The following is a 57,671-nucleotide window of genomic DNA, read 5'->3' on the forward strand; positions in this document are numbered from 1 at the left end:
TTCTACAAGCGCATGCTCACCGCCCACCCCGAATTGTTCGATGGGTTGTTCAGCCGCTCGAACCAGAAGAACGGCACGCAGCAGCAGGCTCTCGCCGGCAGCATCGCCGTCTTCGCGACCCACATGGTAAAGAACCCCGACATCACGCCGGAGGCCATGCTCTCCCGCATCGCCCACAAGCACATCTCCCTCGACATTCAGCCCGAGCAGTACGACATCGTCTACAAGTATTTGTTCGAGGGCATCGCCGACGAACTCAGCGACGTCATCACGGCCGAGATCGCCGCCGCCTGGACCGAGGTCTACTGGCTGATGGCCCATGCGTTGATCAAGATGGAGAAGGGCCTCTACGCCGGACTCGCCAGCGACAAGCCGCTCGCCCCCTGGATCGTCGTGAAGAAGGAAGCGGCCGGAACCGACGCCGTCACGTTCACCCTCGAACCGGCCGACGACACTCCAGTGACGCCCGCCTTGCCGGGCCAGTACGTCAGCGTCACCGCCACCATGCCCGACGGTATCCGCCAAGTGCGTCAGTACTCCCTTTCAGCCGGCACGGCCACGACGCGAGTCTTCACCACCAAGCTCGACGCCGACGGCGAGGTCTCCCCCGTGCTGCACCGCGACGTGCAGGTCGGCGATACGCTCATCCTCTCCGTGCCGTGCGGCGATATCACCCTCGATGCGGGCACCGGCCCGCTGATCCTGGCCTCGGCCGGAATCGGCTGCACGCCCAGCGCCTCCATCCTGCGCTCCCTGGTGGACACGGGATCGAAGCGTGAGGTGCTCGTGCTGCATGCCGAAAGCAACCTCGAGCGCTGGGCGCTGCGCGAACAGATGAATGAGGACGTCGCGCTCCTGGAGGCGGCCGAACTCGAGCTCTGGCTGGAGATCCCGAGCGAGGGCCACCACGAGGGTTTCATGTCGCTGGCGAACGTGGCCATCCCGGAGGATGCCTCGGTGTACCTCTGCGGTCCACTCCCGTTCATGCGCAGCCTGCGCTCCCAGGCACTGCAGTCCGGCGTGCCGGCCGATCGCATCCACTACGAGATCTTCGGCCCCGACCTCTGGCTCGCCAACGCCTGAGCGTCGGCCCACGCTAGGTTTGGATCGTGGATGCTAACGGTGGTATCGAGATAGAACGCAAGTTTGACGTCGACGAACTGGCCGTGCTGCCTCCCTTGATCGACCTGCCGGGCGTGCAGGCCATCGCCGAGCCGGTGGTTCACGACCTCGAGGCCGTCTATTTCGACACGAACGATCTCGTACTCAGCGCCGCACGTATCACGCTGCGCCGGCGTACCGGCGGCGACGACGCGGGATGGCACCTCAAACTGCCACAAAACGCCGGCCGTCGCCGTGAGATCCACGCGCCCCTCGGCCGAGACAGGCAGGGCGAAGCCGATGCCGTACCCGAGTCGCTCGCGCAACTCGTGCGGGTCTACGTGCGCGCCGCACCGCTCGTTCCCGTGGCACGCCTCACCACCATCCGCGTCGTGCATGCCCTGATCGGTGCGGGTGGTGAAACCCTCGCCGTGCTCTGCGACGATCGGGTGCAGGCCGAGCGGCTCGTTCACGAACCGGCCTCAGCAGCCTGGCGCGAATGGGAGTTCGAGCTCGTCGACGCACCGGAAGACCTGCTGGACGCGGGGCAGGCTGTGCTCGCGGTCGCCGGCATCCTCGTGTCAGGGCACGCGTCGAAACTGGCGCGTGCCCTCGGCGACCGGTTGACTGCGGAATCGCCCCGGAATCGGCAGCGCCCGACGCCCACCGGACCGGCCGGGAACGTCCTACTGGCCAGCCTGGGCGAGCAGATCGGCGTCATTCGCGCGCAGGACCCGCGGATTCGCCAGCACACGCTCGGCTCCGTGCACGCGATGCGTGTCGCCTTACGCCGGCTGCGCTCGGTGCTGGCCACCTATCGATCCCTCGTCGACCCGACCGTCGTGCAACACCTCCGCACCGAACTCGGCTGGCTCGCCGCCGTGCTCGGCGGCTCCCGCGACGAGGAGGTGCTGCAACGCCGCCTCGCCGGCCTGCTCGACCGCGAGGATCCCGCAGTGCTGCTCGGCTCCATCCGCGACCGCCTGACGACCCGCTCCGCAGCGGATGCCGCCACCGCCCGACACACGCTCGTCGTCGCCCTCGACAGCCACCGCTACTTTCGGCTGCTCGACGCCCTCGACGCCCTCGCCGCCTCGCCGCCGTTCACGGCCACGGCCGGTCAGGACGCCCGCGTGGTCGTGCCCGCCCTGGTCACGAAGGAATGGAAGAAACTGCGCCGCGCCGTGCGCCGCGCCACCGGGACCGTGCCGGGGCCGGAACGTGACCTCGCCCTGCACGAGGTGCGCAAGCGCGCCAAGAGGCTGCGCTACGCGGCCGAGACGGCGCATCCGCTCAACCCGAAGCGTGCCGCGCGGGTGAGCGGATTCGCCCAGAAACTGCAGACCATTCTCGGTGACCAGCACGACAGTGTCATCGCCCGCGAGCGCCTGCTGCGCCGCGGCGGGGTCGACGCCTACCTTCGCGGCGAGAACACCTTCAGTTACGGCCGCCTGCACGCCCTGGAACAGCAGAAAGCAGCGGATGCCGAGGCTCTCTTCTGGAAGGCCTGGTCGCACCGCCCCTGACAGATCAGCTCCAGAGCGCCACGTGCACCTTGGAGCCGCGCCGGGCGACGCCGCGTGATCCACCGGGGGCGAGCATCGCCGCGGTCGCCTCGGCGGTCGTGACGAAACGTTGCAGGGTGCGCGCGGGGGTCGACGCCCGTCCGTGATCGAGGGTGCTCGCGCACCACAGCCCCGCGATCGGCGTATTCGGCACCGGCAGCACCACGAGCGACCCGGCCGTGACCTCGGCCCGCACGATGTGCATGAACGCGAGCATGATCCCTTCGCCGGCGCGAACCGCAGCGAGGGCATCTGTTTCGCTGCTGAGCGGCACGATCTCCGGAACGCCGAGCGCAGAGGCAAGGAATGCTGCTGCCAGCCAGCTGCTCTCGGCCGTGAACTCTTCAACCCCGGCCGGACCGGTGAACCACGGCTCCCCCAGCAGGGCGGCGAGCGGCAACGACTGCTTCCGCTGGCCAAGCGGATGCCCCGGCGCGGCCACCAGCACCCGCTGGTAGCGCAAGAATGGCACCACTTCGAGCTGCGTTCCCTGCGGTGGCCGGGAGCCGAGAGCCACGTCGTAGGCATGGTCCTGCAACAGCGACCCGATGTCATCGGCGGACTCGACCACCACGTCAATCCCGCCGGAGTGGACAGGAACCCGGCGGGTGAACGCGTCGAGCAGCCGGCCGGCCGCGTGTTCGGCGAAGCCCGCAGTGGCAACGACGCGCAGGCACGCCGCGGACTCCGCGGCGTGCGAGACCTCCCAGCGCACCTGGTCGGCCAGGCCGACGATCTCCTGGGCGTGATCGGCGAGCGCCCGACCGCCGGCCGTCAGGGCGATCCCCGACCCCGACCGCCTGACCAGGGCGTCCCCGAGGTCCAGGCGAAGCGCGGCGAGCGACGACGATACCGCCGGTTCGCTGATTCCGAGCACGGCCGCAGCGGCACGCAGCGACCCGAGGCGAGCCACGAGGGCGAAGGCCCTCAGCTGGTTCAGCGTCATTGTCACAGCTCATAACCTTTCGCTTAGGTCGATAGTGACAGCCATGGGAGTGCGGAGCAAGCTGCGGCCCACACCAGTGTCGCGCACCGATGCGCGGCGCCGGTCACTCCGGCCTCGTCAGGCGTCCGTGTCCCACTGGGTCCCGTCGAGGTCGCCGCGCAGCGTTCCGGTGGCCTCATCGACAGCCTCTCCGACAGTGCCCGCGAACCGCTCGGGAGGAAACCGCCCGCTCAATCCGTAGTCACGCAGGTGATCTTTCACCGGGCCTTTCATCTCGGCAAAGACGAGCGTGATGCCGCGGGAAACCAGGAAATCGTCGAGTTCGAGCAGTTCCTCCACGGCGGTCGTGTCGATGTCGGTGATGGGCTCCGCCGCGAGGATGACCGTGTGTACCCCACTACCGGCAGCCGCGACCGTGACCCGCACATAGTCGTCGAAGATCCCCCCGTTGGCGAAGAAGAGCGGCGCGTCGAAACGAACGATGACGATGCCGGGTAGGCGTTCGCCCTCGGGATGCCGCGACAGGTCGTGGTAGCCGCGAAGACCGCGGATCCGGCCGAGTTCGGCCCGATATGGTTGCCAGGCCTGGCTGACGAATGCGCCGAGCGAGAGAATGATTGCCACGACGATACCCTCGATCACGCCGACCACCAGCACCCCGAGAAAGGCCGCGAGCGAGAGCGTGGCATCGACTTTGTTCATGCGCACGAGCGCGATGAACCCTTTCACATCGACGAGCCCGGCAGCGGCGACGATGACGACCGCGGCGATCGCCGCCGAGGGCAGGAAATCCGTGAGGCCGGGCGCGAATAGCATGAAGGCCAGAACGAGGGCGGCGCCGACGACTCCGGTGAGCTGGGAGCGAGCCCCCGCCTTCTCGGCGACGGGGGTGCGCGAGGACGACGCCGAGACGGGGAATCCACCAAGCAGTCCGCTCGCGATGTTCGACGCGCCGATCGCCCTCATCTCCTGGCTGCCGTTGACATTCTCTCCGCCGCGGGCAGCAAACGATCGCGAAAGCACGGCGGTGTCGGCGAAGGCGATGAGCGCGATGCCCAGTGCCGGAGCCACCAAGGCCGCCGCATCCGCCCACTGCACACCATTGAGCGCGGGTGCGGGGAGGCCCCGGGGCAACGCACCGACGACGGGCAGGGCATCCCGCAGCCCGAAGACCGCGGTCACCGCCGTCGCGAGTACGACCGCCGCGAGCACGCCCGCCGCGAGCACGCCCGGAATCCGGGTTCTGCGCCACGACAGGACGACAATGACGGCCAGCGAACCGAGGCCGAAAAGCGTCGCGGTCAGGTTGACCTGACCCCCGGCGATTCCGACGAATATCCCGATCGCGTCGCGCAGCGCCGAGTCCGCTGAGATAGAGAAGCCGAAAAGGGTGGGCAACTGCGAAACGATGACCAGCACGGCGAGAGCGTTGAGGTAGCCAACGCGGATAGGTTTGGAGAGCAGGTCGGTCACGAACCCGAGGCGCAGAATGCCACCAAGCGCGAGAATCACTCCGACCATGATGGCCAGGAGCCCGGCGAGGCCGACCATGCGTGCATCATCGCCGAGAGCGAGAGGCACGATCGCGGCCGCGATGATCGGCGCCAGTGCCGAATCGGGGCCGAGCACGAGGATGCGCGACGGTCCGAAGACGGCATAGGCGGCCAGGGGAATGATCGTGGCGTACAGGCCCGATGCCGGCGGAAGCCCCGCCACCTCGGCATAGCCGATGCCGACCGGTATAAGTAGAGCGGTCAGGACGACGCCCGCACGCAGGTCGGGCAGTAGCCAGGCGCGCCGGTAGCCGAGCGCCCTATCGATTCCCGGCACCCACCTCCGCAGCCACGCCGCAGCCATGTCGTTCCTCTCCCGGACCCATCTCGGTGCCTGGCTGGTTCGTGCTCCGCGCGAAATAAACAGCGAGGGCGCACGCTCATAAGCTTTCGCTTAGGACGATGTTGACAGCCAACGGAGCGGGGAGCAAGCTGTGGCACGACAGTGTCGCGCAACGATGCGCGGCGCCGTGGAACCTTCTTTCGTGAGGAGAAGCCCGTGCAGATTCCGGCTCCGTTCGATTACGTTCGCGCCAGTTCGGTTGACAATGCCCTCGCCCTGCTTGATCGCCACGGGGCCGAATCCCGGGTGGTCGCCGGCGGACACAGCCTGCTTCCCATGATGAAGCTGCGCCTCGCCCGCCCGGACTGGCTCATCGATATCAACGACCTGTACGAGCTGGATTACTTGCTTGTCGATGGCCCCGTGTTACGCATCGGCGCGATGACCCGGCACACGACCCTGCTCGAATCCGACGACGTGCGGCGTCTGTTCCCCATCATCACCGACGCCGAACACGTCATCGCCGATCCGATCGTGCGCAACCGCGGCACCATCGGCGGCTCCCTCTGCCAGGCCGACCCGGCCGAAGACCTCTCCACGGTGTGCCACGTTCTTGACGCGGTGGCCGTCGTGCGCGGGCCGGCCGGCGAACGGATGCTGTCGATGGCCGAATTCCACCGCGGCCCCTACGAGACGGCCGTTGCCCAGAACGAACTGCTCATCGAGGTGCGCGTTCCCATTCGGGCCGGTTCCGGCAGCGCCTACGAGAAGGTGGAACGGCGCGTCGGAGACTGGGCTGTTGCCGCGGCCGGTGCGAGCGTGACGCTCGCCGCCGACGGCACGATCAGCAAGGCGACCGTCGGCCTCACCGCGGTCGGACTCGACCGCAACGTGACCGAGGTCGAAGCCGTGCTCGTCGGTCAGGTACCCACTGAACAACTCTTCGCCGAAGCCGGGCAGCTGGCTGCAGATGCCTGCGATCCCCTCGCCGATCAGCGCGGACCGATCGACTACAAGCGGCACCTCGCCGACGAGCTGACCCGCCGCGTGCTGCGGGTCGCGTGCAGCCGCGCCGCGGCATCCGTTCCAGACGTGACAATCCAGGAAGGCTGAGCCCGATGCAGATCAGCATGACCATAAACGGCACCGACGTCACCCGCGAGATCGAACCGCGCGTGTTGCTCGTGCACTTCATTCGCGACGACCTGCGTCTCACCGGGACGCACTGGGGCTGCGACACCACCAATTGCGGCACCTGCGTGGTACTGATGGACGGCCAACCGGTGAAATCGTGTACCGTGCTCGCCGCCATGGCCGACGGACACACGATCACGACCGTGGAGGGACTCGCCCATGGCGCCACCCTCGACCCGGTGCAGCAGGGCTTCATGGAGGAGCACGGCCTGCAGTGCGGTTTCTGCACCCCCGGCATGATGCTCACCGCCCGCGCCCTGCTCGACCACAACCCGCACCCGGAACCGCTGGAGATTCGCGAGGCCATCTCAGGCCAGATCTGCCGCTGCACCGGCTACGCCACCATTGTGCGGTCGATCCAGTGGGCCGCCGAGCATCCCGCCGGTGCGGCCCCAGAAACGACCACGTCCGAATCAACCGAGCACGAGGTGCACGCATGACCATCCTCGAGGACCGCCCGTCAAACCCGGCGGCCGGCGACCACGATCGGCCCATCGGCCATGGCCGCATGCAGCGCAAGGAAGACCCGCGTTTCGTGCGCGGTAAGGGCCGCTATGTCGACGACATCGTGCTGCCCGGCATGCTGCACGGCGCCATTCTGCGCGCTCCCGTCGCCCACGCCCGGCTGGTCTCGATCGATACGTCTGAGGCGCTCGCGCACCCCAAGGTACTCGCCGTGATCACCGGCACCGACCTACAGGCCCTCGGCCTCGCCTGGGCTCCGACCCTCTCGATGGACGTGCAGGCCGTGCTGGTCACCGACAAGGTGCGCTTCCAGGGCCAGGAGGTCGCTTTCGTCGTCGCCGAAGACCGCTACGCCGCCCGAGATGCCCTCGAACTGATCCAGGTCGAGTACGACGTATTACCGCCCGTCGTCGACGCCCGCAAGGCGATGGACCCGGGCGCTCCCGTCATTCGCGACGACCTTCCGGGCCGCACCGACAACCACATTTTCGACTGGGAAGCCGGCGACAAAGCCGAAACGGATGCTGTCTTCGCGAGCGCCGACGTCGTGGTGAAGCAGGAGATCGTCTATCCGCGCGTGCACCCGGCGCCGATGGAAACCTGCGGCGCCGTCGCCGACTTCGACCCCATCGACGGCCGTCTCACCCTGTACGAGACGACGCAGGCGCCGCACGCCCACCGCACCCTGTTCGCGATGGTCTCCGGCATTCCCGAGCACAAGATTCGGGTGGTCTCCCCCGACATCGGCGGCGGGTTCGGTAACAAGGTCGGAATCTACCCGGGCTATATCCTCGCCGTCGTCGGCTCCATCGTTACCGGCAAACCGGTGAAATGGGTCGAGGACCGCTCCGAGAACCTCATGTCCACCTCCTTCGCCCGGGACTACATCATGCAGGGCGAGATTGCGGCGACCAAGGACGGCAAGATCCTGGCCCTGCGCACCAACGTACTCGCCGACCACGGCGCGTTCAATGCCACCGCCCAGCCCACCAAGTATCCGGCCGGGTTCTTCCACATCTTCACCGGCAGCTACGACCTCGCGGCAGCGCATTGCACCGTCACCGGCGTGTACACCAACAAGGCCCCGGGCGGGGTGGCCTATGCCTGTTCCTTCCGGGTCACCGAGGCGGTCTATCTGGTGGAGCGGATGGTCGACATCCTGGCCCGCAAGCTCGACATGGACCCAGCCGAGTTGCGCCTGAAGAATTTCATCAGGAAGGAACAGTTTCCCTACGCCAACAAGACCGGCTGGGAGTACGACTCGGGCGATTACGAACCCACCATGCGGCTGTCGATGAAGATGGCCGGCTACGACGAGCTGCGCCGCGAACAGAAAGAGAAACGCGAACGTGGTGAGCTCATGGGCATCGGCATCTCGTTCTTCACCGAAACGGTCGGTGCTGGCCCGCGCAAAGACATGGACATTCTCGGCCTCGGAATGGCGGACGGCGCCGAACTGCGCATCCACCCCACCGGCAAGGCCGTCGTGCGCATCTCGGTGCAAAGCCAGGGTCAGGGCCACGAAACGACGTTCGCGCAGATCGTGGCGGAGGAGATCGGCATCCCGCCGGAAGACATCGATGTGGTGCACGGAGACACCGACCAGACGCCGTTCGGCCTCGGCACCTATGGCAGCCGGTCCACTCCGGTCAGCGGCGCCGCCGTGGCGCTCGTCGCCCGCAAGGTGCGGGAGAAGGCCCGGTTCATCGCCGCGGCCATGCTCGAGACCCGACCGGAAGACCTCGAGTGGGAGAAGGGCCGCTGGTTCGTCAAGGGCGATCCGAGCGTGGGCAAGACCATGGCCGAGATCGCGATGGGCGCCCACGGCACGGTCGCGCTACCCGAGGGTATCGACGGCAATCTCGACGCCGAGGTCACCTACGATCCGCCCAACCTCACTTTTCCGTTCGGCGCCTATATCTGCGTCGTCGACGTCGACCCGGGTACAGGCCATGTCAAGGTGCGCCGCTTCATCGCCGTCGACGACTGCGGCACCCGCATCAACCCGATGATCATCGAGGGCCAGATTCATGGTGGCCTCACCGACGGTGTCGGCATGGCACTCATGGAGATCATCGAGTTCGACGACGAGGGCAACTGCCTCGGCGGCTCGTTCATGGACTACCTCATCCCCACCGCCATGGAGGTGCCCGACTGGGAGACCGGCTTCACCGTGACCCCGTCGCCGCACCACCCGATCGGAGCAAAGGGCGTTGGTGAGTCTGCCACGGTCGGGTCACCGCCGGCCGTCGTCAACGCCGTCGTCGATGCCCTCACCCCGTTCGGGGTTGTGCACATGGATATGCCCTGCACCCCCGCCCGGGTGTGGGAGGCCATGCAGGGCGGCACGAGACCGCCGGTGTAGCATGCCCGTTGCCCACCCGACCCGCGCACAAGAGCTCATCGATCGCCGCGAAGCGTTCGTGCACGCGACCGTCGTGCGCGCCCAGCGCCCGACGAGCGCGCACGCCGGAGACACGGCGCTCGTTCGCGCGACCGGCGAGATCGAGGGCTTCGTCGGAGGAACGTGCGTGGAGGCATCCGTTCGCCTGTACAGCCTGCAGGTACTCGCGAGCCGGCAGCCGCTGCTGCTCAAGGTCGTCGCCGGCGTGCCGTCGAGCACCGTGCGAGACGGCGCGGTCGAGGTCTCCAACCCCTGTGTGAGCGGCGGGGCGATCGAGATTTTTCTTGAGCCGCGCCTTCCGCTGCCCCGAATGATCATCGTCGGCTCGACGCCCGATGCCGAGGCGCTTGCTGCCCTGGCACCGCTCGTCGGCTTCGACCTCATCCAAACGGATGGCGCCTCCGCCGCCCCGCAGGTCGGCGACGCCGCCCTGATCGTTGCCTCGCACGGCCGGGATGAGGAGCCAGCCCTGCTCGCCGCCCTCGCCGCCGGGGTGCCCTATGTGGCGCTCGTGGCGAGCCCGAGGCGCGGCGCTGCCGTGCTCGCCTCGCTCGACGTGTCGCCCGAGCAGCGCGCGCGTGTGTTCAGCCCGGCGGGCCTCGACCTCGGGGCGCGCACCCCCGGAGAGATCGCGGTGTCGATTTTCGCGCAGCTGGTGCAGGACCGGGCCGGGCACGGGCAACCGCAAGCCGCGGAGGTGGTTGAGACGGCGACGGCAGTGGAAGCGATCGCGATCGACCCTGTCTGCGGCATGACGGTGGCCGCGCTGCCCACGTCGCTGCAGGTGCAGCACGACGGCACGACCGTGTACTTCTGCGCGGCGGGCTGCCGCACGGTGTTTCTCGGACATCCGGAGCAGTATGCGACCGCGCGCTAGGGGCCCGGTTGACCGGTGCCGGCGATGGTGACCGTGCCCGAGTTGGTGCCGTCCGTCGGCGCGCTGCAGCGTGCCCTCGATGCCGAGGACTACCTCGCCGATGAGGGCCTCGCGACCGCCGTATTCCTGGCCGTGCGCATGCGGCAGCCGCTCCTGCTCGAGGGCGAACCCGGGGTGGGCAAGACCGAGATCGCCAAGGCGCTCGCTCGGCTGCTCGATACCGAACTGTTTCGATTGCAGTGCTACGAGGGAATCAGCGCTGGCGAGGCACTCTACGAGTGGAACTACCCCCGGCAGCTGCTCGGCATTCGCCTGGCCGAAGCGCGCGGGGTGGAACTGGCCGAAACGGAGCTGTTCGGACGCGACTATCTGCTGCGTCGCCCGCTGCTGCGGGCGATCGAACACGCCGGCCCGCGTCCGGCCGTGCTGCTGCTCGACGAGATCGACCGGGCCGACGCCGAATTCGAAGCCTTCACCTTTGAGCTGCTGGCCGAGGCGGCCGTCACCATTCCCGAGCTCGGAACCGTCACGGCGGAGCATCCGCCGATCGTGATACTGACGAGCAATCGCACCCGCGACCTGCACGACGCCCTCACCCGGCGCTGCCTGTATCACTGGATCGACTACCCGGGGCCGGAGCGGATCGCGCAGATTGTGCGCCGCCGGGTGCCGAGCAGCTCGCAGGCACTCGCGACCGAGGCCGCGGCGGCGATCACCCGGTTGCGATCGCTCGACCTCGTGAAGCCGCCGGGTATCGCCGAGGCCATCGACTGGGTCAGCGCCCTCGGAGTGCTCGGCATCGAGCAGATCAGCGGCCGCGCGGTCGAGCAGACCTGGGGCTCCGTGCTCAAGAACCGGGACGACCTGGATCTCGCTGCAGCCCGCGGCGGCGCCTGGGTGGCGGAGGCTGCGCATGGATGACCGCGGCCCTTATCGACCGATCGAAGCGGCCGCCCTTGCCGCCGGCTTCAGCACGGCCCTGCACCGGGCCGGCCTGCCGGTATCGCCGGACCGCGCGGCCCGACTGGCCGAGGCGCTGCGGCTGGTCCCGCCGACGGACCGGGCCGCCCTGTACTGGGCGTGCCGGATCGTGTTCGTCTCCCGGCAACAGCACCTTGCCCGCTTCGACGCGGTGTTCAGCGCCGTGTTCGGCGGCCGGCTCGACCCGGCCGAAGGACGCGGTGACCCGAACGCTCCCCCGGCGATCGGCTCCGAGATGCGCACGAAAGCTGCCCCGCCAACCAACCGCCCGGTCTCTGCCCCCCAATTGCAGCCAGAAGCTCGCCCGCCGGCTCCGTTGCCCGGTTTCGACGACTCGGGCGACGGCGACGGTCCCGAGCGCGACGCGATCCTTGCCATGGCCTCGCGCGACGAGCACTTGCACGAGATCGCGTTCGCCGACCTCGACCCCGAGGAACTGGCCCGCCTGCGCCGGCTCGTCGCCAACATCGTCCTGTCGACGCCGACACGGCTGAGCCGCCGGACCTATCCGTCGCCGCACAGCCGCGACCGGCTCGATGTGGCCCGCACCGTGCGGGCCGCGCAGGGCACCGGCGGCGACCCGATCACCCTGCACTACGCCCGCCGCCGCCCGAAGCCGCGCCGACTGGTGCTGCTCTGCGACGTGTCGGGTTCGATGGAACCGTACACGAGGGTCTTCCTGTCGCTGTTGCAGGGTGCGGCGTCCGGCGCCCGGGCCGAAGCGTTCGTGTTCTCGACGCGCCTCACCCGGCTGACCCGCCAGCTGGCTATACGCGACCCGGACCAGGCGCTCGCGCAGGCATCCGCCACCGTGACCGACTGGGCCGGCGGCACCCGGCTGGCGGCCAGCATCCGCCTGTTCATCGACGACTTCGGGCGGCGCGGCCTGGCTCGCGGCGCGGTGATCGTGCTGTTCTCCGACGGATGGGCACAGGACGACCCGGCCGACGTCGACGCCCAGATGGCACGACTGCGCCGGCTCGCGCATCGCATTGTCTGGGTGAATCCGCGCAAAGCCGCCGCCAGCTACCGGCCGCTCGTCGGCGGCATGGCCGCCGCCCTGCCCTACTGCGACGCGTTTGTCAGCGGGCACAGCTACACGGCCCTCCTCGAGGTGGCGGCCGCCATTCGCGGCGACCCGTCGGCATCCGCTCGACCATCCGTAACCATCCAGCAGAGGACACCCTGATGCAACTCGACAGTACCTTCACCGTCATCGCCCCCGTCGACACGGTGTGGAACACCCTGATGGACTTCGAACGCGTCGCCGGCTGTGTGCCGGGCGCGCAGATTCTGAACAAGCTTTCCGACGACAACTACCAGGTCGGCATGAAGGTCAAGCTCGGCCCGGTGACCATGCAGTACCGCGGCCAGATGAACGTCGACGAACGCGACGTCGAGGGCCTCCGCGCTGTCTTCTCCGGCAAGGCGCAGGAGACCCGCGGGCAGGGCACCGCCCAGGCCACGGTCACGCTCGTACTGGTCGAAACCGACGGTGTCACCCGGGGCACGGTCAGCGCCGACCTGTCGCTGTCGGGTAAGGCGGCTGCCATGGGCAAGGGCGTCATCAGCAGCGTCACCGAACAGATGATGACCCTGTTCGCCGGCAACCTGCAAGGTTTGATCACAGGCGATGACGGCTCTGGTGCGGTGCCCGGCGTCGGCGAGCACGTCGACGACCCGGCTGCCATCGCCCAGGCCTCCCCGCGGGCGGTCGCCGACCTGACCGACGTTCCGCCCGGGGACGCCCCGGCCGCCGACAGGCTCCCCCACGTTACGGCGGATGCCCCGGCGCGGGCGACCCTGCCGCCGCACCGGTCTGTACCTAGCGCCGCGCCGAGCCTCGATGCGATGACCCTGGTCAAAGGCGTCATCACCGACCAGCTCAGTGACCCGGTGAAACTCCTGGGTCTGCTGGCCACGGTAGCGTTTATCGCATACCGAATTGGTCGGCGCGCGTCCGGCCGCTGACCCACCGACCGAAGGGATACCGACATGCGTGAAGTTCTGGATACCCTCTTCACGGGCTGGCAGAATGGCGCCACGGCGGGCCTCGCCACGGTCGTGCGAACCTTTCAGTCCGCGCCCCGCCCGCCCGGCGCCTCCATGCTGGTCAGTGCCGATGGCACCGTGGCCGGCTCGGTCTCGGGCGGTTGCGTCGAGGGCGCCGTCTACGAGCTCGCCACGCAGGTGGCCGAGGACGGCGTGCCCGTGCTCGTGCGATACGGCATCAGCGACGACGATGCGTTCGCCGTCGGGCTCACCTGCGGCGGCATCCTCGACGTTTTCGTCGAGCCCGTCTCCCGCAACACCTTTGCCCTGCTCGAGGGGGTGCATGATGACGTCGATGCCGGCCTGCCGGTGGGCGTCGCCACGGTGATCGAGCATCCGGATGCCGGCTGGATCGGCCGCCACCTCGTAGTGCGGCCGCACGGATTCGAGGGCGACCTGGGCTCGAACCGTGCCAACCACGCCATCGGCGACGATACCCAGGGTCTGCTCGCTGCCGGCCGCAACGCCACCCTCACCTACGGCCCAGACGGCGAGCGTCGGGGCGAGGGCATGCGGGTGTTCTTCGCGAGCTACGCACCGCGGCCCCGTCTGCTGGTCTTCGGGGCGATCGATTTCGCCACCGCCCTCGCCCGGCTCGGCATCTTTCTCGGCTACCGGGTCACGGTCTGCGATGCGCGCGGCGTCTTCGCGACCGCCGCCCGGTTTCCCGGCGTCGACGAGATCGTGGTGAGCTGGCCCGACCGCTACCTGCGCGAGCAGATCGCCGGCGGGCTCATCGACCCCCGCACGGTCATCTGCGTGCTCACCCACGACCCCAAATTCGACGTTCCCCTGCTCGCAGCGGCCCTGCACGGCCCGCCCGTGGCGTATATCGGCGCTATGGGGTCACGCCGCACCCATCTCGACCGCCTCGAGCGCCTGCGCGCGGCAGGGGTGACCGATGCCGAGCTGGCCCGGCTACGCAGCCCGATCGGGCTCGACCTCGGCTCCCGCACACCCGAGGAGACCGCGGTCTCGATCGCCGCCGAGATCATCTCGCTGCAGTGGGGCGGCAGCGGGAAGCCGCTGCACACTCTCATCGATTCCATCCACCACGACGACCTCGTCGACCCCGACCCGCCGGCCGATCAATCAGCCCCTGGCGGCCAGAAGTTGATCGAGGCATGAGTCTGCTCGACTCCGTCACCTCCGTGCTCTTCGTGCACGCGCACCCCGACGACGAGACCATCAGCACCGGCGGCCTCATCGCGTATCTCGCGAGCCGCGGCATCCGGGTCAGCCTGGTCACGGCGACGCGCGGTGAGCGCGGAGAGGTCGTCGCTGGGCCGCTTTCAGTGCTCGCCGGAACCCCCGCCCTGGCCGAGGAGCGCGAGCGGGAACTCGAGCGCGCCGCCCGCGCCCTCGGCGTCGACGAGGGCTTCTGGCTCGGTGAAATACCAGCCCGCGCGCCCGGGCTGCCCGCGCGCCGCTACCGGGACTCCGGCATGGAGTGGATCCGCCCCGGCCTGGCCGGTCCGGCCGCAGATTCCGAGGCGGATGCGCTCGCTCGCGCGCCGCTCGCCGAGGTCATCAACGACCTTATGGCCGTGCTGCGGTACGTGCGACCGAGCCTCGTCATCAGCTACGACGCCATTGGCGGTTACGGGCATCCCGACCACGTGCGCGTGCACGACGCCGCGCTCGGCGCCAGCCGAGCGCTCACGATCCCCTACGCGGAAATTCTCGGTGCTTGTGCCGCGGATGCGGAGTGGTTCGACCTCGACGCCGAGCGCGAGACCGTCGTGGCGGCCCTGCGCTTTCATGCCAGTCAGCTCAGTGTCGACGGAGACGATGTCGTGCACTCCGGCGGCCAGCGCGACCCCATCCGCACCGCGATCGGCCTGCGCCTGCTCTGACCGGCGAATCGCGCTTAAATCAAATCAGGCCACCCAGAGGGCGGCCTGATTTGGGCAAAACAGCGTGTGACAGAACCGATGGTGGAGATGCGGGGAATTGAACCCCGGTCCACTGCTGTGGTCATATGCCTTCTACGGGTGTATCCAGTGAAGTCGCTTTCTCGGCCCCGGAATTTGCCACTGGCATCTACTCCGACAGGCCCAGCCTTCGTTTAAGTCCCTCTATGCCCCGTGGCTCAGCGTAGAAGCAAGCTCTCTAAATGGCGTCAGGATCCGGGTAGAGAGCATTCCCGGTCTGGCGGACTTCGTTAGTGCTTTCGCTTAGGCAGCGAGAGCGAAGTCAGTGCGGTTTGATTTGGCACTTATTGTTTTGCAGAGATCGTTTACGAGATAACCCTGCATCCTCGACCCGCTTCTCACAATTGCGCAAACAGTGTCGAAACCGATCATCCCCATACACATAGCGAACCGACTGGCTCGCGATGGGTTCATGTCACACGCTGTTGAGTTACCAAACGGCACCTTTCGGTACAGCCCTCCATACTACACCAGAAGCGCCCCCCAACAGAAGCGCGCAGCTGGCTAGTCGCCGAGGTGTCGCTGCGCCGACATGGCACGGTCGGACTCCCGCTTGTCGGTGCGTTCCCGCAACGTCTGGCGTTTGTCGTATTCTTTCTTGCCCTTGGCCACGGCGATCTCCACTTTGGCTCGGCCGTCCGCAAAATAGATGCGCAGCGGAATGAGCGTGAAGCCGCCCTCTTTGGTTTTATGGCTGATTTTCACGATCTCCTTCTTGTGCAGAAGGAGTTTGCGCTTGCGGCGCGGCGGGTGATTGGTCCACGACCCACCGGAATACTCCGGAATGTGCACCGCATCCAGCCAGGCCTCGCCGCCTTCGATGAAGGCATAACCGTCGACCAGGGTAGCGCGGCCGGCGCGCAGGGATTTGACCTCGGTGCCGCTCAAGACCATCCCGGCCTCGTAGGTGTCACTGATGAGGTAGTCATGTCGGGCCTTGCGATTGGTCGCTACGACCTTTTCGCCACGTTCCCTGGGCATGTTGCCTCACCTCCCTTCGTTTCTTCCAGCGGATGCCGCCGGTCGAGCGGGCACACGGCCTGCTCAGCAGCCCACCAGTCTAGCGGAACCGGGGGCCGGCTGGCCCCCCGGCTTCCGCTTGAGGGTTAGACCTTGAGGTAGCGGGTGATCGCGAAGTTCGCCGAGAACGCCGCCAGCACCGCACCGACGACGAGCAGGATGGGCACCACCACGAGCGCATCATCCATGCCGACCAGGGCGAAGCCGGTCAGCCGCGCGCCGAGGTAGCCCTGGACGAAGAAGTACACGAGCGCCAGGATCGCGCCGCCAGCCAGCAGCGAACCGAGCAACGCCGCGAAGACACCCTCCAAAATGAACGGCGTCTGAATGAACCGGTTGCTCGCGCCGACCAACCGCATGATGCCCAGTTCCCGGCGTCTCGAGAACGCCGACAAACGAATGGTCGTGGCAATCAGCAGGGCCGCCGCTATCAGCATCAACCCGGCGATGCCGATGGCGGTGTAGCTTGCGACGTTGAGCACGGAGAAGATCTGGTCGAGATATTTACGCTGGTCAGCGACATTTTCAACGCCGGCGACTCCCGACAGGCTCTCCACCAGCACCGCGGATTGGGACGGATCCTTCAGGTTCACCCAGAACGTCTGGTTGAGCTGCTCGGCCGTGACATAGTCGGCGACCGGGTTGCCCGCAAACTGCTTCTTGAAGTTCTCAAAGGCCTGCTCGTGCGTCTCGAAGTAGTAGTTGTCAACGAACGGCGCGAGGGTGGGCGATTTGAGTTGCGCCTCCACCGCGGCGATCTGCTCCGGTGAGGCGTCGCCGCCGGTGCAGGTTTCGCCCGGGGATATATCGGAGCACATGTAGATGCCGACCTGCGCCTTGTCGTACCAGAAGTTCTTCATCTGGCCGATCTGCATCTGCATCAGAATGGCCGCGCCGACAAAGGTCAGCGAGATGAACGTCACGAGCACGACGGAGACGACCATCGAGGCGTTGCGCCGCAGACCGTTGGCGGCCTCAGAGAACACCAGACCGAGCCTCATCGGGTCGGCCCCACGTTCTGCTCGCCGGTTTGGTCGGGTTTCTCCCCCGGCGCGCGCAGGCCGAGCTTCTCGGCGAGAGTGAGCTGCTCGGGTTCATCGTCCTGCGCAACCGGCAGTACCGGCCGTGTCATCGGCGGTACCGGCGTGTGCGGGGCGTCCTCGGTCGGCGGCACGACGACCGGGGCAGGGGCAGCGGGCTCCGGCCTGGAGACCGGCGAGGAAACCGGCGAGGCGGCAGCGGCCACCGCGGCAGCCGCCGCCTGATGCAAGGAAAGGGAGGTCTCGGGAACCGGGGCCGACGGGTGCGTCAGCGCCGGTTTGGGTGCAGCTGCGGGCCGGGCGTAGACCGCCGCGACGGGCGCCGGCTCGCTGGCGGGGGCATCCGTTGTGGGCGCCGGCAGAATGGTCGGGATGGATGCCGTGGCGTAGCCGCCCTGGCGCTCGTCTCGCACGATCTCGCCGTGAACGAGCTCGATCACGCGGCGCTGCATCTGGTCGACGATGCCGGCTTCATGGGTGGCCATGATGACGGTGGTGCCACTGGCATTGATGCTCGCGAGCAGCGACATGATCTCGGCGCTCGTGGTGGGGTCGAGGTTTCCGGTTGGCTCGTCGGCCAGCAGAATCTGTGGCTTGTTCACGATGGCGCGGGCAATAGCCACCCGCTGCTGCTCTCCACCGGAGAGTTCGTGCGGGAGGCGCTGGGATTTTTCGGCCAGGCCGACCATCTTGAGCGTGTCCGGCACGGCTTCCTGGATGAAACCGCGGCTCTTGCCGATGACCTGCAGGCTGAAGGCGACGTTGTCGAAGACGGTCTTGTTCGGCAGCAGACGAAAGTCTTGAAAGACGACGCCCATGTTGCGACGAAAGTACGGAACCTTACGGTTCGAGATCGACCTCAGGTCCTGGCCGAGCACGTGAATGCTGCCACTGGTCGGCTTCTCCTCCTTGAGCACGAGCCGTAGGCAGCTCGATTTTCCCGATCCGGAGGCGCCGACCAGAAAGACGAATTCGCCTCGCAAAATCTCGACGTCGATCGAGTTCAGTGCCGGCCGAGTGGTGCCGGGGTACTTCTTGGTTATGTGATCAAAACGGATCATAGCTCTTAGAGCCTAGGCAACCAGGGGCATTTTCCCAACAGCGACATACCCGTTGGGCCAAGCCTCAGCATGCCTCTAGTCTTCGGGTGCCTTTTTGCGCCAGCGGATGCCGGCCGAGATGAATCCGTCCAGGTCACCGTCGAAGACGTTGCTGGGGTTGTTCACCTCATACTCGGTGCGCAAGTCCTTGACCATTTGGTACGGCGCGAGCACGTAGCTGCGCATCTGATCACCCCAGCTTGCGGTGATGTTGCCGGCGAGTTCTTTCTTGGTGGCCGCTTCTTTCTCGCGCTCCAGCACCAACAGTCGCGACTGCAATACGCGCATGGCGGCCGCGCGGTTCTGAATCTGGCTCTTCTCGTTCTGGCAGCTCACGACGGTGCCGGTGGGCAAGTGGGTGATGCGCACGGCCGAGTCGGTCGTGTTGACGGACTGGCCGCCGGGACCGCTCGACCGGAACACGTCGACGCGAATATCGCCGTCGGGCACCTCGATCGATTCGGTCTGTTCGATCAGCGGCACCACCTCGACAGCGGCGAACGAGGTCTGGCGTTTGCCGGCCGAGTTGAACGGGCTCATGCGCACCAGGCGGTGCGTACCGGCCTCGACGCTGAGCGTGCCGAAGGCGTAGGAAGCGTCGACTTCGAAGGTTGCGCTCTTGATGCCGGCCTCTTCGGCGTAGCTGATGTCGAGCACGCTCGTGCGCCAGTTGTGCTGCTCCGCATACCGCAGATACATGCGCAGGAGCATTTCGGCGAAGTCGGCCGCGTCCACTCCCCCGGCGCCAGCGCGAATGGTGATGACGGCGTTGCGTTCGTCGAATTCGCCGTTGAGCAGCGTTTGCACCTCGAGTTCGCCGAGGAGCTTCTGCAGGCTCACTAGCTCGAGCGCTGCCTCATCGGCCAGTTCCTGATCGCCCTGGCCGTCGTTGGCCATGTCGACGAGCATCTCGAGGTCGTCGAGGCGCGTCGTGATGCTCTCAATACGCGCCAGTTGCGACTGCCGATGGCTGAGGTCGCTCGTCACCTTCTGCGCGTGCTCGGTGTTGTCCCACAAGTCGGGCATACCGGCCTCGCCACTGAGGTCGTCGATGTCCGCGCGCAGTCGGTCAATGTCGATCACCGAACGGATGTCGCCAAACGTGGTCCGCAGCGCGGCGATCTGTACTGAGAAATCCAAGTCAATCATGTTCTGTTCAGCCTACCGGGCTGGCGTAGCATCGTCTCTGATGAGCAATGCCCAACGCCCCCTCAACCTGCGTGCGATCGCCCTGACGGCTTTTCTGCCCACACTGTTGTTTTCCGTCGGTGAGGGCGCGATAATTCCGCTCATTCCACTGGTCGCCAATGACCTGGGCGCCACGCTCGCCATCGCCGGGGTGATCGCCGCCATGATCATGCTCGGCGAACTCGTCGGCGACATTCCCAGCGGCTGGGTCGTCTCCCGCATCGGCGAACGCAACTCGATGATTTGGGCATCCGTCATCACCGTCGGTGCCGTGATCATCTGCCTCGCGGCACCCAACCCCCTCATACTCGGCCTGGGAATCTTTCTGATCGGCATTGCGACGGCCGTGTTCGCCCTGGCCCGGCACGCCTTCATGACCAGTTACGTGCCCCTCGTCTACCGGGCCCGCGCACTGTCGACGCTCGGCGGCGTGTTTCGGGCCGGCTGGTTCGTGGGGCCGTTCCTGTCCGCCGCCTTCATCCACCTCACCGGCAGCACCCAGGCGGCGTTCTGGGTATTCATCGTGTGCTGCGTACTCGCGATCACACTGCTGTTGATCCTCCCGGACCCTACCCGTGGCCTCGACGCGCCGGAACGCGCTGTGCCGGAGCGGGCAGCACCCGCTAGACCTGCCGACGTTGCACCTGCCGACGTTGCACCCGCCGACGTTGCACCGACCAGGGCCGCCGAAGCGGATGCCGCAGCACTCACCGCCCAGGGCCTCTTTCAGACCATCCGCAGCCACCGCGGCGTACTCGTGCGACTCGGCTCCGGTGCCGCCCTCGTGGGCGCGATGCGCGCCAGCCGAACCGTCATGCTGCCCCTCTGGGCGGTCAGCATCGGCATCAGTGCGCCCGACACGGCCCTCATCATCGGTATCGCCGGCGGCATTGACTTCCTGTTGTTCTACGCCAGCGGTCAGATCATGGATCGCTTCGGTCGTATCTGGAGCGCGGTACCCTCGATGATCGGCCTCGGCCTCGGCCACGTCGCGCTCGCGTTCACGCACGATCTGCCGAGCAACCTCGGCTGGTTCATCGGCGTCGCGATGTTTCTGTCCCTCGCCAACGGCATCGGCAGCGGCCTGCTCATGACGCTCGGCGCTGACCTCGCGCCGCAGCGGTATCCGGCGCCGTTTCTCGGCGCCTGGCGATTCACCGCCGACTTCGGCAGCGCCGCCGCGCCGCTTGCCCTGGCCGGCATCACCGCCCTCGCCTCACTCTCGATCGCAAGCGGCATCATGGGGGTGTTCGGCTTGGTCGGAGCCGTGCTGTTGCGCCGCTACATTCCCCGGTTCGCCCCCCATCGGCCACGCCACCTGCTCTAGAGCGCAACCGTGCGGCCGACGGGCGCGGAATGATCCCGCTTCCATCGTGGTTGACGTGGGTATGCCTCTCATCGGAGAATACGAGCCAAGCACCGCCCAGTGGGTGCGCGACCAGGTCGACCAGTACGAGAAGTCCGGTGGCACCGAGGGCACAACCCTGCGCGGGATGCCCGTCATCGTGCTGACGACGCTCGGCGTGAAGTCCGGCAAGCTGCGCAAGGCGCCGCTCATGCGGGTCGAGCATGCCGGTCAGTATGCGGCTGTGGCCTCGCTCGGCGGCAGCCCCAAGAATCCGGTCTGGTACGCGAATGTCGTGGCGCACCCCGAGGTTGAGTTGCAGGACGGCACGCAGAAGTGGGACATGCACGCCCGCGAGGTCACCGGCGACGAAAAGGCCACCTGGTGGAAGCGCGCCGTGGCGGCGTTCCCCGACTACGCCGAGTACCAGACCAAGACGGACCGCGAGATACCCGTCTTCGTGCTCGAACCGCTCACCTGAGGGTGGCGTAAAACACGCACCGCCCAGCGTCGAGCGGCACCCGGTTCAAGCCGTTTGCGCCGCTGCTCGCCGCCCACCTCGCCCTACGCGTCGAGTCACCCTCTTTCCCGGAGCGGATGCCCAGGGCTGGCCGCGAGATTCGCCCGGCTTCAGGGAATGGCGGTCGCGGTCAGCTCGAGGTCGGAGGTAGGCCGGTCACGCTGGGTCGCGATCGCCGCCCCTGCCGCCACGCACACGACGACGATGGCAATCTGCTGCAGCGCGGTGAAGGACTCGCCGAGCACGAGCGCACCGAAACCGGCCGCGATCACCGGGCCGAAACTCGTGATGATCGCGTACAAACGCGGGCTGATCCGACGCAGAATAAAGGTGTCGAGCGTGTAGGGAAAGGCGGAGGAGACGACGCCGACGAGCAGGAGCAATCCGACGATGCCCCAGGTGAACGCCGACAGATCGAGCGTGAATACGGCAATCGGAACCACGATCACGAGGCTCACCAGGCTCGCGATCGAAATGCCTTCGAGGCCGGGGAATTGGGTCGCCACCCGGCGAGTCAGCAGAATGTAGCAAAACCAGGAGGCGGCCGCGGTGAGCGCGAGCACAATGCCGAGCACATCGAGGGTGCCGTCCGACCAGGTCAGCAGAAACACTCCCCCGGCGGCGGCCGCGGCGCACACGAAGTCGAGAAGGCGGCGGCTGGTCACGAGGGCGAGGGCGAACGGTCCGAGAAATTCGATCGTCGCCGCCACGCCGAGTCCGATCATGCTGACGGCTTGATAAAAGCTGAGGTTCATGACGGCGAGTATGACCCCGAGGGCCAACGGAGGCCAGATTCGGCCCCAGGTCATCTTTTTCAGCTGGGGACGGGCCAGCGGCAGCACGACGAGAACCATGACAATCTGGCGGGCCGCGACGACGACGGGCGCACCGATCACCGGGATGAGCAGGCCAGCCACTGACGACCCGAAGTTGATACTGACTTCGGTGGCGAGCTGGGCTCCCATTCCGCTCAATTGGTCGCGGTTGATACGCACGGTGCTCCTGTCGGCGCCGTCCGGGCACCTACCGACAGTACCGCTTCGGGCATCCGCTCTCAGGCTGCCTGCGCGCACGCGCGAACGTCTACTGCAGCGGCACGAACTGTTAATCGCCGGTCAGAGTATCGACTGCCGAAAAAACGTGAAGCCCCCACGAGGCGGGAGGCTTCCATCTCGACTACGTGTTCGTGGACCGTATGCTCTTATTCTGAAATTGTCAGTGCGACTGATGTGCGGTTCCGGAAGGCTGCCGCCAGTTTGGAAAATACTTCTGAATTCTAGTCATTAAACTGCTGAGATTTGCTCGCTTACAAAAGCGATTTGGGCTAGAATTGTGGGTGAAGGAGGCACCGTCGCCATGACCCTCACCGCCCCGCCCGCCGCAGCCGGCTCCGTGCCGGATCCCGAGGTTTCTCGGGTCGCGGCAATTGCCCAAGCCGGTGCGATTCTGGCTGAGGCGTTGGATGGGGTGCGGTTTGGTCACCTCGACGACACCGAAGCCATCGCGGTAATGGCCGCCCTGGAAGCTCTCGGTCGCAAGGTTGATGGGGCCAGGCTCCGCGCCACCACCGACATTGGTGCTCGCGCCGAGACCGACCTCGGCACCGGGTCGCTCGCCTACAGGAACGGATGCCGCAACCGGGTCGATTTCATCAGCCACCTCGCCGGCATCTCCGCCCGCGAAGCCAAACGGCGTCTGAAGCTTGGCGAGACCGCGGTGGAACGCACGCCGCTTGGCTTGCCGGTGCCTGCCCGGTATCCGGTCATTGCCGACGGCCTGATCAGTGGCGACCTCGGGCTGGAGTCGGCGGAGATCATCGCCACCACCCTCACCGGCCTGCACGGCCGGGTCGGGCAGGACGACCTCGACCGGGTCGAACGCGCCCTCGTCGCCTCGGCGACCGGCGCCATCACCCCAGAGACCGCCGGGCTACCCGGCGCAGGGATCCGTTTCGCGCCGGACCTGCTACAGGCCCAAGCCTTGGAGTGGCAAGGGCGCCTCGATCCCGACGGCACCGCCCCCAACGACGACGCCGTCGAAGCGACAAGCACCCTGACGTTCGGGCTGCTGCGCAATGGGCTCTACCCGCTGCGCGCCGACGTCACCCCCGAACTCCGCGGCATCATGGACACCCTATTCGACACCTACCTGTCGGCGCGGTCGACCACACCCAAGTTTGTGCCGACCGAACTGCTCAACGGCGAGCCTGGTGCTGGCACCGGCACCGGCACCGGCACTGAGCCGTTCAGCGACGAACCATTCACGGGCGACACCCGGTTCGACGGCGACCGCCGTACCGGCGGGGAGAAACGAGCTGACATCCTTCGCTCGATCTTTGAATCTGCCGCGCGCGACCCACAGACCCCGACCATGGGCGGCGCCGCCCCCACCGTCATGGTGCACATCAACGCCGTCGACCTCGAACACGGCCGCGGCGTCGGCTGGATCGACGGCATCGACGCCCCCCTCAGCTTCCGCCGCGTCAGTGAACTCATCTGCGCCGGTGGGTATCAACAAGTACTGCTCGGCCAGAACGGCAACGTGCTCTCCCTCGGCAACACCATCCGCTGCTTCACCCCCAAGCAACGCGCTGCAATTGCCGCCCGCGATGAGGGCTGCATCATCCCCGGCTGCACCATCCCCGCCCGCTGGTGCGAAGTGCACCACGTCACACCCTGGCAGCAGCATGGGCCGACCAACATCGACAACGGCACAAGTTGGGAGTACATCCCCTAGTCGAGGACTTTACGTTCCATTAGTCTGTTAATAACTGATTCCGAGACCGAGGGGGGACCGGTTGAAAGACTTGTTTCGTGGCTACTATCCGCCGTCCAATGAGGAACTGGACGAGATGTGGTCATCTGGATCAATAGTCCTTGACACGAATGCGCTCCTGAACCTTTACCGTTACTCCGACGAGACTCGGGGAGAATTCTTGTTGGTGCTTGAGAAGCTGAGAGATCGGCTTTGGATTCCTGCACAGGTTGGTTTGGAATTTCAAGTTCATCGACTCGGCGTGATCGACGATCAAAAGGCAGCCTTCGGTCAGATAGCGAAGGCACTTGAGAGTACTCGGAGTACTTTCGAGAGCAAAGTGAGGGAGTTCAAGAACCACTCCACACTCGATTCCGAGGCTCTCCTAAGTCAGTACGGTGCTGCGATCGACGCCCTGGCTGCGGAATTGACTCGCCAGGAGGCAGCGCAGCCACCACACTCCGATCGAGGTTTCCCACGCGATGATATTTGGGAATCAGTCACCGCCCTTTTTGACGGACGGGTTGGTAAGCCGTACACCGAGACCGAGTTAGCGGCTGTTCATAACGAAGGCACGTCAAGGTACGCAAAAGAGGTTCCTCCCGGATACAAGGACAGTTCGAAGGGCGAGCCGGGGAAGTACGGCGATCTGGTGCTTTGGAAACAACTGTTGGATCGGTCCAACGAGAAGCAAGACGCCGCCATCTTCGTAACAGCTGATTCCAAGGAGGATTGGTGGCGAGTCGTAAAGGGTCAAAGACTTGGACCACGCGCTGAACTCGTGGATGAGTACTTCGCAAGCTCTGGGAAGCGCATCCACTTCTACAGTCCAGAACAGTTTCTCCGGCACGCACAGTCCAGAGTAAGTGTCACCGTGAGCGCGCGGTCACTCGACGAAGTGGAAGACGTTTCGAGTCAAGCGGACAAGACGCGCGCGACTGCTGAGCGACGACTTGTTGATCTTCAGGGAATGCGAGCCAGCGCGAAGCGCGTCCTAGACCGTACGACGGGCGACGGTGCAGACCGGACTGTGGAGCGTCTGCGAATGCAGATCCTGCGGAGTCGGGAGCAGGCGTTCGGTGAGCGGAACAAGTTGGTCTCTCAGCGCAACAGGTTGTTGTTTATGCAAGCATCTCAGGTTCATGCAGATTCGGACCAAAGCGAAGACTCAAGGCTGCTGCTGTCGCACGTGACTGAGACTGGCGAAGATCTCGATGCAAGACTGAGCGAACTCGACCAGCAACTGCGGAGGATTGATCGCCATAACAAACTCGAGAACGATAATGCCGAGAGACAGGTAGAGATCCTCGACAATGAGATCGATGACATCGTCATGCTGCTGGCGGAGCTGGGAGATTAGCGGGGTAGCACTTCTTCACTTGAATAAGCAACATAACTCGGGAGCCCGGCAGGGCGATCGAGGGCAAGGTTTTGGCCGTCCGTAGGACGGACGAAACCGCGGCAGCTTGGAAGACCCTGTGAATGAATGACAGGGGTGTAATTCGTCGGGTAGACATGATGTAGTAATACGTAACGATGCAGAGCTTGTGGCTCTGCATAAACACATTAGGTGAATGGAACCCCAGTCGGGGTTGAGCGGCGCTAAAAGGCCAGCGTCCCCGCTCGAACAGATGCATCTAGAGGCCAGACCCGGTCGAATTCCGGGATCCGAAGTCGTACGCCCCGGTTCACGGTGTTGGCGTTCTGCTTCGACACTCCTCTGTCGGCGTCTAGCTCTGGTTCCCTATGCTCCCGGATTCAACCCATGCACACCTGCGCACCCTCGCTCGCCCTGACTCTGGGTGGACGTTCTCCCTGTTCCCGGGTGCCAGCGAAGGCGGCGGCACGTTCCACGGGTCCACTCGCCGCGCGCCCTCGTATGTTTCACGCGGCTTTGCTGCTGATCCGGAACGTGCTGCGGCAGAGGCCGGGCGTCGTGCCCGTGCGTCGTTGCGCCGGTACTGCGCCGCGAATCGCCTCAACCGACTCGGCACGCTGACCTTCGCAGGCGATGGGTGCCACGAACCAGCGCTGTTGCGCACGCACCTGGGCGAGTTCTTCCGGTCACTGCGCTCCTCGTTGGGTGGCAACCCGTTGCCGTATGTCTGGGTTCCGGAGTGGCACAAGTCCGGCCATGGCCTGCACGCGCACTTCGCCGTGGGCCGGTACATCAAGAGGTCGCTGATCGATGCCGCGTGGGGGCATGGATTCGTGCACATCAAGTTGCTCGCGGACTTGCCGGTTGGCTCGGGGTCTCTTACGGAGGCACGGCGGGCGGCAGGCTACTTGTCCAAGTACGTGGCAAAGACGTTTACGGATCTGGATGCCCGCGTGTTGGGTTTACACCGGTATGACGTCGCCCAAGGCTTCAAGCCGGAGGTGTTGTCGCTGTCGGGGACTACTGCGGGCGATGTGTTGGCGCAGGCTTCGGACTTGTTCTCGTCGGCTCCGGTGCATCAGTGGTCGTCGGCGGAAAATGAGGATTGGAAGGGTCCGCCCGCTGTATGGGCGCAGTGGGGTCGATGATGGGCATCGATCAGGTTACGGTGCGGGCGTGGCTCGAGGCGTCATGCCGGGCTCAGGGTGTGCCCGTTGGGGTGACGAATCCCGCTGTGGTTGCCCTTGTTGGCGTGCTGATGAGGGATGGGGTGCAGCGGGACGGGCGCGGAGCGCCGGACGCGGCACGCCGTCCGTTACAGCTGCCAGCTGGGGACGACACGGGACGGGTCGACCGTTCGAGCGCCTAAGACGCCGGGAAGAATCGTCACGTAGTCCAGCACGGCCCGGACGATCGCTACCTGGCGGTCGAGGTTCAGGCCGTCCCAACCCGCTGCCAGTTCCTCACCATGACCGACCAGACCATCGAGAGCATTCGTGCCCGCGATTTGGTCGAGCTGTCGCTGTGCGTTTTCGACTCGTGCTTCGAGCGGTGTCCGTGCGGCCTTCCATTCCGGTCGGGAAATCTCTCCCGCTGCCCACATCTCGGACAACTCGGTCATCTTCGACTGAGCGCTTTGCAACTCAGCCAAAAGGGCCGCTTGGCGTTCGTCAGCTGCGGCCCGTCCGGATAGGGCGTCGCCCATTACCGGTGTGTCCAGGCGCATCAGCACGGCACTGGCGATCAGTTCCTCCACGGGCTGCGCGACAACGGTAAGCCGCCCGCAACCGCGGTGATCCGGGCCGGACAAGCACACGTACCGGCGGCGGTCGGCACGAGCCGCACTGTAGAGCGGGGTACCGCACTTTCCACAACGCAGCATTCCGGACAAGAGATACCGACGCGGAGCACGCCTTCCGGAGTTCTTCTTCGTCTCGAACATTGCCAGAATCTGGTGGTGCTTCGCTTCGCTGACGAGGGCCGGCCACGCAGCCGGCCCTGCCGCCTCGCCGTGATGATCCCGCAGGCCGGCAATGCGTCCGGAGCGGAGAATTCCGCGGAGAGTAGTGGTGCTCCAGTTCACGCCTCCCGCCGTCGTCGGGATCTGCTGCTCGTTCATCCACGCTGCCAAAGACCGCACCGACTCGCCCGCAAGGAAGCGGTCTACAATTTCGCGCACGACCTCGGCCTCGGATTCTCGAATGGTCAGCTTGTCCCGATCGTATCCAAATGGGCGATGTGCGCCGCCGTTGGGTTTGCCCTGTTCCACGTTTTGCTGGATCTTGCGGTTGATCCGGGCGGACTTGCGTGCGGACTCGTTCGCGGCGACGGCGGCTGTGATTCGGGCGATGAGCATGCCGTTGTCGTTGCCGAAGTTGATATCCGAGGTGACCGTGGCCAACTGCTCGACACCTGCAGTGTCGCAAAGATCGACAAACTGTTCCCATTCCATTGGGCGGCGGGTCAGACGGTCCTGGTGATAGGCGATCACGGCGTCGCGGCGGCCCCCAGCGATGTCGGCGAGCATGCGCGCGTATTCCGGGCGCGCCTTGCCTCGATATGCCGAGATATCGTTGTCGACGTACTCCTCGGCGATCGTCCAGCCACGCTCCGCGGCAAGCTTCCGACAGTCTTCGAGTTGGCGTTGAACTCCGAGTCCCTCGCCCGTCTGGTCGGAGGAAATACGTGCATACACAGCCGCAGCCGTCACTGTCTTCATAGGGGTCACATTAGCGTTGTGTGGGCAACGGAACCCTTTTGTGCTGGTATCACCACCACACGATCGACTCCGCCGGGTGGAAGATCCGCATGGTCAACGGCCGACCCCAGGTGCGGGGGCCATTGCTCTGGGACCCGACCCAAACCTGGCGGCCCGCCCGCACCCACCGCGCCAACACCCCCAGTGCCAACTCCCCCAGTGCTGATCCACCCTGGCGCACCTGACAGGCGTGTGCCGGAGCGTGCGGAGCTGCTGTCGGCTATTTTGCGCCGACGGACACCGTCGGGCTGCCGAGCGCTGCGGCGGGCATCTCGGCGGCGAGACGGTTGGCTTCTTCAATGAGTGTCGCTACGATCTCGGACTCGGGCACGGTCTTGATGACCTCGCCGCGCACGAAGATCTGGCCCCTGCCGTTTCCGCTCGCGACGCCAAGGTCGGCCTCGCGAGCCTCGCCCGGTCCGTTGACGACGCAACCCATGACGGCGACGCGCAGCGGCACGGTCATGCCCTCCAGTCCGTCGGTGACATCGTTGGCGAGCTTGTAGACATCCACTTGGGCCCGGCCGCAGCTCGGGCAAGAGACGATCTCGAGCTTGCGTTCGCGCAGGTTCAGCGACTGCAGAATCTGCAGACCCACCTTGATCTCCTCGACCGGCGGGGCACTCAGGGACACGCGAATGGTGTCTCCGATTCCCTCGCCGAGCAGAAGACCAAACGCCGTGGCGCTCTTAATCGTGCCCTGAAAGCTCGGGCCCGCCTCGGTGACACCGAGGTGCAACGGCCAGTCGCCGCGTTCGGCGAGCAGCCGGTATGCCTTGACCATGATCACCGGGTCGTTGTGCTTGACCGAGATCTTGAAGTCGTGAAAGTCGTGCTCTTCGAACAGGCTCGCCTCCCAGACGGCGCTCTCGACGAGCGCCTCGGGGGTAGCCTTGCCGTATTTTTGCATGAGGCTCGGCTCGAGCGAGCCGGCGTTGACGCCGATGCGCAGGCTCACGCCCGCCGCCTTGGCGGCTGCGGCGATCTTGCCGACCTGGTCGTCGAACTTGCGGATGTTGCCGGGGTTCACTCGCACGGCGGCGCAGCCCGCGTCGATCGCGGCGAAGACATAGTTCGGCTGAAAGTGAATGTCCGCGATGACCGGAATCTGACTCTTCTTCGCGATGATCGGCAGGGCTTCGGCGTCATCGCGCGTGGGTACCGCGACGCGCACGATGTCGCAGCCGGTCGCCGTGAGCTCTGCGATCTGCTGGAGCGTCGCGTTGATGTTCGTCGTCGGAGTCGTCGTCATTGATTGCACGCTCACCTGAGCATTGCCACCGACCAAGACCTTTCCGACCTTGATCTGACGGGATTTACGTCTGGGAGCGAGTACCTCAGGTACTTTGGGCATCCCCAAGTTGATTGCAGCCACTTATCTAGCTTAGTTGTCGTAGCGTGCACCAAGCTGAATGTCGCCCCGATTCAGCGCCGCAGCAAGACGAGCGGCATCACGCTCTCGAGGCGTGCGAATCTATCCACGCCACGCCCGAATATGCTGGGAAGGTGGCAGAGCCGCGGCATTCAAGCACATCATTGACAAAGGAGTCCCGATGACCGAAACAGACGTCGTAATCCTGGCCGGATCCCGCACCCCACAGGGTCGCGTGAACGGGCAGCTCTCGTCCCTCACCGCCGTTGATCTCGGCGCCGCCGCCATCGTTGGCGCCCTCGCCCGCGCCGGAGTGGCTCCGGAGCAGGTTGATTTCGTGCTCATGGGGCAGGTGTTGCAAGCCGGCTGCGGGCAGAACCCGGCTCGGCAGTCCAGCGTGGCCGCGGGCATCCCGTGGAACGTGCCGGCTATGACACTCAATAAGGTGTGTCTTTCGGGCCTGGCCGCGGTTGTCGATGCCGCCCGCCTGGTACGGCTCGGCGAAGCGGATGTCGTCGTGGCCGGCGGGCAGGAGTCCATGTCGCGTGCTCCCCACCTGCTGCCGGGCGCACGCCAGGGCTGGGCCTACGGAACGGTGTCCGCTCTCGACCACGCCGCCTACGACGGCCTCACCGACGCGTTCGACGGTCTCTCGATGGGACTTTCGACCGAGCGCGCCAACATTGAGCTCGGTCAGACCCGGATCGAGCAGGATGAAATCGCTGCCGCATCACACCAGCGCGCCGCAGCGGCCGCCGCGAGCGACGTGTTCAGCGACGAGATCACGCCGATCAGCGTGCCGCAACGCAAGGGCGAGCCGCGCGTCATCAGCGCCGATGAGGGTGTGCGTGCGGAGAGCACGACCGAGACGCTCGGCCGGTTGCGCCCCGCCTTCGACCCGGCGGGAAGCATCACCGCCGGCAATGCCGCCCCGTTGAGCGACGGGGCGAGCGCGGTCGTCGTGACCAGCCGTGCCTGGGCCGAGAAGCACGGCCTGCCCTGGCTGGCCGTGATTGAGGCCAGCGGCCAGGTCGCCGGCCCCGACAACTCCCTGCACTCCCAGCCAGCCAACGCGATAGCGCACGCACTCTCCCGCCAGGGCTGGACCGTGGCGGACCTCGACGTGATCGAGATCAACGAGGCCTTCGCCTCGGTCGTGGCGCAGTCATCGAAGGTGCTCGGGGTGAGCGCCGACGTGGTGAACATTCACGGCGGTGGCATCGCGATCGGACACCCCATCGGGTCGAGCGGCGGGCGCATCGCCCTGCATGCCGCGCTCGAACTGGCGCGTCGCGGCACCGGCAAGGCCGCCGTGGCCCTGTGCGGCGGCGGCGGCCAGGGCGAAGCGCTGCTGCTGTCGAGGTAGCTTCTGGCTGGGTACTGCCAGGCAGACGGGGCCTGGCTGCCTAGACGATTGGCCCGCAGTACTTCGAGCCCGGCACGGTACTCCACCTCGTCGATGCCGCCCTGTGCCATAACTCGATACTTCGTCTCAGCCCGGGGCGCCGCATCCGCCCCGGGGAGCAGTGCCCTATCCGAAGAAGTTGATCGGCTTGACGATATCGGCGTAGATGAGCAACAGGCTCATCCCACCGAGCAGAACCACCACAGCCAGGGTGAGCGGCATGAGCTTGGCCATATCGACCGGGCCCGGATCGGGTCGTTTGAACAGTTTGGCGAAGAAGCGACGGATTCCCTCCCATAGCGCCCCGGCAACATGGCCGCCGTCGAGGGGCAGCAGGGGCACCAGGTTGAAGACGAACAGGGCGATATTCAGTGACCCGAGCAAACCGAGCATGCTCGCAACCTTGGACGCGACCGGGATCGTATCGATGCTCGCGAGCTCGCCGGCAACGCGGCCCACACCGACTACACTGATCGGACCGTTCACATCGCGCTCCCCCGGCCCGAACGCAGCATTGGCCACGGCCACGAGCCGGTCGGGCAGGTTGAGAATGAGGTGCGCGACATTGGCGATGTTGGCGCCGACCATGGGCAGCACAGCGGTCGCCGGCTGCGGCACCAGCTCGGTGGCCGCCCCGATGCCGACGAAGCCGACGTCCTCGGTGACCGCAGCGCCGGAGGCATCCGTTTTGATCGTGGCGCCGTCGGTGTACACGTAGCGTTCGGTGAGTTTGGGGGCGAGCGTGAGATTCACGTTGGCGCCGTCACGTTCGACGACCACCGCGAGGGTCTGCCCTGGAGACGAGCGGATGATCTCGGTCGACTGTGCCCAGCTGGTGATGGCGATTCCGGCGATGCTGACCAGGCCGTCGCCCGGTTGCAATCCGGCAGCAGCCCCGGGCGAGGCTTCATCGGTGGCCGCGCAGGTCTGTCGGTCGCTCGATGCGGGCAGCACGCACTGGCTCACGCTGCCAACGGTGGTACTGATCTGCGCGGTACCGAATCCCATGAGCAAAATGGCGAACATTACGATCGCGATGAGCAGGTTCATGGCCGGCCCGCCCAGCATGATGATCACACGTTTGTAGACGGGCAACTGATAGAACGCGCGGTGGTCTTCGCCCTCGCCGATGGTCTCCGCACTGGCCTGGCGGGCGTCATCGACCAGGGTCGACAGGGCGCTCGTCTTTTTCTCCGGCGCGCCCTCCTGCACCATCTGGTCGAAGAATCCGGTGGTGGTGCTCCGGGGAGCTCCGCCCTTCTTGGCGGGAGGGAACATGCCGATCATGGCGATATATCCACCCATAGGGATGGCTTTGACGCCGTACTCCGTCTCGCCCTTGGTGCGAGACCAGATGGTCGGGCCGAAGCCGATCATGTACTGGGTCACCTTGACGCCGAACAGCTTGGCGGGCACCAGGTGGCCGATTTCGTGCAGGCCGATCGAGAGCGCAAGGCCGACGACGACAATAGCGACACCGAGTATGAACAGCAGTACGGTTTCCACTTTTGTAGAGTAACCGCATCAAGCTGCAAAGGGGCTGGCCGTGCGGCCCGACCTCCCGATACGGGAGCGCATGTGCTTTGCTAGAGGATGGACGCACGAGGAGGTCCCTTGTCTGACGAATCTATTCCCACGCAGCAGTTGCCCGCTTCGGCTAGACCCGGCCTGGTTGGCAGCCTGCTAGCGGACCGTTTTATGATCGAGAGCCTCATAGGTACCGGGGGGATGGCATCCGTCTATCGAGCGACGGACACGGCGCTTGGCCGCACGGTGGCCGTCAAACTGTTTCGAGCCGACGGCTCTGCCGCCGAACCTGAGCGCCAGAGCGGCGAGATCGCCCTGCTCGCGAGCCTGAACCATTTCGCCCTGGTCACCCTGTTCGATGCCGGCACCGCGATGGTCGACGGCGTGCCGCGCGCGTTCATCGTGATGGAACTCGTCGACGGCCCCGACCTCCGTGCACGCATCGAGGGTGGACCACTACCGAGCCTCGATGTGGCCGTGATGGGTGCCGACCTCGCCGAAGCGCTGCACTACGTGCACGAGCAGGGCATCATTCACCGTGACGTGAAGCCGGCCAACGTTCTGCTGGCGACCTCTGGCTTTCCCGGCCGCAGCATGCACGCCAAGCTCGCCGACTTCGGCATCGCTCGGCTGCTCGATGAGACCCGGCTCACCGCGACCGGGTCACTGCTCGGTACAGCCAGTTATCTCAGCCCCGAGCAGGCCCTCGGTGGCGCGATCGGGGCACCAACGGATGTCTACTCGCTCGGCCTGGTTCTGCTCGAGTGCCTCACCGGCCTGCGCGCCTATCCCGGAACGGCTGTGGAATCGGCAATGGCCCGGCTACAACGCCAGCCCGAGATTCCGAACGCGCTCGGCCGAGACTGGATCGAGGTACTGGCCGCCATGACCGCCCGCGACACCGCCGACCGGTCCACCGCCGCCGAGGCCTCCCTGCTGCTGCGCGCCCTCGCCACTGAAACCGAGGATCAGGCCGTGGCCACGCTGGTGCTGCCGGCCAGTACGGGCAGTGACGCCGCGCCGACCGAGGTCCTGACGGCGGATCCTGCGCCGAAGCCCAAGCCGGCGACCGCGGCTGTTTCCTGGAAGCAGACCGGGACCAAGCCGGCCCCGGCTACGCGCAGCCGCCGGACCATCCTCTGGACTATGGCGGCCACTCTGGTCGTCGCCGTGATCGCCCTTGGTGCGCTGTTCCTGCGCGGCGGCGCCGAGCCGGCCGTGGTTCCGCCGAACTATCCAGCGGTCGACGGCACCCTCGGCACGCACCTGGAACAGCTACAGAAAAGTGTGAACCCGTGAATCGACGCATCCGCAATCGTCTGACCGTGGCCGTGGCCACCGGACTTCTCCTTCTGGTGCCGCTGGCAGGCTGCGCTGGTGAGCCGGTCCAGCTTGAGGCCTCGACCGCCGGGAATCTGCAGGCTGCGATGCTCGACATCACCGAGGCAGCCGCGGCCGGCGACTTCAGCGCGGCCCAATCACTCCTGACCGATCTGCAGGCGAACCTGCACGCTGCCGCCGTAGCCGGGCAGGTGAGCGCCGAACGATCCTCGTCGATTCAAACCGCGATCAACCTGGTCAGCGCCGATTTGACGGCGGAGATCGAGGCTACAGCGGTGGCGGCCGAAGCGGCTGCTGCGGCCGCAGCGAAGGCCGCAGCCCTCACCGAACAGCAGAACGCCGATAACGCCGAAAAGGCGGCCGAGGACTCCAGGGAGGCGGCCGACAACGCTCGCGAGGCGGAGAAGAAGGCCGCTGAAGACGCGAGGAAGGCGTGGGAAGAGTGTCTCAAGGACGGAGACCAGGACTCGTCCGCACAGTGTGACTAGCCCCTGGCGCCTGGCAGCTATCGTGCGGCGATCAGCCGATCGGCGGCGGCCCGCGCCCAGCGCTCAGCGTCGGCGAGCGAGTCGAGGGTGAGGGCACCGTCGGGTTCGTGGGATTCGACCACGCGTAGTACCGTGTCGACGATGTCTAGAAAACCGATGCGTCCGTCGTGAAAAGCAGCGACGGCCTGCTCGTTGGCGGCGTTGAACACGGCGGGATAGGTACCGCCCTTGCGGCCGACCGTCTTGGCCAGTTCAACCGCCGGGAAGGCGTTCGTGTCGAGCGGTTCGAAGGTCCAGCTGTGCGGCACCGTCCAGTCGATCGGGGTGCCGACTGCGGCGACCCGGTTTGGCCAGTCCAGTCCGAGCGAGATCGGCAACCGCATGTCGGGCGGGGACGCTTGCGCGATGGTCGACCCGTCGATGAATTCAACCATCGAGTGCACCACAGATTGCGGGTGCACGACGGCGTCGATGCGGTCGTATTCCACGTCGAACAGCAGGTGCGCCTCGATGATTTCCAGCCCCTTGTTCATAAGGGTGGCCGAATTGGTGGTCACGACGAGGCCCATGTTCCAGGTTGGGTGTGCGAGGGCCTGCGCGGGAGTGACCCGGGCAAGCTGCTCACGGGTGAAACCGCGAAATGGCCCACCGGATGCCGTCAGCACGAGTCGTCGCACCTCATGCTGGGTTCCTGCGAGCAAGGCCTGCGCGATAGCGGAGTGTTCAGAATCGACGGGCACGATCTGTCCGGGCGCAGCGAGCGATTTCACCAAGTCGCCGCCGACGATGAGCGATTCCTTGTTGGCCAGGGCCAGGGTCCGACCGGCCCTCAGCGCGGCGAGTGTCGGTCCGAGGCCGACCGAACCGGTGATGCCGTTGAGCACGACGTCGGCGTCGACGTCGCGCACGAGCTGCTCGGCAGCATCGGCCCCTAAAGCGGTGTGCTCGACCCGAAAGTCGATGGCCTGCCCATCGAGCATCTCGCGGTTGCTTCCGGCAGCGAGACCGACCACCTCAAACCGCTCGGGATTGGCACGGATGACGTCGAGGGCCTGGGTACCGATGGAGCCCGTAGACCCGAGGACAATTACTCTTTGCACCCCTCCATGCTAGGTGCACGCCGCCGGAGCTGTAGTGTCAACGGGTGACTGGTGCCAAAGCAGAACCCAAAGACAAAGACGAAGCCGGTCCCCAAGATAGCGACGCCTCAGCCGTCATCGCCGACGTGCCCGACGAACCAGAACGCGTGAAGCGTCCAGGATTCGTCTACTTTCTCGGCTACGGCATCATGGCCCCGGTCGCCCGCATCGTGTTTCGCCCGCACATCGTTGGCCGCGAGAACATCCCGGCGACCGGCAAAGTCATCCTCGCGAGCAACCATCTCTCCTTCATCGACAGCATCGTCATTCCACTCGTCGCGACCCGGCGCGTGCAGTTTCTCGCGAAATCGACCTACTTCACCGGAACCGGATTTCAGGGCTGGGTGTCCCGCACGTTCTTCACCGCGATCGGTGCGATCGGTGTCGAACGCGGCGCCGGACAGGCCGCGCAAGTCGCGCTCGACGCCGGTCGCGCCGTGCTCGAAGCCGAGGGCGCCTTCGCGATCTACCCGGAAGGCACACGTTCCCTCGACGGGCGTCTCTATAAGGGTCGCACCGGCGTCGCCTGGCTTGCTCTGAGCACGGGCGCCGTCGTGGTGCCGGTCGGACTGATCGGCACCCAGGAAATTCAGCCGGTCGGCACCAAGGTTCCGCGAATCCGCCGGGTCACGGTCAGCTTCGGTCAACCGCTCGACCTCGGCCATCACGGCCATGCCAACTCCGGGAAGGCCCGCCGCCAGGCCACGGATGAGGTCATGGCGGCCATTCACAGCCTGTCCGGCCAGGAATTGGCACACGCCTACAACGAATCCCCACCGGTCGGAACGCTGAATCGCCTCGCCCATCGGGTCTTTCCGCGCGAACGCCTGTAACAGCAGGCTCCGGCTTGTCGGCGGCGCGGAGGGCGGACACAGCCGACAGTCATAGGCTGGAGGAATGACTGCAACGTATTCGGTGCCCCAGCAACGCAAGCTCGTGACGGCTCTTCCCGGCCCCAAGTCGGTTGAATTACAGGCCAGGCGGGAGAAGACGGTCGCCCGCGGGGCCGGAACCCTCGCCAACATCTACATGGACCACGGCGCGGGAGCCATCCTGGTCGACGTCGACGGTAACCAGATCATCGATCTCGGGTGCGGCATCGGGGTGACCACGATCGGTCACGCCCATCCGGAGGTCGCAGCTGCGGCATCCGCTCAGGCGGCGAAACTGACCCACACCCTATTCACCGTCACGCCATACGAGAACTACGTGGCCGTCGCCGAGAAACTCGCCGAGATCACCCCCGGCGACTTCGAGAAGCACTCGGTGCTCGTCAACACCGGTGCGGAAGCGGTGGAGAACGCGGTGAAGATCGCCCGCAAGTTCACCGGTCGCCGCGCGATCGTTGCCCTCGACCATGCCTTTCACGGTCGCACCAACCTCACCATGACGATGACATACCGGCCTTGGCCGGAACGGGCCGGCATGGGTCCGTTCCCCGGCGAAATCTACAGCGTGCCGACCAGCTACCCGTTCCGGGACGGCCTGAGCGGTCTGGAAGCGGCAGAAAAGACCATCGACTACATCAACACCCACATCGGCGCGAGTGAGGTCGCTGCGTTCTTCGTCGAGCCCATCCAGGGCGACGGCGGCGTCGTCATTCCCGCGCCCGGCTATTTCAAGCGCATTCGCGAATTCTGCACCGAGAATGGCATCGTCTTCGTCGCCGATGAGATTCAGGCTGGCATTGCCCGCACCGGAGTCTGGTACTCGATCGAACACCACGGTGTCGTGCCCGACCTGATCACCACGGCTAAGGGCATCGCCGGCGGTCTTCCGCTCGCCGCCGTCACCGGTCGCGCCGACATCATGGATTCCGTACAGCCCGGCGGTATCGGCGGCACCTTCGGTGGCAACCCGGTCTCGACCGCAGCCGCCCTCGCGGTGTTCAACCTGATCGAGCGGGACAACCTGCTCGGCGAGGCGCAGCGGGTCGAAGCGGCACTCTGGGCGCGCATCGGCGACTGGGCCGAGAAGTTCTCCATCGTCGGCGAAGTGCGCGGCAAGGGCGCCATGTTCGGCGTCGAGCTCGTGCACCCGGGCACCAAGAAGCCCTACCCCGAAGCGCTGACCGCGCTGATCAAGCACGCGACCACGAACGGTGTCATTGCCCTGGATGCCGGCAGCTGGGATTCCGTGCTGCGCATCATGCCGTCCGTCGTGATCTCCGACGAACTCATCGACGACGCGGCGACCGTGCTCGAAGAAGCCTTGACCGCCCTCGTCGCCGCCTACCCCGCGTAAGTTCTGGATTGTGCGGGCAGGCGACGCTCGCTCGACCGCCAGCCTCGGAATTCAGCGGAGTGATGCAGGTGGCCGGGAACCACTCCGCATCGCACACCCGCGACACCGGCGAGTCCAGGTCGCCGGTGAGTTCCGCAGCGATGTGGTCGACGGTGTCGGCAGCCACGCTCTCGCCGGTCGCGCAGCCGGTGAGAACAAGAAGTGCCATCTCGGTACCCGCCGTGCGCCATCGCGTGGCGCGTCATTGTTCGGCCACTGGTGCAGCAGATGGTGTCGTCGCCGGCGATAGCGTGGGCGATGGCTCTCCCGCAGCGGGCACGTCGACGAGCGGCTGCACCTGGGTGAACGGGAGCGGCGCTGCTGCGGCATCCGCTTGGTGTGCCTGCCCGAGATAGTCGTAGGAGTAGTCGATATCTCCTGAGGTCACCAGCCGCAGCGGGTACACATTCCAGCCGCTGCCGCCCGGCACCAACAGGCTCGGCACGACCATGTCCTGCTCGCCGGTTGCATCCAGCTGGGGCACGTAGTGGGTATTGACCGGGTCATTCACCACGTTGAGCGCGCGGCCGTCCTGGTCGAACAACTGCACGTCGGTGAGCGGCTGGCCGTCGGCGTCGTAGGCGAACACGTTGGTGACCTCCTGGCCGTTCTGCATGAGTCCAGGCGTGCTGTAGGGGGTGTCATCTACATACGCGCTGGTCTGCGCACTGGCCTGATTCGCCGTTACCGCCAGCACCAGCGGCAGCACGAGGACCGCGCACACGCTGACCACGGTGCGAAAGCCGGGCAACCACCGCCACGGCAACCACCGTCCGCGGCCCCACTGCACGCTCAAGATCACGAAGGCCCCAAATACGATCCAACGCACCGGGTCGGTCGGCACCGTTCTGATGGCGCCGCCCACAAAGATCTCCGCGACCGCATAGACGACCCAGCCGCGCAGCACCCACCACAGCGGGCGCAACACGAGAAGAAAGTCGAGTACCGCCGCACCGGCCGCACTCGAGCGGATGCGCCGGGCCGCGCCAGCCCGCACGGCACCGGCCAGGGTGCGCAGCCGGCGTAGCCGCGGCACCCGAACAGCGGCGCCCGCTCCCCGCAAGGGAAGCCCGGCAGCGCCGCGCAGCTCGTCTGCGTAGGCGACCGGATCACCGAACTCGAAGCCGAGCGAGGCGAAATCCGCATCGGCGGCGGCATCCGCTGCCTGCTCCGTCAGGTCGGCTTCTAGCCCCTCGGTGAGGTCGTCGATCTCGTCGGCCGGCAGATCGCTCAGGGCGGCCCGCACGGCCAGGGCGAAGTCGTGAATGGACTGGATCGTGGCGGTTTCGCTCATGACTTTTCACCGATCGTACGTAGGTGGACGGTGGGTTGCGGCTGGTTGAGCAGCTGGGTGAGGGTATCGGCGAAGTGGGTCCAGTTTGTGCGTTGTTCGGCCAGCATGGCCCGACCGTTCGCGTTCATTGCGTAGTACTTCCGGTGCGGCCCGCCGTCGGACGGAACGACATAGCTCGACAGCGCCCCCGCGCTGTAAAGCCGCCGGAGTGTGCCGTAGACGGATGCGTCGCCGACCTCATCGAGTCCGGCGGCACGCAACCGACGCACGATGTCGTAGCCGTAGCCGTCGTCGTCGACGATCACGGCCAATACGGCCATATCGAGCACCCCCTTGAGCAACTGGGTGGTATCCATCGGCATCCTTTCGATCGGCGCTAGCCCTCAACGGATTCCAGACTACTACGCCAACCACACTACCGCGCCATGCGCAACTTTGGTCGACCGCGCCAAGCCGTGGGTATCAGCTCGTTTCAGCACCGAAAAGCGCTCAAATTCGCGGCTCGGCGACGCGCAGCGCGCTTCAACGGTAGTAACCGACTCCGGGCCGGCTCCTGACCGACCGGACTACACTTGCGCTTAAAAGCACATTTCATACAGTGAACGGGCGGGGAGTCAGTGGATTTCAGTACTGCCGGTGGCGATATTTCACGCAGCGGTCTGCCCCCACGCGCAATGGAGTCATCGAGGCGCCGGCAGGCTACGGTGATCGCCCGTGCTGCGATAATCATGCTGTCGGCACTAGTGCTTTCTGGGTGCGCTTCGCCAGCGCCAGCTGCCCCGGGAGCGAACGTGACACCAACGCAAGCCGACACAACCCCAAAGCCAGTGGCACCAGCGACGGCCGCGACCGTTTCGACCATTACGATGAGCGGTTCGCAGTTGATGAGTGAGACGGCTACCGACCAGCCGCTGTCCAGCGTTGACTTTGCGGAGGGGACGAGCCCAGCGTCAACGGTATCGCCCTGGAAAGCAGCGGCCACTTCGCGGTCGGCGACAATGCCCAAGCCTTCTTCGATGCACTTCCCCCCGAGCTGGCTTTCGATGAGTACAACGACGGCTCTGGGCCCTTCGTCTACGACAAAGTAGCGGACGCGTCCCCGTGGGGCGAGAGCAACGCCTACGGAGGCGTCTCCCGCTTGGCGACCGGCGGAGAAGTGGTCAGCATCGTGGCGCCCGATACGACGAGCGCCTTCTACTGCTAGACCTGCTCGCCCAGCCGTGAGTTTCGACTCGTTTCAGCGCGCCGAAAAGCGCTCGAACTTCCGGCTCGGCGACGCGTGGCGCGCTCAGGCGGTGGTGACAGGCTCGTGACCGATCGGAAAGTTGACCGAGGCCGCGATGAAGCATTCGCGGGCAGCCTCGGCATGCAACGACTGCGCGAACTCGATCTGCTCGGGGTCGGTGATCGTCACGCGCGGCCGCAGGGTGACCGCGGTGAAGTGGCCGCCGCCCGCTGATAGCTGTTCCATGGTGCCGATCGGGGCATCCGCGTACGCCGTCACCGTGACCCCGTTGCGGGCAGCGACGTGCAGATACGACAAGAGATGGCACTGGGAAAGCGCCGCGAGCAGCAGCTCTTCGGGGTTCCACCGATCGTTGTCTCCGTGGAACGTCGGGTCGGACGAGCCTTGGATCGTCGCCTTGTCGGCGGATGCCCGACCGGCCGGCGAGATCAGATGGTCGCGCCCGTACGCCTTGTAGTGGTTCGTTCCGGTACCGCGATTCCCGGTCCACTCAACCCGCACCGCATATTCGTGCACTCCGTTCATGCTTCTCCCTTGGCTCTACAAGATTCTTGCAGGACATCTCAGGTTTACCCCGCCAACGGTCGGTAAAGTGGAGGCATCATGACTGACACCCTCACAGACTCCGCCCCCATTGCCGCCGCTGACATTGCGTCCACCCAGTACGTCGTGACGCAAGAACGAAAGATCCGCACCGCGATCCCCGGTCCGATCTCGGCAGCGTTGCATGAGCGGCGCCGGGCGGTCGTCTCCGATGGTGTGAGCTCCATGCTCCCCGTCTACATTGCCAAGGCCAATGGCGCGATCGTCGTCGATGTTGACGGCAACCAGTTCATCGACCTCGGCGCCGGAATCGGAGTGACCACGATCGGCCACACCGAGGCAAGCGTTGTCGCGGCGGCTGTCGAACAGTCTCAGGACTTTATTCACACACTCTTCACCGTCACGCCCTACGAAGAGTATGTGCGCGTCGCCGAGCTACTCGCCGAGCACACCCCGGGGGATTTTGCGAAGAAGAGCGTGCTCATCAACTCCGGAGCCGAAGCCGTCGAGAACGGCGTGAAGATCGCCCGCAAGTACACCGGCCGTCGCGCCGTCGCCGTGCTCGACCACGCCTACCACGGTCGCACCGTGCTGACCATGGCCATGAACTATAAGGCCATGCCCTATGCCACCGGCTACGGCCCGCTCGCCAGCGACGTCTACCACGCACCGAGTTCCTACCCTTACCACGACGGTCTGACCGGTGCCGAGGCGGCCGTCCGCACCATCACGTACCTCGACAAGGTGATCGGGGCATCCGATCTGGCCTGCCTCGTCGTCGAACCCATCCAGGGTGAGGGCGGATTCATGGTTCCAGCGGATGGCTATCTGCCGGCCCTGCAGAAATGGTGCACCGCAAACGGTGTCGTCATGATCGCCGATGAGATCCAGAGTGGCATGGCCCGCTCGGGCAAGTACTTCGCGAGCGAGCACTTCGGCTGGATCCCCGACCTCGTCCTCACCGCCAAGGGCATTGCCGGCGGCTTCCCGCTCGCCGCTGTCACCGGCCGCGCCGAAATCATGGATGCCTCGCAGCCCGGCGGCCTCGGCGGCACCTTCGGTGGCAACCCGGTCTCCTGCGCCGCCGCCATTGCCGTGTTCGACGCGATCGAGGCCAACAATCTGCTCGGCGAGGCCGTGCGCATCGGGAAGTCCCTCACCACGGGGCTGACCGCGCTGAAGAACAAGTACGACATCATCGGCGAGATTCGCGGCCACGGCGCCATGATGGCGATCGAGCTCGTGCAGCCAGGCACCGGAGACACCACAAAAACGCCGAACGCCGCCGCGGTGAGCGCCATCTCTACCTACGCCGGCCAGCATGGGGTTCTGCTGCTCACCGCAGGAACTTACGGCAACGTGCTGCGCTTCCTGCCGAGCCTCGCCCTGTCCGATTCCCTGATCATCGACGCCCTCTCGGTGATCGACGACGCCATCGCCGCGCACGCTGCAGCGCTTACCGCAGCGCTTACCGCGTCGTCACACTAACGCCGTGACGGAAACTTTCACGGTCGACGACTCCGTCGAGCTCGCCGTCGTCGAGCGCAGCGGCTTCGTCGAATCCCGGCACGCCGGTGCGGCGATCGTGCTCGGCACCAACGGTGAGGTGCTGCGGGCGCTCGGCGACGTGACCAGCCCGGTCTTTCCACGTTCGGCGATGAAACCGTTCCAGGCCGTTGCGGTCATGGCGAGCGGCGCCGACCTGCGGGGGGCGGACGCTGCCATCGCCACCGCCAGTCACAGCGGCACCGCCGCCCACGTCGATCTCGTTCGCGGGCTCCTCTCCCGGGCCGGAGTGCCCGAGACAGCTCTCGCCTGCCCGACGGCCTGGCCGATCGACTCCGCCGCCCGCGACGCCCTCGTACGCCTCGGTGCCAGCAAAGCACCGGTGTACATGGAGTGCTCGGGCAAACATGCGGCGATGCTCGTGGCGTGCCAGCAGAACGGCTGGGCTGTGGAGGGCTATTTAAACCCTGCGCATCCGCTGCAAAAACGCATTCTCGACGTGCTCGAACGCTTCACCGGCGAACGACCGTTGGCGTCGGGCGTCGACGGCTGTGGCGCCCCCGTGCACGCGATCTCCCTCACCGGGCTGGCCCGAGGCATCGCGCGCATTGCCACGAGCAAGTCCAACTCACCGTTTGCGATTTACCGCGAGGCGGGTTTTCTTGCCGAAGCGGTGCGCGCCAATGGCTGGGTCGTGGCCGGACCAGGCCACTCCGACAGCATCGTGATCGACCGGCTCGGTCTGTTCATGAAGGGCGGCGCCGAGGGCATCATGGTTGCCGCAGCCGAGAACGGCACCACCGTGGCCCTGAAAATCCTCGACGGCAACCTTCGCGCCGCCGCGGCGGTCGCGCTGAGCCTGCTGGCCGATGCCGGCGCAATCGCTCGAACGGATGTCGCCGAGCTGCTGCCCGAGCTGGGTCTCACCGTGACCGGCGGCGGACGGCCGGTGGGAGAGATTCGCGCCTGTTACGTCTAGCCGGTTCGGCCGGGCGGGGCGATGCGGTCGAAGCCGGCCGTCGATGACTATGCGGTACGTGGTCGAACGGTGCGTGGCGATCGCCCACCCACATCGACCACGTCGACAGAACGTATCGATCCGGTCAGCGGCAGGCCGGCGCCGGCGCCGGGTTGACCAGCGGGTCGAGGCTTTTCACGGTGCCGGGTGGGTCAGCTGAGCTTGGCCAGCCGCCGCGCCTTCGCCGCCCCCGACACCTGCACCGTGACGACGACGACGAGCGCGAGAATGAACACGGCCGAGGCGAGCACGTTAGCTTCGGCCGGAATGCCGCGCGCCGCCGATATGTAGATGTACTTGGGAAAAGTCGTCACCGCTCCGGAGTTGAAATTCGTGATGATGAAGTCGTCGAACGATAACGCGAACGACAACAGCGCGGCCGCCAGAATGCCGGGCAGTAGCAGCGGAAAAGTGATGCGCGCGAACACCTGCCAGGCGGAGCCGTACAGGTCGCGGCCAGCCTCCTCCAATGCGGGGTCAAGGCTCGCGACACGCGCCTTGACGGTGACCACCACGAAGCTGATGCAGAACATGGTGTGCGCGAGAATGATCGTCAGCATGTCTTTCGGAACACCGAGCGACAGAAACTGTGCGGCCAGGCCGGCGCCGAGGACGACCTCGGGGGTGGCCATCGGCAGAAACAGGAGCAAGCTGGTTTGCGACCGAAACTTGAACCGGTAGCGCACGATGGCGATCGCGATCATGGTGCCCAGGGTGGTGGCTGCGACCGTGGCCACGGCTCCGATGAACAGGCTGTTGCCGAAGGCCTGGCAGACGGCGCCGTTTTGTACGTTGCAGACATTGAGCCACTTGTCGAAGGTGAAACCGCGCCAGGTGATGTTCGATTTGAGCGAGTCGTTGAACGAGTAGACGAAGGTGTAGCCGATCGGAATCATCAGAAACAACAGCGCCAGACCGCTGTACACGGGCAGCAGCCACTTGCCGAGGGAGAGCTTCACAGCAGTTCCTCCGTTCCGGATCGTTTGACGTAGATGCTGACGATCACGAGGATAACCGTCATTAGAATGATCGACAGGGCCGCCGCTGAGGGGTAGTTCTGCAGCACGAGAAAGTTCGCCTCGATCACGTTTCCCATCATCTGGGTGCCGGTACCACCGAGAAAGTCGCGGCTGGCGTTGATATAGTCACCGGCCGCTGGAATGAAGGTGAGGAGGGTGCCCGCCACGATGCCGGGCATGGACAGCGGAATGGTGATCTTGCGAAACACCTGGAACGGGCTCGCGTAGAGGTCATTGCCAGCTTCAAGGTAGCGCACGTCGAGTCGTTCGAGCGTCGTATACAGCGGCAGGGTCATGAACGGAATGAAGTTGTAGGTCAGGCCGAAGATCACCGAGAAAGCGGTACCGGTCACGTGCGCTTCCGGCCCCAGCAGGGATAACGCCTTCAACGACTGCACGACGAAAGACTCATCGGAGAACAGCTGCTTCCAGGCCAGGGTGCGCAGCAGAAAGCTGATGAAGAAGGGCGCGATCACGAGCACGAGCATGAGACTTTGCAACAGCGGCCACTTTCGGGCCTTCACACCGATGAAATAGGCGAGTGGGTAGCTGATCAGCAACGCGAAGAACGTGGCGGCCAACGCGTAGCTGAATGACCGCACGATGTGCGGCCAGTAGGTCGTGACGACCTCGACATAGTTCTGCCAGCGGAAGGCGTAGTCGAATTGGCCGATATCGCCGAACTCCCGCGGCGACTGGAACGACGTCAGCAGCAACGACACCAGCGGCGTGAGAAAGAACAGCACCAGATAGAGGATGCCCGGCAACAGCAGGAACAGCGCCACCGGGCTGCGACGCCGAGCGACCGGATCGGTCGACGGCGCGGCCGTAGCGGACGGGGCTGTCGAAGAAAATGCGGCGAAGGCCATCGCTACGCCTCCTCAAACTCCGTGATCAGCGAGGACCGACGCTGCTGCGCGATGGTCTTCGTGTCGAGGTCCGCCTCAAACCGCGGCGCATCGGTGGGATCGTCGTCGAGTCCGAAGCCGTGGTTGACGTTCCAGCTGAGCCAGACCTCAGCGCCGACGTGCGCGGCCGGTCCGAAGGCCATGTTCTGGGCGAACACGACCAGGGTGCCAATTCCGGGCACGGCCACGAGGTACTGCGTACTGACCCCGCTGAACGACACGTCGATGACCCTGCCCGGCCCGAGCACGTTGCGGCCATCGGAGTACGTCGGCGCGACGTCGTGCAGCGTGAGTTTTTCGGGGCGCACACCGATCGTGACCGCGCCCGACACCCGGTGTGCACGCTCAAGCGGCACAACGATCTTCTGCCCAGAAACGTCCACCGCGATGGCGGTACCCGTGGTGGAGACGACCGGGCCGGTGAACAGGTTGGACTGGCCGAGAAAATTCGCGACGAACGCGGTTTTGGGCAATTCGTAGAGCTGCTGCGGTTCGCCCATTTGTTCGATGCGGCCCTTGTTCATGACCGCGATAATGTCGGCCATGGTCATGGCCTCCTCCTGATCGTGCGTCACGTGCAGGAAGGTGAGGCCGACCTCTTCCTGGATGGTCTTCAGCTCAAGCTGCATTTGACGTCGCAGCTTGAGGTCGAGGGCCCCGAGCGGCTCGTCAAGCAGAAGCAGCGCCGGTCGGTTGACGATGGCGCGGGCCAGGGCCACTCGCTGCTGCTGGCCGCCGGAAAGTTGCTGTGGCCTGCGGTGGGCAAGGTGATCAAGCTCCACCAGGAGCAGTGCCTCGTGTGCCTTGGCGACCGGATCGCCGATCTTGCGTCGGCGTAGCCCGAATGCGACGTTCTCCAGCACGGTCATGTGCGGAAAGAGAGCATAGCTCTGGAACACGGTGTTGACCGGGCGCTGGAAGGATTTCTGATTCGTCACATCCGCTCCGCCGATGAGGATTCGGCCACCGGTGGGTTCTTCCAGTCCGGCGACCAGCCGCAGGGTCGTCGTCTTGCCGCAGCCGGAGGGGCCGAGCAGCGCAAAGAACGACCCGGCCGGAATGGTGAGGTTGAGATTTTCAATGGCGGTGAACCCGGGGAAACGTTTCTCGATACCGACCAGTTGCAGGTCGGCGCCACGATCAGCGAACGCACCGATGGTCATCAGGCTGCACCCAGCAGAATCGACTGGAACTGTCCGTTGAAGGTTTGTTCCTCCGCGCCATCGAGACCTCGGAAGACGTAAGCGTTGGCGAGGGTCGCGTCATCGGGAAAGATCAGCGAATCTTCGGCCAGTAACGGGTCGATGGCCATCATGGCTTGCTTGGCGCCAGCGACGGGGGTGATGTAGTTGACGTATGCGGCGACCTCGGCGGCGACGGCCGGGTCGTAGTAGTAGTTGATGAGTTCTTCGACGTTCTTCTTGCCGGGCGAGCCGATCGGCACCACAAAGTTGTCGTTCCAGAGCGTGCCGCCTTTTTCGGGAACGATGAAGCCCCATTTGTCGCCATTTTCAGCGTTGAGCTGCACGATATCTCCCGACCAGACGATGGCGGCGAGAGTATCTTCGTTCGCGAGGTCCTCCTTGTAGGAGTTGCCCTTGATGTTGCGAATCTGGCCGTCGGAGACCCGCTTCTTGAACTCGTCAATGGCGGCGGTGAATTCCTCCTCGCCCCATTTGCCGGAAATGTCGATGCCCTGATCGAGCATGATCAGGCCCATGGTGTCGCGCATTTCGGAGAGTACACCGACGCGGCCCTTCAGCTCAGGGGCCCACAGGTCTTCGACCGACTTGAGTCCCTGCGGATACTTCTCCTTGTTCCAGGCCAGGCCGGCGAAACCGCCCTGCCACGGCACGCTCATGGTCCGGCCCGGATCGAAGTCGACGTTCTGCAGGGACGGCAGCAGGTTGGCAAGGTTGGGAATGTTGGCGTGGTCCAGTTCCTGGGTGTAACCAAACCGAATCATGCGGCTGACCATCCAGTCGGTCAGGCAGGCGACATCGGCGCCGATGTCCTGTCCGAGGGCGAGCTGGTCCTTCACCTTGCCGTAGTAGGAGTTGTTGTCATCGACGGCCTCGGTGTACTTGACCGAAATGCCGGTCTGCGCCTTGAACGCGTCGAGGGTCGGATAGCTGCCGGCATCATCCACGTCGATGTACAGCGCCCAATTGTCCCAGCGGAGGGTCTTGTTGGTGGCCGAGGTATCGGCCGCAGCGGTAGGTTTGGCCGCGGCTCCGGACGAGCACGCGGCCAGCGTGATAGCGGTCGCACCGGCACCGGCACCGGCCAGCAACGTGCGACGGCCCATTTGAGTGTTCTGCGCCTGACGAATGAGCTGGCGGATCATGGGATCGGCGGGCAGCGGCTTGGACTTCATCATGGTTCTCCTAGCATTCTGGGCACGCACACGGTCGGCACTCGCTGCGTTGCGAGTTGGTCGATAATTGCACATTTCGGTGGTGGACACACCGAAAAGAGTTCTAAACAGTGATTTTGAAACCGATTTGTCACGAAATCAGCACAAACTCTCAACATCCGCCCTCGAAATCACCCGTTCTTCGCGACTAGGGTGGTGGCGAGAAGTGGCGCTGAACGCTTCGACTGAGGAGCACGCTTCACGAGAGGAACACCATGAGAATCGCCATTCCGACCGAGATTAAGAACAATGAGTTTCGGGTCGCGATCACCCCGGCGGGAGTGCATGACCTCGTGCTGCACGGTCAGGATGTGCTCGTACAGGCCGGTGCCGGCATAGGTTCCTCGATCAGTGATGAGCAGTACGCGGCGGCCGGTGCGACGATTCTGCCGGACGCCGCAAGCATCTGGGCGGCCGCCGACCTGCTGCTCAAGGTCAAGGAACCCGTCGCGAGCGAGTACGGCTATTTTCGCGCCGACCTGGTGCTGTTCACCTACCTGCATCTCGCCGCCGAACCGGATCTGACCCGGGCATTGCTCGCCAGCGGTGTCACCGCGATCGCTTATGAAACCGTGCAGTTGCCCTCGCAGGCCTTGCCGTTGTTGGCGCCGATGAGCGAAGTCGCCGGCCGCCTGGCGCCGATCGTCGGGGCCAATGCCATGCTCAAGCCGAACGGCGGTCCTGGCCTGTTGGTGCCCGGCGTTCCGGGCACCCATCCGGCGAAGATCGTCGTGCTCGGCGGCGGTGTCGCCGGCACCGCCGCGATGCAGATGTCGCTTGGTCTCGGCGCTGAGGTCAGCGTACTGGACACCAACTTGTTTCGACTGCGTGAGATCGACGCCCTGCACTTCGGCCGGGTGAAGACCATCGCCTCGAACAGCTTCGAGATCGACAGGGCCGCATCGGAGGCCGATATGGTTATCGGCTCGGTGTTGATTCCGGGCGCCAAGGCCCCCAAGCTGATCAGTAACGAGCTCGTGGCTCGGATGAAGCCGGGCAGCGTACTCGTGGACATCGCCGTCGACCAGGGTGGCTGCTTTGCCGACAGCCACCCGACCACTCACGCCGACCCCACCTTCACCGTGCACCGGTCGTTGTTCTACTGCGTGGCGAACATGCCCGGCGCCGTGCCGCATACCTCGACCTATGCCCTGACGAATGCGACGCTGCCCTATGTGCGTGCTCTTGCCACTCTCGGTTGGGTCAACGCCCTGCGGGCGGACTCCGCGCTGGCCCGAGGGCTCAATACCTTCGATGGGCGGCTGACCAGCGCTCCCGTCGCGCTCGCCCACGGATTACCGCACCAGGCCGTGGCCGAGGCTCTTCGCTAGCAACACCGGTCGGGCCGGTCACCGGTCGGGCCGTCACCGGTCGGGCCTGTCACCGCAGTCCGGCTCCGGCAAGGTCGCCCGGGTCACCGCGCCGTCGGGGTGCAATACCCAGACTCGTCCGCGCCCGGGTGCCAGCGGCGGTGGAAGCTCCCGGCGGTGACTGAGCAGCCGAAAGTCCGACAGGCTGCACCGGTCGAACACCAGGCTGGCCGGGCCGCTCGCCGTTTGCTCACTCGCAGCCTGACCGCTCGAAATGGGGCCGCGCAATCGCGCCAGCAGCGTCCAGTGCGCCTGCCAGGCTTCGGGGTCACCGACGACGATCAGTCGGCCAGGGGCATCCGGCTGACTCTCCTCCCTCGACACCAGCAGGGCGGATGCCGCCGGCCCGCTCGTTCCCGCCAGTTCGATCACCGGCATGCCCAAGGCACCGCGCAGGCGGGTTGCGGTGCCGACCGGTGACGTCGACACGATCAGGAGCGGGCCGTGCGTGGGCAGGGCTGGAATGGGCAGGGCCGGGATGGACGCACCGGGCGGCACGGGAAGCGCCAGCACGGGAGCCACCAGCTGCACGCGCAGGCTGCGCCAGACTCCCCCGCCTGGCGGCAGCGACGGGTGGTAACTGGCTGATTGTCCGCCGGCTGCAAGGTGATCCTGCACGGAGGGCAGTTTCAACAGCAGGGTGCTCTGGCAGAGGGCAGCCAGACCGGGAACCATGCTGGTCTGCCGCTGCACGGCGACGACGACGTGCACACCGGCGGCCGGTCCGTCGCGCAGCAGCCCGGTGAGCAGGTCGACGGCCGCTAGTCGATGGTCTGGCTGCCAGCGGGCGCACACGGAGTCAAAGTCGTCGAAGAGCATCAACCGAGGCGACTCCCACGTCTGCTGCCCCGTTTCCACCTGGGCACTGATCTGCGCCAGGGCATCCCAGGCTGATTCGATGTCGGCGGTGACCAGCTGGGCCTCGGTCCGGTGTTCGGCCACCCGGGAGAGCGTGCGCAGCAGTGTGGATTTACCCGAACCCGCCCCTCCCACGACGAGCAGGTTCCCGTCGTGGGAGGGACTGTAGGCACACACGCGGTACCGCTGACGGTTGGGTTCATCGAGCAACCCGAGGCGGTAGCCCGTCGTCACGGCCTCGCCGGCGGCGGCAGCCTGCAGGTCGGCCACATCCAGGTCGACATCGGTCACCCGCGGCGGGAGCGCATCGAGCCACGGACGACGCGGGGCGCCTGTGCGGGGCATCGACAGCGGGGCCGCGGCGATGCTCGCAATGTCGAGATCCCCGGTTGTGGCCACCTGGCAGAGCACCGGCGCGCTCGACTCGGTGGCGATCATGCACCGGCCGGGCTGATTCGGCGCCAACGCGGCCGCGGCATCCGTGCCAATCACAGCCTGGCTGTCGGCGCGGTTATTCACGCGCAGCGACAATCGCAGGCTGCAGTTCGCCAGCAGCGCGTCACGCACCACGCCGGCCGGCCGTTGCGTGCACAAAATCAGGTGGACGCCGAGCGACCGTCCCCGGGCGGCGATGTCGACAAAGAGAGCGTGCAGCTCAGGAAACACTCCAAGCATGGTCGCGAACTCATCGACGACGATGACAAGCCGGGGAAGCGGATGCTCCAACCGCACGTCGGTCACGTCCCGCGCTCCGGCCTCGCTCAGCATGCGCTCACGGTAGCGAAGTTCGGCCCCCAAACTGGCCAGGGCCCGCGCGGCCGTGTTCGAATCGAGGTCGGTGATGAGGCCGACGCAGTGCGGCAGCCGACCGAGTGGTTGAAAGGCAGCGCCGCCTTTGAAATCGATGAGCAGAAAGTTCACCTGGCCGGGTGAGTAGGTCGCGGCGAGCGCCACGACCCAGGTGGTGAGGAGCTCGCTCTTGCCACTGCCGGTGGTTCCTCCAACCACGGCGTGCGGCCCGGACTGCACCAGGTCGATGCGCACCGGCCCGTCGCGGCCGACGCCGATCAGGCAGTCGAGGCTTGGCGGTGCCGTATCCCGATCGATCGCCCGGTCGATCGCCCCGTCGATCGCGGCAGCCTTGTCGACCTGCTCGACCTGCTCGAGCAGTTCCAGAATGGGGACCGTGTCCGGGAGTTGCCCGGCCGCTGTCAGGAGTCCGGCGGCCCGGGCCTGCCCGGCAATCGTCACCGCGAAGGTGACCGCTTCGGCCCGTGCGAGCAGTTCCGGGCAAAAATCGAGGGGCGGCGCGCGATTTGGCGAACGGATAATCTGCGCCCGTGCCGGCCCACCGACGCGCACGACCGTTCCACAGCCCGGGGGCAGATCTTCGAGCCGCGTGGCCACGGCAAGGAGCAGCCGCCCCCGGGCTGGCTCGACGCCGCGGGGTTCCGGGGTACTAACGACCGACTTCGACATTCCGGCCGCCGCCTCACGCAGCACAAGCGTGAACCTGCTCGGCGTCGACGCGACGTGTGGAAGCTGAGCCACCCAGTTCCAGTTTGTGGAACCGGTGAGACCATCTGGAGAAACGCCGAGGTCGGTCGGCGGCAGGGCAAAGCAGAGCTGCACGAACACGGCGCGGGCAAGGGCGGTCGCCAACGGCGGCGGCCCGACGATGCCGAGCCCGTGGGTCAGGTCGACGACGATGGGAGCACCGGTGACGGTCGCGGCCCACTCCGAAAGTTCCCGGTGCTCGTTCGTGGCGCTCGCCCCGCCGAGTCTGATGCCGCTCGCAACCGGGCCCGTCCCGAGCGCGACGAGCGTGGCATCCGTTTGTCGCCAACGTGCGGCCGCCGCACGGCCGAACACAATATTTCGGGCCGATGGTGTGTGTTGCCAGGCTTCGTCGCGCTGGCGGGACTGACGCTCGGCGATGACCGTACGCAACAGCGCCACTGCCGCGGCGCGCGAGGCCGTTTCGGCACGGTGGCGGTTGCGACCCGAGCGTTTCGAATCGAACATGCTGGCCACAGCGATGATCGGGCTGAGAACGGCGAAGATCAGCGCAAAGGCCGAGCCGGTGATCATCCAGATCACTCCAGCGGCGACCAATGGCGCCACCGTGGCCAGTAGCGGAAACCCAACGTGCGGCAGCGCAGCCGGCGCGGGCGGCAGGGACAGGGTTTCATCGACGGCGGACACGCGTCCAGCAGACCAGATCGGCGACCACGGAGGGGCCACGATCGAGCTATCAGTGCACAACCGGCGTTGTGCTTGCCGGTGCAGGAGCCATCCTGGGTCGAGCGCCTCAGGCGACGCTGAAGGAGTGGTCTGCGATTTCGACCCGGGTACCGCGCGGCAGGACGTACCGTCGTCCTGGTTCGAGTGACTCGGCCGTTTCGCCGGGTCGGCGAATCACCGTACCGTTGCCCGAGACGCGGTCACTGACCCAGAACTCGCCATCGTGCTGGCCGAATTCGAGGTGGGTCTTCGAGACGGATCGGTCGGCATCCGTTACCCAAATCAGATCGTCGAAAATCTCGTCGGGCTGGGGCAAGGGTTTTCGTCCAATCAGACCGGAGCCCTGCACCGACACCCGCTGGCCGGTGCTGAAGCTCATGACGAAGGTCACGCTGCTCGGCAGCGCGGCGGTCGGTGCGTTAGTCGGCGCTGCGGTCGGTACGGTAGTCGCAACGCCCGCGGGGATCGGCACAGAAATGACGCCGGTCGGGCGCGGCAGGCGCGCAATGATCGTCGTGTCGTTCGGGCGGGGGTCCGGGCGCTTGCGCGACTCCGCGGTGGCGGTGCGGGAGCTGCCGCATCCACCGCAGAACATAGCCCCAACCGACAACGAGGCACCGCATATCTGACAGGTCACGATCGCCTCGACCTAGACCTTCTTGACCACGCTGGACTTGAGCTGCATGAAGCCGAAACCATCGACCTTGCAGTCGATGTCGTGGCCGTCGACCGGATCGGAGAGGCGAATGTTGCGCACCTTGGTGCCGACCTTGATCGACAGCGACTGGCCCTTGACCTTGAGGTCCTTGATGATCGAAATGGTGTCCCCGTCGTTCAGGACGGTTCCAAAGGCGTCCTTGACCACGGTTTCCTGATCCTGCTCGTCGTCCGCCGGCTCGTTCGACCATTCGTGAGCGCAGAGCGGACAAGCCAGCAACGCGCCCATCTCGTAGGTCAGGTCGCTGGAGCATTCAGGGCACGGGGGCAGGGTCTCATCCACTCGTGTCATGATACGCGACTGCCCAGGGACGGCGACGGCAGGCAGCTGACGCGGTCAGGCTTCGGGCGTCTCGTACGGTTCGACCGCGAGCACGTCGACCACGATCGCCGTGACGTTGTCGCGACCACCATTTTCCAGGGCCGCCTCGACCATCGCCGCGACGGCATCCTGTGCGAGCTTCTTTTCGAGCAAAAAATGCCGGATGCCGTAGGAGGTGAGTTCCTTGGTGAGACCGTCGGAACAGATCAGAATGCGCATGCCAGCCAGAAGCGGCACGATACGGTAGTCGGGAATCGGCGGTTCGTGGAAGCCGACGGCGCGAGTGATGATATTGCCGTGGGGGTGTACGTCGGCCTCTTCGCGGGTGATGCGCCCGGCGTCGACCAGTTCCTGCACGACCGAGTGATCGTTGGTGATTTGCTCGAGAATACCGCCGGTTAGCTGGTACACCCGTGAGTCACCGATGTTGTACACAATCCAGCTGGCGTTATCCGACACCAGGGCCAATGCGACGCCGGTCACCGTGGTGCCGGTACCCTGATCGGTGACTCCGACACCCTGCGCCATGTCTTCAACCGCGAGAGCGAGTGCCCGATCGATCGATTCGGCCTCGGCGACGAGCGTTCCGGAGAGTTCCGCGAGCCTGGTTACGACGGCACCGCTGGCGACATCGCCAGCCGAGTGACCGCCCATGCCGTCGGCGACGGCGAACAGCGGCGGTGCGGCAAGCAAGCTGTCTTCGTTGACCTCGCGGCGATGACCGACATCGGTCAGGGCTGCCCAAGCCAGTGTTACCGTCGTTCCGACGCTGGGCAGTTCGACGCGAAATTCGGTCGAACCTTGACCAATCTGGGTCACGGGTGGTGCCTTCCGAGTGTGGGGCACGAATCCGTCCCCGCCGTTCCAACGTTCACCGAAGGACTTGGACCATAATAACGTCACCACTCGGGCCCACCGGACCGACTAGTGCCCGATGTACGACATCACGTGTTTGATGCGCGTGTAGTCCTCGAACCCGTACATCGAGAGGTCTTTACCGTAGCCGGAGTGTTTGAAACCGCCGTGCGGCATCTCGGCAACGATCGGAATGTGCGTGTTGATCCATACGCAGCCGAAGTCGAGGTGTTTGGCCAAGCGCATCGCGCGACCGTGATCGCGGGTCCATACCGACGATGCCAGACCGTACTGCACGTCGTTCGCCCACCGCAGCGCCTCGGCCTCGTCGGTGAAACGCTGCACGGTCATCATCGGGCCGAAGATCTCCTGCTGTACCGCCTCGTCGGTCTGCAGCAGATTACTGACGATGGTCGCTTCGTGAAAATACCCGGTGGTACCCAACCGATGACCGCCGAGTTCGAGCACGGCGTGGTCGGGCAGCCGGTCGACAAAGCCAGAGACCTGGGCAAGCTGGTTGGCGTTGTTGACCGGTCCGAACAAGATCCCCTGCTCGGTGGGAGTTCCCGTGCGGGCATTGTCCCGTGCGTAGGCGGCGAGCGCGGCGACGAATTCGTCGTGAATGCCGCCCTGCACGAGCAGTCGGGTAGCCGCGGTGCAGTCCTGGCCGGCGTTGAAGAAGCCGGCGGCGACGATCCCGGCAACGGCGAGTTCGATATCGGCGTCGTCGAACACGATCACCGGCGCCTTCCCTCCCAATTCCAGGTGCACCCGCTTGAGGTCGCGTGACGCAGCCTCGGCCACGGCCATTCCGGCCCGAACCGAACCGGTGATTGAGACGAGCTGCGGGGTCTTGTGGTCAATCATGGCCGCGCCGGTCGTGCGGTCTCCGGTAATCACGTTGAGCACGCCGTCTGGCAAGAATTCCGCAGCGATTTCGGCGAGCAGCAGGGTCGCGCTCGGGGTTGTATCAGACGGTTTGAGCACCGTGGTATTACCGGCGGCGAGGGCGGGCGCAAACTTCCAGACCGCCATATTCAAGGGGTAGTTCCAGGGTGTGACCTGGCCGACGACGCCGATCGGCTCCCGCCGGATGAAAGAAGTGTGGTCGGTCATATACTCGCCGGCCGCACGGCCTTCGAGAGTGCGGGCGGCGCCGGCAAAAAAGCGAATCTGGTCGACCGAGAGCATAATCTCATCGTCGACCAGGGTAGAGCGTGGTTTCCCGGTGTCGAGCGACTCGACGTCGGCGAATTCCTCCGCGCGCGCCTCCACCGCATCCGCTATTCGAAAGAGCGCGAGCTGCCGCACTGCCGGTGTCGTCTCTCCCCAGATCTGGAAAGCGGATGCCGCAGCCCGGTAGGCCGTGTCCACGTCGGACGCATTCGACACCGGGCTACTGCCGTAGACCGTTTCGGTCGCGGGATCGACGAGGTCGAACCGATCCAACGATGTGGAGTCGACGTACTGGCCATTGATGAAGTTGCGTAGTTCGGGGGCACTCATGCGAATCAGTGTACCTATTCCATTTTGATTTGCACCCAGATCCACAAATGAAATCAACGGTGATCTGCATAATGTGCGACTGATTCGCTTGCCGAAGTGTATTTAGACTGACAGAATCGATGCATGAATGGACAAAGGCGTGGTCACCCGCCCAAGCCGGCCCAGCTCGACGATGTGTCGAAGAAGATCATCGAACAGCTTCAAGCCGACGGGCGTCGGTCATACGCGGAGATCGGCAAAGCCGTCGGTCTCAGCGAGGCGGCCGTGCGCCAACGAGTGCAGAAGCTCACCGACTCGGGCGTCATGCAAATCGTCGCCGTGACGGACCCGATGCAGCTGGGTTTCTTTCGCCAGGCCATGATCGGCATCCGCGCTTCGGCCGACACCCGCGTGCTCGCCGAGCACCTGGCCGCAATCGATGCCGTGGATTACGTCGTGCTCACGGCCGGCACCTTTGACATCCTCGCCGAGGTTGTCTGCGAAGACGACGACGAACTGCTCGAACTGCTCAACTCCAAGATCCGCAATCTCGAGGGAGTCCTCTCCACCGAGACGTTCGTTTATCTCAAACTCCGCAAACAGTTCTACAACTGGGGAACACGGTAAAAAAATGACTCTCACCACACCCGTCGATGCACCGACCGCTTACAGCGACGCCCACAACGCCGAGTTACAGCAGAAGGCCAAAGATCACCTCTGGATGCATTTCTCGCGTCAGTCGGTGATGGAATCCGACGCCGGCGTGCCCATCATCGTCAAGGGCAAGGGCCACCACATCTGGGATTCCAAGGGCAAGCGGTATATTGACGGCCTGAGCGGTCTGTTCACGGTCAACGCCGGGCATGGACGCAAACGTCTCGCCCAGGTCGCCGCGAAGCAGGCCGAGGAACTCGCGTTCTTCCCGATCTGGTCGTACGCGCACCCGAACGCGATCGAACTCGCAGACCGGCTCGCCTCCTATGCTCCCGGCGACCTCAACCGGGTGTTCTACTCGACCGGCGGCGGTGAAGCCGTCGAGACCGCGTTCAAGCTCGCCAAGTACTACTGGAAGCTGATGGGGCGCCCGACCAAGCACAAGGTCATCTCTCGCAATGTCGCCTATCACGGTACCCCGCAGGGCGCACTGGCCATCACTGGTATCCCGGCGATGAAGGAGATGTTCGAGCCGGTCACCCCCGGCGGGTTCCGCGTACCCAACACGAACTTCTATCGGGCCGACGAGATGAGTCCGGGCCTCGGGCTCGGGGACAATCTCGAAATGTTCGGCCAGTGGGCCGCGAACCGCATCGAAGAGATGATCGAGTTCGAAGGACCCGAAACTGTCGCCGCCGTGTTCTTGGAGCCCGTTCAGAACTCCGGCGGTTGCTTTCCGCCGCCGCCCGGCTATTTCAAGCGCGTGCGCGAAATCTGCGACAAGTACGACGTACTCCTGGTCGCCGACGAGGTCATCACGGCGTTCGGGCGCATCGGCAACATGTTCGCCTCGACGACTTACAATATCCAGCCCGACATGATCACCTGTGCCAAGGGCATGACGAGCGGATACTCACCGATCGGCGCGACCATTGTCAGCGACCGCATCTACGAACCGTTCAGACACGGCGAAACGACCTTCTACCACGGCTACACCTTCGGTGGCCACCCGGTCTCCTCGGCCGTGGCCCTGGCCAACCTCGACATTTTCGAAGAGGAGAAAATCAACGAGAACGTTCGAAAGAACTCGCCCCTGTTCCGCCAGGAGCTGGAGAAACTGCTCGATCTGCCCATCGTCGGCGACGTGCGCGGCGCCGGGTACTTCTTCGGCATCGAACTGGTCAAGGACAAGGGCACGAAGGA

The 57,671-nt window shown here is 65.5% G+C and carries 50 protein-coding genes and 1 other RNA gene (2 of these 51 cut by a window edge); 27 read left to right on the forward strand and 24 right to left on the reverse strand.

Annotated features, from left to right (window positions below):
• Both E3T50_RS11465 and E3T50_RS11470 read left to right on the forward strand, forming a co-directional pair.
• A protein-coding gene (locus E3T50_RS11465; protein ID WP_134551991.1) for a globin domain-containing protein crosses the window boundary here: on the forward strand, positions 1-1,083 show its 3' portion. It extends 81 nt beyond the left edge of the window; 1,083 of the gene's 1,164 nt are visible here — the last part of the coding sequence; its start codon lies beyond the left edge, outside the window; its stop codon occupies positions 1,081-1,083.
• 26 nt (positions 1,084-1,109) lie between these two features.
• On the forward strand, positions 1,110-2,627 hold the full coding sequence (locus E3T50_RS11470) for a CYTH and CHAD domain-containing protein (protein WP_134551993.1): 1,518 nt from the start codon (positions 1,110-1,112) through the stop codon (positions 2,625-2,627).
• A gap of 4 nt (positions 2,628-2,631) precedes the next feature.
• On the opposite strand, the gene E3T50_RS11475 is transcribed toward E3T50_RS11470, so the two are convergent.
• A complete protein-coding gene (locus E3T50_RS11475) occupies positions 2,632-3,612 on the reverse strand; it encodes a LysR family transcriptional regulator (protein ID WP_134552116.1) in 981 nt (326 codons plus the stop codon).
• A gap of 117 nt (positions 3,613-3,729) precedes the next feature.
• Positions 3,730-5,442, reverse strand: a complete 1,713-nt coding sequence (locus tag E3T50_RS11480; protein WP_241990889.1) for a SulP family inorganic anion transporter — start codon at positions 5,440-5,442, stop codon at positions 3,730-3,732.
• A 222-nt stretch (positions 5,443-5,664) separates the two neighbouring features.
• On the opposite strand from E3T50_RS11480, the gene E3T50_RS11485 reads away from it, so the two are divergent.
• From E3T50_RS11485 to E3T50_RS11525, 9 genes are read left to right on the forward strand one after another with little or no spacing between them, the layout of a single operon-like run.
• Positions 5,665-6,561, forward strand: a complete 897-nt coding sequence (locus E3T50_RS11485) for an FAD binding domain-containing protein (RefSeq protein ID WP_134551997.1) — start codon at positions 5,665-5,667, stop codon at positions 6,559-6,561.
• A 5-nt stretch (positions 6,562-6,566) separates the two neighbouring features.
• Positions 6,567-7,082 carry a (2Fe-2S)-binding protein gene (locus E3T50_RS11490; RefSeq protein ID WP_134459983.1) on the forward strand — a complete coding sequence of 172 codons (516 nt, stop codon included), beginning with the start codon at positions 6,567-6,569 and terminating at the stop codon, positions 7,080-7,082.
• Positions 7,079-9,472, forward strand: a complete 2,394-nt coding sequence (locus E3T50_RS11495) for an aerobic carbon-monoxide dehydrogenase large subunit (RefSeq protein WP_134551999.1) — start codon at positions 7,079-7,081, stop codon at positions 9,470-9,472. The genes E3T50_RS11490 and E3T50_RS11495 overlap by 4 nt, the downstream gene beginning before the upstream one ends.
• A gap of 1 nt (position 9,473) precedes the next feature.
• Positions 9,474-10,388 (forward strand): XdhC family protein, encoded by a 915-nt coding sequence (locus E3T50_RS11500; protein WP_134552001.1) that lies wholly within the window; start codon positions 9,474-9,476, stop codon positions 10,386-10,388.
• A 24-nt stretch (positions 10,389-10,412) separates the two neighbouring features.
• Entirely contained in the window at positions 10,413-11,309 is an 897-nt protein-coding gene (locus E3T50_RS11505) for an AAA family ATPase (protein WP_134552003.1), read from the forward strand.
• The gene (locus E3T50_RS11510; protein WP_134552005.1) at positions 11,302-12,558 is read left to right on the forward strand and encodes a vWA domain-containing protein; all 1,257 of its coding nucleotides are present in this window, start codon (positions 11,302-11,304) and stop codon (positions 12,556-12,558) included. Before E3T50_RS11505 ends, E3T50_RS11510 begins: the two co-directional genes overlap by 8 nt.
• Positions 12,558-13,340: an SRPBCC family protein gene (locus E3T50_RS11515; RefSeq protein ID WP_134552007.1), complete on the forward strand. Its 783-nt coding sequence runs from the start codon at positions 12,558-12,560 to the stop codon at positions 13,338-13,340. The genes E3T50_RS11510 and E3T50_RS11515 overlap by 1 nt, the downstream gene beginning before the upstream one ends.
• Positions 13,341-13,364: 24 nt before the next feature.
• On the forward strand, positions 13,365-14,549 hold the full coding sequence (locus tag E3T50_RS11520) for an XdhC family protein (protein WP_134552009.1): 1,185 nt from the start codon (positions 13,365-13,367) through the stop codon (positions 14,547-14,549).
• Entirely contained in the window at positions 14,546-15,277 is a 732-nt protein-coding gene (locus tag E3T50_RS11525) for a PIG-L family deacetylase (RefSeq protein ID WP_134552011.1), read from the forward strand. The genes E3T50_RS11520 and E3T50_RS11525 overlap by 4 nt, the downstream gene beginning before the upstream one ends.
• Before the next feature lie 79 nt (positions 15,278-15,356).
• Here E3T50_RS11525 and ssrA read toward each other — a convergent pair.
• The 5 genes from ssrA to prfB all read right to left on the reverse strand — a co-directional run bounded on the left by ssrA (position 15,357) and on the right by prfB (position 19,664).
• Positions 15,357-15,731: a transfer-messenger RNA gene (gene ssrA / locus E3T50_RS11530) on the reverse strand.
• A gap of 128 nt (positions 15,732-15,859) precedes the next feature.
• A complete protein-coding gene (gene smpB / locus E3T50_RS11535) occupies positions 15,860-16,336 on the reverse strand; it encodes an SsrA-binding protein SmpB (protein WP_134552013.1) in 477 nt (158 codons plus the stop codon).
• A 125-nt stretch (positions 16,337-16,461) separates the two neighbouring features.
• Positions 16,462-17,376, reverse strand: a complete 915-nt coding sequence (gene ftsX / locus E3T50_RS11540; protein WP_134460007.1) for a permease-like cell division protein FtsX — start codon at positions 17,374-17,376, stop codon at positions 16,462-16,464.
• Complete coding sequence (ftsE, locus tag E3T50_RS11545; RefSeq protein ID WP_134552015.1) at positions 17,373-18,476, reverse strand: cell division ATP-binding protein FtsE; 1,104 nt, start codon at positions 18,474-18,476, stop codon at positions 17,373-17,375. The genes ftsX and ftsE overlap by 4 nt, the downstream gene beginning before the upstream one ends.
• Before the next feature lie 75 nt (positions 18,477-18,551).
• The gene (prfB, locus tag E3T50_RS11550) at positions 18,552-19,664 is read right to left on the reverse strand and encodes a peptide chain release factor 2 (protein ID WP_134552016.1); all 1,113 of its coding nucleotides are present in this window, start codon (positions 19,662-19,664) and stop codon (positions 18,552-18,554) included.
• Between the two features lie 40 nt (positions 19,665-19,704).
• Between prfB and E3T50_RS11555 the strand changes: the two genes are divergently transcribed.
• Both E3T50_RS11555 and E3T50_RS11560 read left to right on the forward strand, forming a co-directional pair.
• Complete coding sequence (locus tag E3T50_RS11555; RefSeq protein WP_134552018.1) at positions 19,705-21,030, forward strand: MFS transporter; 1,326 nt, start codon at positions 19,705-19,707, stop codon at positions 21,028-21,030.
• A 61-nt stretch (positions 21,031-21,091) separates the two neighbouring features.
• Entirely contained in the window at positions 21,092-21,529 is a 438-nt protein-coding gene (locus tag E3T50_RS11560) for a nitroreductase family deazaflavin-dependent oxidoreductase (protein ID WP_134552020.1), read from the forward strand.
• A gap of 149 nt (positions 21,530-21,678) precedes the next feature.
• On the opposite strand, the gene E3T50_RS11565 is transcribed toward E3T50_RS11560, so the two are convergent.
• Positions 21,679-22,563 (reverse strand): EamA family transporter, encoded by an 885-nt coding sequence (locus E3T50_RS11565; protein WP_241990890.1) that lies wholly within the window; start codon positions 22,561-22,563, stop codon positions 21,679-21,681.
• 361 nt (positions 22,564-22,924) lie between these two features.
• On the opposite strand from E3T50_RS11565, the gene E3T50_RS11570 reads away from it, so the two are divergent.
• The 3 genes from E3T50_RS11570 to E3T50_RS11580 all read left to right on the forward strand — a co-directional run bounded on the left by E3T50_RS11570 (position 22,925) and on the right by E3T50_RS11580 (position 26,848).
• Positions 22,925-24,304, forward strand: coding sequence for an HNH endonuclease signature motif containing protein (locus E3T50_RS11570; protein ID WP_134552022.1), 1,380 nt, complete (start codon positions 22,925-22,927; stop codon positions 24,302-24,304).
• 115 nt (positions 24,305-24,419) lie between these two features.
• On the forward strand, positions 24,420-25,682 hold the full coding sequence (locus E3T50_RS11575) for a PIN-like domain-containing protein (RefSeq protein WP_241990894.1): 1,263 nt from the start codon (positions 24,420-24,422) through the stop codon (positions 25,680-25,682).
• Positions 25,683-26,068: 386 nt separating this feature from the next.
• Positions 26,069-26,848 (forward strand): rolling circle replication-associated protein, encoded by a 780-nt coding sequence (locus E3T50_RS11580; RefSeq protein ID WP_134552025.1) that lies wholly within the window; start codon positions 26,069-26,071, stop codon positions 26,846-26,848.
• A gap of 167 nt (positions 26,849-27,015) precedes the next feature.
• Here E3T50_RS11580 and E3T50_RS11585 read toward each other — a convergent pair whose 3' ends face one another.
• Positions 27,016-28,419, reverse strand: coding sequence for a recombinase family protein (locus tag E3T50_RS11585; protein WP_134552027.1), 1,404 nt, complete (start codon positions 28,417-28,419; stop codon positions 27,016-27,018).
• Between the two features lie 20 nt (positions 28,420-28,439).
• On the opposite strand from E3T50_RS11585, the gene E3T50_RS11590 reads away from it, so the two are divergent.
• Complete coding sequence (locus E3T50_RS11590) at positions 28,440-28,643, forward strand: hypothetical protein (RefSeq protein ID WP_134552029.1); 204 nt, start codon at positions 28,440-28,442, stop codon at positions 28,641-28,643.
• Between the two features lie 35 nt (positions 28,644-28,678).
• On the opposite strand, the gene ispG is transcribed toward E3T50_RS11590, so the two are convergent.
• Positions 28,679-29,833 carry a flavodoxin-dependent (E)-4-hydroxy-3-methylbut-2-enyl-diphosphate synthase gene (gene ispG, locus E3T50_RS11595; RefSeq protein ID WP_174722462.1) on the reverse strand — a complete coding sequence of 385 codons (1,155 nt, stop codon included), beginning with the start codon at positions 29,831-29,833 and terminating at the stop codon, positions 28,679-28,681.
• Positions 29,834-30,011: 178 nt separating this feature from the next.
• Between ispG and E3T50_RS11600 the strand changes: the two genes are divergently transcribed.
• Positions 30,012-31,196 (forward strand): acetyl-CoA C-acetyltransferase, encoded by a 1,185-nt coding sequence (locus E3T50_RS11600; protein ID WP_134552031.1) that lies wholly within the window; start codon positions 30,012-30,014, stop codon positions 31,194-31,196.
• A gap of 165 nt (positions 31,197-31,361) precedes the next feature.
• Here the strand turns inward: E3T50_RS11600 and E3T50_RS11605 are convergent, their stop codons facing one another.
• Positions 31,362-32,741 carry a M50 family metallopeptidase gene (locus E3T50_RS11605; RefSeq protein WP_134552033.1) on the reverse strand — a complete coding sequence of 460 codons (1,380 nt, stop codon included), beginning with the start codon at positions 32,739-32,741 and terminating at the stop codon, positions 31,362-31,364.
• A gap of 108 nt (positions 32,742-32,849) precedes the next feature.
• Between E3T50_RS11605 and E3T50_RS11610 the strand changes: the two genes are divergently transcribed.
• Positions 32,850-34,061 carry a serine/threonine-protein kinase gene (locus tag E3T50_RS11610; RefSeq protein ID WP_241990891.1) on the forward strand — a complete coding sequence of 404 codons (1,212 nt, stop codon included), beginning with the start codon at positions 32,850-32,852 and terminating at the stop codon, positions 34,059-34,061.
• Entirely contained in the window at positions 34,058-34,591 is a 534-nt protein-coding gene (locus tag E3T50_RS11615; RefSeq protein ID WP_134552037.1) for a hypothetical protein, read from the forward strand. The genes E3T50_RS11610 and E3T50_RS11615 overlap by 4 nt, the downstream gene beginning before the upstream one ends.
• Before the next feature lie 17 nt (positions 34,592-34,608).
• On the opposite strand, the gene dxr is transcribed toward E3T50_RS11615, so the two are convergent.
• On the reverse strand, positions 34,609-35,691 hold the full coding sequence (dxr, locus tag E3T50_RS11620) for a 1-deoxy-D-xylulose-5-phosphate reductoisomerase (protein WP_134552039.1): 1,083 nt from the start codon (positions 35,689-35,691) through the stop codon (positions 34,609-34,611).
• Between the two features lie 188 nt (positions 35,692-35,879).
• Between dxr and E3T50_RS11625 the strand changes: the two genes are divergently transcribed.
• Both E3T50_RS11625 and E3T50_RS11630 read left to right on the forward strand, forming a co-directional pair.
• Positions 35,880-36,563, forward strand: a complete 684-nt coding sequence (locus E3T50_RS11625; RefSeq protein WP_134552120.1) for a lysophospholipid acyltransferase family protein — start codon at positions 35,880-35,882, stop codon at positions 36,561-36,563.
• Positions 36,564-36,627: 64 nt separating this feature from the next.
• A complete protein-coding gene (locus E3T50_RS11630) occupies positions 36,628-37,974 on the forward strand; it encodes an aminotransferase class III-fold pyridoxal phosphate-dependent enzyme (protein ID WP_134460040.1) in 1,347 nt (448 codons plus the stop codon).
• A gap of 241 nt (positions 37,975-38,215) precedes the next feature.
• Here E3T50_RS11630 and E3T50_RS11635 read toward each other — a convergent pair whose 3' ends face one another.
• The 3 genes from E3T50_RS11635 to E3T50_RS11645 all read right to left on the reverse strand — a co-directional run bounded on the left by E3T50_RS11635 (position 38,216) and on the right by E3T50_RS11645 (position 41,078).
• The gene (locus E3T50_RS11635) at positions 38,216-39,307 is read right to left on the reverse strand and encodes a hypothetical protein (protein ID WP_134552041.1); all 1,092 of its coding nucleotides are present in this window, start codon (positions 39,305-39,307) and stop codon (positions 38,216-38,218) included.
• On the reverse strand, positions 39,304-39,663 hold the full coding sequence (locus E3T50_RS11640) for a PadR family transcriptional regulator (RefSeq protein WP_134552043.1): 360 nt from the start codon (positions 39,661-39,663) through the stop codon (positions 39,304-39,306). The genes E3T50_RS11635 and E3T50_RS11640 overlap by 4 nt, the downstream gene beginning before the upstream one ends.
• Before the next feature lie 932 nt (positions 39,664-40,595).
• Positions 40,596-41,078 carry an OsmC family protein gene (locus tag E3T50_RS11645; RefSeq protein WP_134552045.1) on the reverse strand — a complete coding sequence of 161 codons (483 nt, stop codon included), beginning with the start codon at positions 41,076-41,078 and terminating at the stop codon, positions 40,596-40,598.
• A 78-nt stretch (positions 41,079-41,156) separates the two neighbouring features.
• On the opposite strand from E3T50_RS11645, the gene gabT reads away from it, so the two are divergent.
• Together gabT and E3T50_RS11655 are read left to right on the forward strand one after the other, a co-directional pair.
• Positions 41,157-42,584, forward strand: a complete 1,428-nt coding sequence (gene gabT, locus E3T50_RS11650; RefSeq protein WP_134552047.1) for a 4-aminobutyrate--2-oxoglutarate transaminase — start codon at positions 41,157-41,159, stop codon at positions 42,582-42,584.
• A gap of 4 nt (positions 42,585-42,588) precedes the next feature.
• Positions 42,589-43,581, forward strand: a complete 993-nt coding sequence (locus E3T50_RS11655; protein WP_134552049.1) for an asparaginase — start codon at positions 42,589-42,591, stop codon at positions 43,579-43,581.
• Positions 43,582-43,772: 191 nt separating this feature from the next.
• Here E3T50_RS11655 and E3T50_RS11660 read toward each other — a convergent pair whose 3' ends face one another.
• Genes E3T50_RS11660 through E3T50_RS11675 form a run of 4 tightly spaced genes read right to left on the reverse strand, consistent with a single transcriptional unit; the run spans position 43,773 to position 47,924 of the window.
• Positions 43,773-44,579, reverse strand: coding sequence for an ABC transporter permease (locus tag E3T50_RS11660; protein WP_174722463.1), 807 nt, complete (start codon positions 44,577-44,579; stop codon positions 43,773-43,775).
• Entirely contained in the window at positions 44,576-45,508 is a 933-nt protein-coding gene (locus E3T50_RS11665; protein WP_134552051.1) for an ABC transporter permease, read from the reverse strand. Before E3T50_RS11665 ends, E3T50_RS11660 begins: the two co-directional genes overlap by 4 nt.
• Positions 45,509-45,510: 2 nt before the next feature.
• Positions 45,511-46,710 (reverse strand): ABC transporter ATP-binding protein, encoded by a 1,200-nt coding sequence (locus E3T50_RS11670; RefSeq protein WP_134552053.1) that lies wholly within the window; start codon positions 46,708-46,710, stop codon positions 45,511-45,513.
• Positions 46,710-47,924: an ABC transporter substrate-binding protein gene (locus tag E3T50_RS11675; protein WP_134552122.1), complete on the reverse strand. Its 1,215-nt coding sequence runs from the start codon at positions 47,922-47,924 to the stop codon at positions 46,710-46,712. The genes E3T50_RS11670 and E3T50_RS11675 overlap by 1 nt, the downstream gene beginning before the upstream one ends.
• A gap of 254 nt (positions 47,925-48,178) precedes the next feature.
• Here E3T50_RS11675 and ald point away from each other — a divergent pair, with 254 nt between their 5' ends.
• Positions 48,179-49,294: an alanine dehydrogenase gene (gene ald / locus E3T50_RS11680; RefSeq protein ID WP_134552055.1), complete on the forward strand. Its 1,116-nt coding sequence runs from the start codon at positions 48,179-48,181 to the stop codon at positions 49,292-49,294.
• A gap of 33 nt (positions 49,295-49,327) precedes the next feature.
• Here the strand turns inward: ald and E3T50_RS11685 are convergent, their stop codons facing one another.
• From E3T50_RS11685 to E3T50_RS11705, 5 genes are all read right to left on the reverse strand, one after another.
• Complete coding sequence (locus tag E3T50_RS11685; protein ID WP_134552057.1) at positions 49,328-52,396, reverse strand: FtsK/SpoIIIE domain-containing protein; 3,069 nt, start codon at positions 52,394-52,396, stop codon at positions 49,328-49,330.
• A gap of 106 nt (positions 52,397-52,502) precedes the next feature.
• Complete coding sequence (locus E3T50_RS11690) at positions 52,503-53,030, reverse strand: FHA domain-containing protein (protein ID WP_241990892.1); 528 nt, start codon at positions 53,028-53,030, stop codon at positions 52,503-52,505.
• Positions 53,031-53,084: 54 nt separating this feature from the next.
• Positions 53,085-53,444, reverse strand: a complete 360-nt coding sequence (locus E3T50_RS11695; protein ID WP_134552059.1) for a zinc ribbon domain-containing protein YjdM — start codon at positions 53,442-53,444, stop codon at positions 53,085-53,087.
• 45 nt (positions 53,445-53,489) lie between these two features.
• Positions 53,490-54,293, reverse strand: a complete 804-nt coding sequence (locus tag E3T50_RS11700; protein ID WP_134552061.1) for a PP2C family protein-serine/threonine phosphatase — start codon at positions 54,291-54,293, stop codon at positions 53,490-53,492.
• 105 nt (positions 54,294-54,398) lie between these two features.
• Positions 54,399-55,835 (reverse strand): gamma-aminobutyraldehyde dehydrogenase, encoded by a 1,437-nt coding sequence (locus E3T50_RS11705; protein ID WP_134552063.1) that lies wholly within the window; start codon positions 55,833-55,835, stop codon positions 54,399-54,401.
• Positions 55,836-55,958: 123 nt separating this feature from the next.
• Between E3T50_RS11705 and E3T50_RS11710 the strand changes: the two genes are divergently transcribed.
• Together E3T50_RS11710 and E3T50_RS11715 are read left to right on the forward strand one after the other, a co-directional pair.
• A complete protein-coding gene (locus E3T50_RS11710) occupies positions 55,959-56,441 on the forward strand; it encodes an Lrp/AsnC family transcriptional regulator (protein ID WP_134552065.1) in 483 nt (160 codons plus the stop codon).
• Positions 56,442-56,445: 4 nt separating this feature from the next.
• Positions 56,446-57,671, forward strand: partial view of an aspartate aminotransferase family protein gene (locus tag E3T50_RS11715; RefSeq protein ID WP_134552067.1) — the 5' portion only. 205 nt of this gene lie beyond the right edge of the window; only the first 1,226 of its 1,431 coding nucleotides appear in the window; it begins with the start codon at positions 56,446-56,448; its stop codon lies beyond the right edge, outside the window.

Source organism: Cryobacterium gelidum (assembly GCF_004403985.1).
Classification (GTDB): domain Bacteria; phylum Actinomycetota; class Actinomycetes; order Actinomycetales; family Microbacteriaceae; genus Cryobacterium; species Cryobacterium gelidum.

Bases quoted from the DNA above. Each gene is read 5' to 3' on its own strand.
- E3T50_RS11475 (WP_134552116.1), bottom strand. From the start codon at position 3,612: ATGACGCTGAACCAGCTGAGGGCCTTCGCCCTCGTGGCTCGCCTCGGG.
- E3T50_RS11490 (WP_134459983.1), top strand. From the start codon at position 6,567: ATGCAGATCAGCATGACCATAAACGGCACCGACGTCACCCGCGAGATC.
- E3T50_RS11495 (WP_134551999.1), top strand. From the start codon at position 7,079: ATGACCATCCTCGAGGACCGCCCGTCAAACCCGGCGGCCGGCGACCAC.
- E3T50_RS11500 (WP_134552001.1), top strand. From the start codon at position 9,474: ATGCCCGTTGCCCACCCGACCCGCGCACAAGAGCTCATCGATCGCCGC.
- E3T50_RS11505 (WP_134552003.1), top strand. From the start codon at position 10,413: ATGGTGACCGTGCCCGAGTTGGTGCCGTCCGTCGGCGCGCTGCAGCGT.
- E3T50_RS11510 (WP_134552005.1), top strand. From the start codon at position 11,302: ATGGATGACCGCGGCCCTTATCGACCGATCGAAGCGGCCGCCCTTGCC.
- E3T50_RS11515 (WP_134552007.1), top strand. From the start codon at position 12,558: ATGCAACTCGACAGTACCTTCACCGTCATCGCCCCCGTCGACACGGTG.
- E3T50_RS11520 (WP_134552009.1), top strand. From the start codon at position 13,365: ATGCGTGAAGTTCTGGATACCCTCTTCACGGGCTGGCAGAATGGCGCC.
- E3T50_RS11525 (WP_134552011.1), top strand. From the start codon at position 14,546: ATGAGTCTGCTCGACTCCGTCACCTCCGTGCTCTTCGTGCACGCGCAC.
- smpB (WP_134552013.1), bottom strand. From the start codon at position 16,336: ATGCCCAGGGAACGTGGCGAAAAGGTCGTAGCGACCAATCGCAAGGCC.
- ftsX (WP_134460007.1), bottom strand. From the start codon at position 17,376: ATGAGGCTCGGTCTGGTGTTCTCTGAGGCCGCCAACGGTCTGCGGCGC.
- ftsE (WP_134552015.1), bottom strand. From the start codon at position 18,476: ATGATCCGTTTTGATCACATAACCAAGAAGTACCCCGGCACCACTCGG.
- prfB (WP_134552016.1), bottom strand. From the start codon at position 19,664: ATGATTGACTTGGATTTCTCAGTACAGATCGCCGCGCTGCGGACCACG.
- E3T50_RS11555 (WP_134552018.1), top strand. From the start codon at position 19,705: ATGAGCAATGCCCAACGCCCCCTCAACCTGCGTGCGATCGCCCTGACG.
- E3T50_RS11560 (WP_134552020.1), top strand. From the start codon at position 21,092: ATGCCTCTCATCGGAGAATACGAGCCAAGCACCGCCCAGTGGGTGCGC.
- E3T50_RS11570 (WP_134552022.1), top strand. From the start codon at position 22,925: ATGACCCTCACCGCCCCGCCCGCCGCAGCCGGCTCCGTGCCGGATCCC.
- E3T50_RS11575 (WP_241990894.1), top strand. From the start codon at position 24,420: ATGTGGTCATCTGGATCAATAGTCCTTGACACGAATGCGCTCCTGAAC.
- E3T50_RS11580 (WP_134552025.1), top strand. From the start codon at position 26,069: ATGCTCCCGGATTCAACCCATGCACACCTGCGCACCCTCGCTCGCCCT.
- E3T50_RS11585 (WP_134552027.1), bottom strand. From the start codon at position 28,419: ATGAAGACAGTGACGGCTGCGGCTGTGTATGCACGTATTTCCTCCGAC.
- E3T50_RS11600 (WP_134552031.1), top strand. From the start codon at position 30,012: ATGACCGAAACAGACGTCGTAATCCTGGCCGGATCCCGCACCCCACAG.
- E3T50_RS11625 (WP_134552120.1), top strand. From the start codon at position 35,880: ATGGCCCCGGTCGCCCGCATCGTGTTTCGCCCGCACATCGTTGGCCGC.
- E3T50_RS11630 (WP_134460040.1), top strand. From the start codon at position 36,628: ATGACTGCAACGTATTCGGTGCCCCAGCAACGCAAGCTCGTGACGGCT.
- E3T50_RS11635 (WP_134552041.1), bottom strand. From the start codon at position 39,307: ATGAGCGAAACCGCCACGATCCAGTCCATTCACGACTTCGCCCTGGCC.
- E3T50_RS11640 (WP_134552043.1), bottom strand. From the start codon at position 39,663: ATGGATACCACCCAGTTGCTCAAGGGGGTGCTCGATATGGCCGTATTG.
- E3T50_RS11645 (WP_134552045.1), bottom strand. From the start codon at position 41,078: ATGAACGGAGTGCACGAATATGCGGTGCGGGTTGAGTGGACCGGGAAT.
- gabT (WP_134552047.1), top strand. From the start codon at position 41,157: ATGACTGACACCCTCACAGACTCCGCCCCCATTGCCGCCGCTGACATT.
- E3T50_RS11665 (WP_134552051.1), bottom strand. From the start codon at position 45,508: ATGGCCTTCGCCGCATTTTCTTCGACAGCCCCGTCCGCTACGGCCGCG.
- E3T50_RS11670 (WP_134552053.1), bottom strand. From the start codon at position 46,710: ATGACCATCGGTGCGTTCGCTGATCGTGGCGCCGACCTGCAACTGGTC.
- E3T50_RS11675 (WP_134552122.1), bottom strand. From the start codon at position 47,924: ATGAAGTCCAAGCCGCTGCCCGCCGATCCCATGATCCGCCAGCTCATT.
- ald (WP_134552055.1), top strand. From the start codon at position 48,179: ATGAGAATCGCCATTCCGACCGAGATTAAGAACAATGAGTTTCGGGTC.
- E3T50_RS11690 (WP_241990892.1), bottom strand. From the start codon at position 53,030: ATGTTCTGCGGTGGATGCGGCAGCTCCCGCACCGCCACCGCGGAGTCG.
- E3T50_RS11695 (WP_134552059.1), bottom strand. From the start codon at position 53,444: ATGACACGAGTGGATGAGACCCTGCCCCCGTGCCCTGAATGCTCCAGC.
- E3T50_RS11705 (WP_134552063.1), bottom strand. From the start codon at position 55,835: ATGAGTGCCCCCGAACTACGCAACTTCATCAATGGCCAGTACGTCGAC.
- E3T50_RS11710 (WP_134552065.1), top strand. From the start codon at position 55,959: ATGAATGGACAAAGGCGTGGTCACCCGCCCAAGCCGGCCCAGCTCGAC.